The sequence below is a fragment of the Modestobacter sp. SYSU DS0511 genome (assembly GCF_054050755.1).
Genome location: NZ_JBJGZY010000024.1, coordinates 1 through 57360, shown reverse-complemented (window position 1 = coordinate 57360; position 57360 = coordinate 1). Strand labels below are relative to the sequence as shown.

The 57360-nt window shown below is 74.8% G+C and carries 51 protein-coding genes and 3 tRNA genes (1 of these 54 only partly in view); 23 read left to right on the top strand and 31 right to left on the bottom strand.

The genetic code is table 11. The features are described 5' to 3' along the window. The 3 genes from ACI783_RS13275 to ACI783_RS13265 form a co-directional block, all read right to left on the bottom strand. A protein-coding gene (locus tag ACI783_RS13275; protein WP_457140874.1) for a hypothetical protein crosses the window boundary here: on the bottom strand, window positions 1-488 show its 5' portion. Its footprint begins 175 nt before the window's first position; 488 of the gene's 663 nt are visible here — the first part of the coding sequence; the start codon lies at window positions 486-488; the stop codon falls past the left edge of the window. Between the two features lie 48 nt (window positions 489-536). Beyond that, window positions 537-1247, bottom strand: a complete 711-nt coding sequence (locus tag ACI783_RS13270) for a hypothetical protein (RefSeq protein ID WP_457140873.1) — start codon at window positions 1245-1247, stop codon at window positions 537-539. A 68-nt stretch (window positions 1248-1315) separates the two neighbouring features. Then, window positions 1316-1396: transfer RNA gene (locus ACI783_RS13265), tRNA-Leu, on the bottom strand. A gap of 63 nt (window positions 1397-1459) precedes the next feature. On the opposite strand from ACI783_RS13265, the gene ACI783_RS13260 reads away from it, so the two are divergent. The 4 genes from ACI783_RS13260 to ACI783_RS13245 all read left to right on the top strand — a co-directional run bounded on the left by ACI783_RS13260 (window position 1460) and on the right by ACI783_RS13245 (window position 5133). Continuing rightward, a complete protein-coding gene (locus ACI783_RS13260; RefSeq protein ID WP_457140872.1) occupies window positions 1460-1693 on the top strand; it encodes a DUF3618 domain-containing protein in 234 nt (77 codons plus the stop codon). Between the two features lie 635 nt (window positions 1694-2328). Next, complete coding sequence (locus ACI783_RS13255) at window positions 2329-2622, top strand: metal-sensitive transcriptional regulator (protein WP_457140871.1); 294 nt, start codon at window positions 2329-2331, stop codon at window positions 2620-2622. A gap of 25 nt (window positions 2623-2647) precedes the next feature. Then, window positions 2648-2857: a heavy-metal-associated domain-containing protein gene (locus ACI783_RS13250; RefSeq protein ID WP_457140870.1), complete on the top strand. Its 210-nt coding sequence runs from the start codon at window positions 2648-2650 to the stop codon at window positions 2855-2857. Next, the gene (locus ACI783_RS13245; RefSeq protein ID WP_457140869.1) at window positions 2854-5133 is read left to right on the top strand and encodes a heavy metal translocating P-type ATPase; all 2280 of its coding nucleotides are present in this window, start codon (window positions 2854-2856) and stop codon (window positions 5131-5133) included. Before ACI783_RS13250 ends, ACI783_RS13245 begins: the two co-directional genes overlap by 4 nt. 54 nt (window positions 5134-5187) lie before the next feature. On the opposite strand, the gene ACI783_RS13240 is transcribed toward ACI783_RS13245, so the two are convergent. Then, window positions 5188-5811, bottom strand: a complete 624-nt coding sequence (locus ACI783_RS13240; protein ID WP_457140868.1) for a TetR/AcrR family transcriptional regulator — start codon at window positions 5809-5811, stop codon at window positions 5188-5190. Between the two features lie 154 nt (window positions 5812-5965). On the opposite strand from ACI783_RS13240, the gene ACI783_RS13235 reads away from it, so the two are divergent. Continuing rightward, complete coding sequence (locus ACI783_RS13235) at window positions 5966-7027, top strand: EAL domain-containing protein (RefSeq protein ID WP_457140867.1); 1062 nt, start codon at window positions 5966-5968, stop codon at window positions 7025-7027. A 138-nt stretch (window positions 7028-7165) separates the two neighbouring features. Here ACI783_RS13235 and ACI783_RS13230 read toward each other — a convergent pair whose 3' ends face one another. Beyond that, window positions 7166-7765 carry a histidine phosphatase family protein gene (locus tag ACI783_RS13230; protein ID WP_457140866.1) on the bottom strand — a complete coding sequence of 200 codons (600 nt, stop codon included), beginning with the start codon at window positions 7763-7765 and terminating at the stop codon, window positions 7166-7168. Beyond that, the gene (locus ACI783_RS13225) at window positions 7758-8978 is read right to left on the bottom strand and encodes an MFS transporter (protein WP_457140865.1); all 1221 of its coding nucleotides are present in this window, start codon (window positions 8976-8978) and stop codon (window positions 7758-7760) included. Before ACI783_RS13225 ends, ACI783_RS13230 begins: the two co-directional genes overlap by 8 nt. Window positions 8979-9208: 230 nt before the next feature. Here ACI783_RS13225 and ACI783_RS13220 point away from each other — a divergent pair, with 230 nt between their 5' ends. After that, window positions 9209-10066, top strand: coding sequence for an aldo/keto reductase (locus ACI783_RS13220; RefSeq protein ID WP_457140864.1), 858 nt, complete (start codon window positions 9209-9211; stop codon window positions 10064-10066). 117 nt (window positions 10067-10183) lie between these two features. Here the strand turns inward: ACI783_RS13220 and ACI783_RS13215 are convergent, their stop codons facing one another. From ACI783_RS13215 to ACI783_RS13190, 6 genes are all read right to left on the bottom strand, one after another. Continuing rightward, the gene (locus tag ACI783_RS13215) at window positions 10184-11263 is read right to left on the bottom strand and encodes an NAD-dependent epimerase/dehydratase family protein (protein ID WP_457140863.1); all 1080 of its coding nucleotides are present in this window, start codon (window positions 11261-11263) and stop codon (window positions 10184-10186) included. Between the two features lie 36 nt (window positions 11264-11299). Continuing rightward, complete coding sequence (locus ACI783_RS13210; RefSeq protein ID WP_457140862.1) at window positions 11300-12394, bottom strand: DNA glycosylase AlkZ-like family protein; 1095 nt, start codon at window positions 12392-12394, stop codon at window positions 11300-11302. 29 nt (window positions 12395-12423) lie between these two features. Continuing rightward, the gene (locus ACI783_RS13205) at window positions 12424-13788 is read right to left on the bottom strand and encodes an MFS transporter (protein ID WP_457140861.1); all 1365 of its coding nucleotides are present in this window, start codon (window positions 13786-13788) and stop codon (window positions 12424-12426) included. Window positions 13789-13819: 31 nt separating this feature from the next. Continuing rightward, a complete protein-coding gene (locus tag ACI783_RS13200) occupies window positions 13820-15121 on the bottom strand; it encodes a PP2C family protein-serine/threonine phosphatase (RefSeq protein ID WP_457140860.1) in 1302 nt (433 codons plus the stop codon). An 85-nt stretch (window positions 15122-15206) separates the two neighbouring features. Then, window positions 15207-16040, bottom strand: coding sequence for an alpha/beta fold hydrolase (locus ACI783_RS13195; protein WP_457140859.1), 834 nt, complete (start codon window positions 16038-16040; stop codon window positions 15207-15209). 30 nt (window positions 16041-16070) lie between these two features. Then, window positions 16071-18632 carry an EAL domain-containing protein gene (locus ACI783_RS13190; RefSeq protein ID WP_457140858.1) on the bottom strand — a complete coding sequence of 854 codons (2562 nt, stop codon included), beginning with the start codon at window positions 18630-18632 and terminating at the stop codon, window positions 16071-16073. A 157-nt stretch (window positions 18633-18789) separates the two neighbouring features. Between ACI783_RS13190 and idi the strand changes: the two genes are divergently transcribed. After that, window positions 18790-19335 (top strand): isopentenyl-diphosphate Delta-isomerase, encoded by a 546-nt coding sequence (idi, locus tag ACI783_RS13185; RefSeq protein WP_457140857.1) that lies wholly within the window; start codon window positions 18790-18792, stop codon window positions 19333-19335. Window positions 19336-19411: 76 nt separating this feature from the next. On the opposite strand, the gene ACI783_RS13180 is transcribed toward idi, so the two are convergent. Next, window positions 19412-20398 carry an ATP-binding protein gene (locus ACI783_RS13180; RefSeq protein ID WP_457140856.1) on the bottom strand — a complete coding sequence of 329 codons (987 nt, stop codon included), beginning with the start codon at window positions 20396-20398 and terminating at the stop codon, window positions 19412-19414. Between the two features lie 136 nt (window positions 20399-20534). Here ACI783_RS13180 and ACI783_RS13175 point away from each other — a divergent pair, with 136 nt between their 5' ends. Beyond that, window positions 20535-21620 carry an FAD-dependent oxidoreductase gene (locus ACI783_RS13175; RefSeq protein ID WP_457140855.1) on the top strand — a complete coding sequence of 362 codons (1086 nt, stop codon included), beginning with the start codon at window positions 20535-20537 and terminating at the stop codon, window positions 21618-21620. Next, entirely contained in the window at window positions 21617-21889 is a 273-nt protein-coding gene (locus ACI783_RS13170; RefSeq protein ID WP_457140854.1) for a hypothetical protein, read from the top strand. Before ACI783_RS13175 ends, ACI783_RS13170 begins: the two co-directional genes overlap by 4 nt. Window positions 21890-21907: 18 nt before the next feature. Here ACI783_RS13170 and ACI783_RS13165 read toward each other — a convergent pair whose 3' ends face one another. Further along, window positions 21908-24289, bottom strand: a complete 2382-nt coding sequence (locus ACI783_RS13165; protein WP_457140853.1) for a SpoIIE family protein phosphatase — start codon at window positions 24287-24289, stop codon at window positions 21908-21910. Next, entirely contained in the window at window positions 24286-25005 is a 720-nt protein-coding gene (locus tag ACI783_RS13160; RefSeq protein WP_457140852.1) for a biliverdin-producing heme oxygenase, read from the bottom strand. Before ACI783_RS13160 ends, ACI783_RS13165 begins: the two co-directional genes overlap by 4 nt. A 320-nt stretch (window positions 25006-25325) precedes the next feature. Here ACI783_RS13160 and ACI783_RS13155 point away from each other — a divergent pair, with 320 nt between their 5' ends. Further along, entirely contained in the window at window positions 25326-26258 is a 933-nt protein-coding gene (locus tag ACI783_RS13155; RefSeq protein WP_457140851.1) for a proline dehydrogenase family protein, read from the top strand. Window positions 26259-26315: 57 nt separating this feature from the next. Further along, entirely contained in the window at window positions 26316-27941 is a 1626-nt protein-coding gene (pruA, locus tag ACI783_RS13150; RefSeq protein ID WP_457140850.1) for an L-glutamate gamma-semialdehyde dehydrogenase, read from the top strand. Window positions 27942-28141: 200 nt separating this feature from the next. Here the strand turns inward: pruA and ACI783_RS13145 are convergent, their stop codons facing one another. After that, a complete protein-coding gene (locus ACI783_RS13145; RefSeq protein ID WP_457140849.1) occupies window positions 28142-28687 on the bottom strand; it encodes a gluconokinase in 546 nt (181 codons plus the stop codon). Between the two features lie 50 nt (window positions 28688-28737). Between ACI783_RS13145 and ACI783_RS13140 the strand changes: the two genes are divergently transcribed. Continuing rightward, window positions 28738-29925 carry an MFS transporter gene (locus ACI783_RS13140; RefSeq protein WP_457140848.1) on the top strand — a complete coding sequence of 396 codons (1188 nt, stop codon included), beginning with the start codon at window positions 28738-28740 and terminating at the stop codon, window positions 29923-29925. Here the strand turns inward: ACI783_RS13140 and ACI783_RS13135 are convergent. Next, window positions 29914-30282, bottom strand: coding sequence for a hypothetical protein (locus ACI783_RS13135; protein WP_457140847.1), 369 nt, complete (start codon window positions 30280-30282; stop codon window positions 29914-29916). The genes ACI783_RS13140 and ACI783_RS13135 overlap by 12 nt on opposite strands. Before the next feature lie 95 nt (window positions 30283-30377). After that, window positions 30378-30450 (bottom strand) — tRNA-Lys (locus ACI783_RS13130). 215 nt (window positions 30451-30665) lie between these two features. On the opposite strand from ACI783_RS13130, the gene ACI783_RS13125 reads away from it, so the two are divergent. Then, a complete protein-coding gene (locus tag ACI783_RS13125; RefSeq protein ID WP_457140846.1) occupies window positions 30666-31826 on the top strand; it encodes a L,D-transpeptidase in 1161 nt (386 codons plus the stop codon). A 25-nt stretch (window positions 31827-31851) separates the two neighbouring features. Here ACI783_RS13125 and ACI783_RS13120 read toward each other — a convergent pair whose 3' ends face one another. Both ACI783_RS13120 and ACI783_RS13115 read right to left on the bottom strand, forming a co-directional pair. Then, window positions 31852-32394 carry a DUF1353 domain-containing protein gene (locus tag ACI783_RS13120; RefSeq protein ID WP_457140845.1) on the bottom strand — a complete coding sequence of 181 codons (543 nt, stop codon included), beginning with the start codon at window positions 32392-32394 and terminating at the stop codon, window positions 31852-31854. A gap of 38 nt (window positions 32395-32432) precedes the next feature. Then, window positions 32433-33575, bottom strand: coding sequence for an AI-2E family transporter (locus ACI783_RS13115; RefSeq protein ID WP_457140844.1), 1143 nt, complete (start codon window positions 33573-33575; stop codon window positions 32433-32435). A 224-nt stretch (window positions 33576-33799) separates the two neighbouring features. On the opposite strand from ACI783_RS13115, the gene ACI783_RS13110 reads away from it, so the two are divergent. Continuing rightward, the gene (locus tag ACI783_RS13110; protein WP_457140843.1) at window positions 33800-33955 is read left to right on the top strand and encodes a hypothetical protein; all 156 of its coding nucleotides are present in this window, start codon (window positions 33800-33802) and stop codon (window positions 33953-33955) included. A gap of 65 nt (window positions 33956-34020) precedes the next feature. On the opposite strand, the gene ACI783_RS13105 is transcribed toward ACI783_RS13110, so the two are convergent. Together ACI783_RS13105 and orn are read right to left on the bottom strand one after the other, a co-directional pair. After that, window positions 34021-34096, bottom strand: a tRNA-His gene (locus tag ACI783_RS13105). Window positions 34097-34145: 49 nt separating this feature from the next. Continuing rightward, a complete protein-coding gene (gene orn / locus ACI783_RS13100) occupies window positions 34146-34826 on the bottom strand; it encodes an oligoribonuclease (RefSeq protein ID WP_457140842.1) in 681 nt (226 codons plus the stop codon). Between the two features lie 144 nt (window positions 34827-34970). Here orn and ACI783_RS13095 point away from each other — a divergent pair, with 144 nt between their 5' ends. Together ACI783_RS13095 and ACI783_RS13090 are read left to right on the top strand one after the other, a co-directional pair. Continuing rightward, a complete protein-coding gene (locus ACI783_RS13095) occupies window positions 34971-36194 on the top strand; it encodes a hypothetical protein (protein WP_457140841.1) in 1224 nt (407 codons plus the stop codon). Between the two features lie 93 nt (window positions 36195-36287). After that, entirely contained in the window at window positions 36288-38396 is a 2109-nt protein-coding gene (locus ACI783_RS13090; protein ID WP_457140840.1) for a hypothetical protein, read from the top strand. On the opposite strand, the gene ACI783_RS13085 is transcribed toward ACI783_RS13090, so the two are convergent. Beyond that, window positions 38364-39002 (bottom strand): SACE_7040 family transcriptional regulator, encoded by a 639-nt coding sequence (locus tag ACI783_RS13085; protein ID WP_457140839.1) that lies wholly within the window; start codon window positions 39000-39002, stop codon window positions 38364-38366. The two genes, ACI783_RS13090 and ACI783_RS13085, sit on opposite strands and share 33 nt — an antisense overlap. Window positions 39003-39058: 56 nt before the next feature. Between ACI783_RS13085 and ACI783_RS13080 the strand changes: the two genes are divergently transcribed. Beyond that, window positions 39059-40663 (top strand): carboxyl transferase domain-containing protein, encoded by a 1605-nt coding sequence (locus ACI783_RS13080; RefSeq protein WP_457140838.1) that lies wholly within the window; start codon window positions 39059-39061, stop codon window positions 40661-40663. A gap of 52 nt (window positions 40664-40715) precedes the next feature. Here ACI783_RS13080 and ACI783_RS13075 read toward each other — a convergent pair whose 3' ends face one another. Next, window positions 40716-41246 (bottom strand): ferritin, encoded by a 531-nt coding sequence (locus ACI783_RS13075; protein ID WP_457140837.1) that lies wholly within the window; start codon window positions 41244-41246, stop codon window positions 40716-40718. A gap of 98 nt (window positions 41247-41344) precedes the next feature. Between ACI783_RS13075 and ACI783_RS13070 the strand changes: the two genes are divergently transcribed. From ACI783_RS13070 to ACI783_RS13055, 4 genes are all read left to right on the top strand, one after another. After that, on the top strand, window positions 41345-41530 hold the full coding sequence (locus ACI783_RS13070) for a hypothetical protein (RefSeq protein WP_457140836.1): 186 nt from the start codon (window positions 41345-41347) through the stop codon (window positions 41528-41530). A gap of 76 nt (window positions 41531-41606) precedes the next feature. Continuing rightward, on the top strand, window positions 41607-43601 hold the full coding sequence (locus tag ACI783_RS13065; protein WP_457140835.1) for an acetyl/propionyl/methylcrotonyl-CoA carboxylase subunit alpha: 1995 nt from the start codon (window positions 41607-41609) through the stop codon (window positions 43599-43601). Continuing rightward, complete coding sequence (locus tag ACI783_RS13060; protein WP_457140834.1) at window positions 43598-44758, top strand: acyl-CoA dehydrogenase family protein; 1161 nt, start codon at window positions 43598-43600, stop codon at window positions 44756-44758. Before ACI783_RS13065 ends, ACI783_RS13060 begins: the two co-directional genes overlap by 4 nt. A 266-nt stretch (window positions 44759-45024) precedes the next feature. After that, entirely contained in the window at window positions 45025-47253 is a 2229-nt protein-coding gene (locus ACI783_RS13055) for a LamG-like jellyroll fold domain-containing protein (protein ID WP_457140833.1), read from the top strand. Window positions 47254-47367: 114 nt separating this feature from the next. Here the strand turns inward: ACI783_RS13055 and ACI783_RS13050 are convergent, their stop codons facing one another. Continuing rightward, window positions 47368-48381 (bottom strand): NADPH:quinone reductase, encoded by a 1014-nt coding sequence (locus ACI783_RS13050; protein ID WP_457140832.1) that lies wholly within the window; start codon window positions 48379-48381, stop codon window positions 47368-47370. A gap of 98 nt (window positions 48382-48479) precedes the next feature. Continuing rightward, the gene (locus tag ACI783_RS13045) at window positions 48480-48812 is read right to left on the bottom strand and encodes a WhiB family transcriptional regulator (RefSeq protein ID WP_457085013.1); all 333 of its coding nucleotides are present in this window, start codon (window positions 48810-48812) and stop codon (window positions 48480-48482) included. Window positions 48813-49214: 402 nt separating this feature from the next. On the opposite strand from ACI783_RS13045, the gene ACI783_RS13040 reads away from it, so the two are divergent. After that, window positions 49215-49430 carry a hypothetical protein gene (locus ACI783_RS13040; RefSeq protein ID WP_457140831.1) on the top strand — a complete coding sequence of 72 codons (216 nt, stop codon included), beginning with the start codon at window positions 49215-49217 and terminating at the stop codon, window positions 49428-49430. A 49-nt stretch (window positions 49431-49479) separates the two neighbouring features. On the opposite strand, the gene ACI783_RS13035 is transcribed toward ACI783_RS13040, so the two are convergent. Then, window positions 49480-51159, bottom strand: a complete 1680-nt coding sequence (locus tag ACI783_RS13035; protein WP_457140830.1) for a DUF885 domain-containing protein — start codon at window positions 51157-51159, stop codon at window positions 49480-49482. Window positions 51160-51323: 164 nt separating this feature from the next. Between ACI783_RS13035 and ACI783_RS13030 the strand changes: the two genes are divergently transcribed. Beyond that, complete coding sequence (locus tag ACI783_RS13030) at window positions 51324-52166, top strand: SRPBCC family protein (RefSeq protein WP_457140829.1); 843 nt, start codon at window positions 51324-51326, stop codon at window positions 52164-52166. Window positions 52167-52216: 50 nt separating this feature from the next. Here ACI783_RS13030 and ACI783_RS13025 read toward each other — a convergent pair whose 3' ends face one another. The 4 genes from ACI783_RS13025 to ACI783_RS13010 form a co-directional block, all read right to left on the bottom strand. Then, window positions 52217-54817: a bifunctional FO biosynthesis protein CofGH gene (locus ACI783_RS13025; RefSeq protein WP_457140828.1), complete on the bottom strand. Its 2601-nt coding sequence runs from the start codon at window positions 54815-54817 to the stop codon at window positions 52217-52219. A gap of 150 nt (window positions 54818-54967) precedes the next feature. Beyond that, window positions 54968-55801: an ABC transporter permease gene (locus ACI783_RS13020; protein ID WP_457140827.1), complete on the bottom strand. Its 834-nt coding sequence runs from the start codon at window positions 55799-55801 to the stop codon at window positions 54968-54970. After that, the gene (locus tag ACI783_RS13015; protein ID WP_457140826.1) at window positions 55798-56724 is read right to left on the bottom strand and encodes an ABC transporter ATP-binding protein; all 927 of its coding nucleotides are present in this window, start codon (window positions 56722-56724) and stop codon (window positions 55798-55800) included. Before ACI783_RS13015 ends, ACI783_RS13020 begins: the two co-directional genes overlap by 4 nt. Before the next feature lie 38 nt (window positions 56725-56762). Further along, on the bottom strand, window positions 56763-57245 hold the full coding sequence (locus ACI783_RS13010) for a DUF4367 domain-containing protein (RefSeq protein ID WP_457140825.1): 483 nt from the start codon (window positions 57243-57245) through the stop codon (window positions 56763-56765). Window positions 57246-57360: the final 115 nt, after the last annotated feature.

Here is a 57360-nt window from a genome sequence, read left to right as displayed (position 1 = left end):
TCGTGCAACGCGGGGCCGTAGCTGGCGTAGGCGCCCAGCACGTACAGCAGTTGGCTGCTGGCCAGCACGACGACGCCGGTGACCGCGGTCAGCCAGCCGATCCGGCCGGTGAGCAGCCGGCCGGCCGACCGGGAGCCGCGGACGGCGGCGGACACCACCCCGCCGACCCGGGCGGTGCGCAGCAGGGTGAGGGCCCGGGCGAAGCGCAGGAAGGGCAGCGCGAGGAACAGCAGCTGCCACCAGTTGCGCAGCCAGAACCGCTTCTGGCTGCGGGCGCGGACGGCCCGGAAGGCGAACTCCGCGACGAACACCGCCCAGCACACCCAGCCCGCGACGGTCAGCGTCGTCACCAGCCACGGCTCCCGGGCCAGCGACTGACCCAGCACGATCAGCACGAACACCAGGCCGAGCACGCCCATCGGGCGGTCCAGGCGTTTCGCCAGCCCCTCGGTTTCGACGGGGTCGTCGGCGGTCCGGTCTGCGCGCATGGCCCCGGCCCTACCCAGCCCTCTCCTCGCGGTCCCCTCGCCCGCGGATCAGGCTCGGCACACGTGGCGGAGACGTGCCCACAGGCCGTCCTCGACGAACTCGCCGTCCAGCACCGCCCAGTCCTGTGCGAGGTCGAACGGGCCGTCGCCTTCGATCGAGGTCACGACGTTCCGCACGAGGGGGTCCGCTTCCGCGATCACGCGGATCCGCGCCCAGTTCGGGTCACCCCGCCACAGCACGAGGTGACCCGAGGGGTCGAAGGTGTTGGCCGTCCGGTCGACGCCACCCTGCAGGCCGAACCCGCGGCAGCCGGTGAAGTCGTTGCCCCGCACGACCGCGTGCCGCGCCGGGTCGCGGGTGTCCGGACGGGCGTCGAAGCAGCCCTCCCACCGTCCCGAGAACGTGCAGTCCTCGAAGTGCGCGGAAGCCGTGCCGAGGGTGAGCGTGACGTCGACGTCCTCGAACCGGCACCGGAGGAACCGGGTCATCCCCGGATCGAAGGCAGGGCAGGTCAAGCCGGTGAAGTCGCAGTCGACGAACTGCGGGATCTCCTCGCCGACCCGCCCTCGCTTGAGCGGGCGGGGCAGCGCCGCGTTCCGCGCGGGCGTGGCGTCGTCGAAGCGCAGCCACGACGTCGTCCAGCTCGACAGGTCCGCGCCCCGCACCACCCCGCCGCCCTCGACCCTGATCGCGCCGTGTGGCGTGGCGCCGGCCCGGAGATCGGCGTGGTCCACCCGGGTGGTCCCGTCCGGCTCCATCGCCTGCCTCCGGTCGGTGGGCTCCGCGGCGGAGGTCGCTCACGGGGCGGGGTGCGGCCGCGACTGCGTGCGGGAGGGGGGAGTCGAACCCCCACGCCCGAAGGCACCAGGACCTAAACCTGGCGTGGCTGCCGTTACACCACTCCCGCGTGCGGGTGAGTGTAGAAGTGCCTGACCAGGCCCCCCGCGCACGCATCTGGCAGGCTGTCGGCGTGCCGCGCAGCCCCGAGCAGATCCAGCAGGAGATCGATGCCGCCCGCGAGTCGCTGGGCGCCACCCTGGACGAACTGGCCTTCCGCACCAATCCCAAGCGCCTGAGCGAGGAGGCCAAGGCGAAGGTGCGGGAGTTCCTCGCCAGCCCGCCCGGCAAGGCGCTGATCGCCGCCGTCGGACTGCTCGCGGCGTTCGTCATCACCCGGCGCATCGTCCACGCCGTCCGCGACTGACCTCCCGCGCGCAGGGCGGTCGCCCTTCTCCCCGAGCCGGGTCGACGCCGCGTCAGCGGCGGCGAGACCGTGCGCGCTCGGGCCGGGCGCGTGTGCTCCGGCTGGACCACCGGCGAGGTCGTCGTCCCGGTCGCGGGGCAGCCCGGCGCCCGCGGCTGGCGTGCCGGCGTTGTACCGCGACCAGAGGGGTGCGGCCTGTCGTCCTCGGCGGCCGGTTCCCGAGTGGAGGGTCGCATGCGCTGTCGTTCCCGTGCCGTCGTCGTCCTGGCCGTCCTGGTGCTGCCCGGCTGCGGCTTCCTCCGGGACGTCACCGACGGGGAGGGGGCGGCCGCGGCCGCCCGGTGGTGATGGAGTCGCCGCCGGTCCCGGCGCCCCCGACTCCCCGGGCGCTCGGGGCCTTGACGGTGGCCGATGGTCGTGACCTGCCCGGGGCGCCGTTCCGGGGCGCCGTCGAGGTGAGTGCAGTGCCCATGGCTGACGGGCTGCCCCCGCTGCCCTCCCCGGAGCTGGTGACCGTTGGGTAGTGGGCACCGAGTGGGGGACAGGGCAGCTGCCCGGACGACGACGAGCGGGCCCGCCTGCCGCCCGGTTGACCGCGATTGCAACCCCTACCCCCTAGGGGTACCGTCGGTGTCGTGACGGGCTACGACGGCAACAAGGACCAGGTGCTCGCGCGCCTCAAGCGTGTGGAGGGCCAGGTCCGCGGCATCGCGCGGATGGTCGAGGACGACACGTACTGCATCGACGTCCTCACCCAGGTCTCCGCCGCGACCAAGGCGCTGCAGGCGGTCGCGATCGGCCTGCTCGACGACCACCTGGCGCACTGCGTGCGGGAGGCCGTCGTCGCCAGCGGCGACGACGACGGCGCGGCCGCCGACGCCAAGATCGCGGAGGCCTCCGCGGCGATCGCCCGGCTCGTCCGTTCCTGAACCGATCAGCTCGAAGGAGAACCCCGTGCAGACCCTCGACTTCACCGTCACCGGCATGACCTGCCAGCACTGCGTCGCCTCGGTCACCGAGGAGGTCTCCGAGCTCGCCGGCGTCCGCGAGGTCGACGTCGACCTGGCCAGCGGCCGACTGCACGTCGTCGGCGACGACGTCACCCCCGAGCAGGTCCAGGCGGCCGTGGCCGAGGCGGGGAGCTACTCCGCCACGCCGGCGTGACCGCCGGGCCGCAGGCGGCCCCGTCCGACGAGGCCGCGCAGGACCCGGCGCCCCAAGCGGTGCGGCTGGACGAGGTCCGCCTCGACATCACCGGCATGACCTGCGCGAGCTGCGCGAACCGCATCGAGCGCAAGCTCAACAAGCTCGACGGCGTGCAGGCCAGCGTCAACTACGCCACCGAGGCCGCCACGGTCCGGTACGACCCCGCCCGGGTCGACACCGACCGGCTGCTGGAGACCGTCTCGGCCGCCGGCTACTCGGCCGCGCTGCCGGCGCCGCCGGTGGCCGAGGAGACCGAGCCGGCCGCCGACGCCGCGGCGACTCCCGAGGACGCGCTGCGCCAGCGGCTGCTGGTCAGCGCCGCGCTCGCCCTGCCGGTGCTGCTGCTGTCGATGATCCCGGCGCTGCAGTTCGACAACTGGCAATGGCTGGCCCTCACCCTGGCCAGCCCGGTCGCGGTGTGGGGCGCCTGGCCGTTCCACCGGGCCGCGGTGGTCAACGCCCGGCACGGCGCCAGCACCATGGACACCCTGGTATCCCTCGGGATCAGCGCCGCGTACCTCTGGTCGGTGTGGGCGCTGTTCCTCGGCGACGCCGGCATGCCCGGCATGCGCATGGAGTTCACCCTGCTGCCCGAGCAGGGGAGCGGCACCCACGAGCTCTACCTCGAGGTCGCGGCCGCGGTCACCGTCTTCCTGCTGGCCGGCCGGTACGCCGAGGCCCGCGCGAAGCGGCGGTCGGGTGCCGCGCTGCACGCGCTGCTGGAGCTCGGTGCCAAGGACGCCGCGGTGCTCCGCGACGGCCGCGAGATCCGGGTGCCGGCCGCCCAGCTCGCCGTCGGCGACCAGTTCGTCGTCCGGCCGGGGGAGAAGATCGCCACCGACGGCGTGGTCGTCGGTGGCAGTTCCGCGGTCGACCTGTCGATGCTGACCGGGGAGAGCGTGCCGGTGGAGGTCGCCGAGGGCGACCGGGTCACCGGCGCGACGGTCAACGTCGGTGGCCGGCTGGTCGTCGAGGCCACCCGGGTGGGTGCCGAGACGACGCTGGCGCAGCTGGGCCGGCTGGTCACCGAGGCGCAGAGCGGCAAGGCCGCGGTGCAGCGGCTGGCCGACCGGGTCTCGGCGGTGTTCGTCCCCGTCGTGCTCGTCATCGCGCTGGGCACCCTGGCCGCCTGGCTGCTGGTCACCGGCGACGCCACGGCTGCCTTCACCGCCGCCGTCGCCGTGCTCGTGATCGCCTGCCCGTGCGCCCTCGGCCTGGCCACCCCCACCGCCCTGCTGGTGGGCACCGGCCGGGGCGCCCAGCTCGGGGTGGTCATCAAGGGCCCGGAGGTGCTGGAGAGCACCCGGGTCGTCGACACGGTCGTGCTCGACAAGACCGGCACGGTGACCACCGCCGCGATGAGCGTCGTGCAGGTGGCCGGTCACCCGGACACGCTCCGGCTCGCCGCCGCGGTCGAGGCCGGCTCCGAGCACCCGATCGCCCGCGCCGTCGTCGCCGCCGCCGAGGCTCCGCTCCCGCCGGTTACCGGCTTCGCGAACCGGCCGGGTCAGGGCGTCACCGGCACCGTCGAGGGCCACGAGGTGGTCGTCGGCGCCACGGGCACCCCCCTGCCGGCCGAGCTGGCGGACGTCGTCGACGCCGCGGCGGCTGCCGGCCGCACCGCCGTCCCGGTGGCCTGGGACGGGCAGGTGCAGGGCGTCGTCGTGGTCGCCGACACCGTGAAGCCGAGCAGCGCCGCGGCGATCGCCGAGCTGCGCGCGCTGGGGCTCGCCCCGGTGATGGTCACCGGCGACAACGAGGGTGCGGCCGCGGCAGTCGCCCGCGCGGTGGGGCTGGACCCCGAGCGCGGGGAGGTCGTCGCCGGGGTGCTGCCGGCCGGCAAGGTCGACGTCGTCCGGGACCTCCAGGCCCGCGGCCGGGTGGTCGCCATGGTCGGCGACGGCGTCAACGACGCCCCGGCGCTGGCCCAGGCCGACCTCGGCCTCGCGATGGGGTCGGGCACCGACGTGGCGATCGAGGCCAGCGACCTCACCCTGGTGCGCGCCGACCTCACCGCCGCGGTCGACGCGATCCGGCTCTCCCGCCGGACCCTCGCGGTGATCAAGGGCAACCTGTTCTGGGCGTTCGCCTACAACGTGGCCCTGGTGCCGCTGGCCGCGCTCGGGTTCCTGAACCCGCTGCTGGCCGGGCTGGCGATGGCGGCGTCGTCGGTGCTGGTGGTCACCAACAGCCTGCGGCTGCGCCGGTTCCGCTCGACCGCGCCGGCGAGCTGAGGCGCACGCAGCGAGGGCCCGGCCGGGGATGCCGGTCGGGCCCTCGGGGTGGTGTCAGGCGACGCGGGCGCGGCAGGTGACGAGCGGGAGGACGACCTCGGCCAGCACCTCGTCGGCGAACTCCGTCGAGACGGGCTCGCCACTGAACAGCCAGCGCTGCAGGATCGGGGCGCTCGCGGTGGAGGCCAGCGCCGACCCCAGCGTGTCGGCGGGGACCTCCCCCCGGGCCTCTGCCCGGGCCCACGCCGTGGTGAAGACCTCCCGCCACAGGCCCATCGGGCCGGTCTGGAACGCCTCCCGCAGCTCCGGCTCGTGCGGCAGTGCCGACAGCAGCGACAGCGTCGCCGCACCGACCGGCCCGTTCACCGCGCTGACCAGCCCGTGCAGCAGGATGCGCAGGTCACCCTCGAGGCTGCCGGTGTCCGGAGCGTCCATCGGCGCCTGGCTCAGCTCGGCGACCGCGTCGGCCACCAGGGCGGACTTCGTCCGCCAGCGACGGTAGATCGTCGCCTTGCCGACGCCTGCGGACGACGCCACCGCGTCCATGGTCAGGCCGGCGTAGCCGGACTCGGCCAGCACCTGCAGGATCGCGGCGCGGATCGCACCGTCGCGGGAAGGGTCCCGGGGGCGGCCGCCGCGGCCGGGCCGGTCGCCGTCGGCCGGTGTCAGGTCAGGCACACCTGCAGACCCTAGCCGTGATGATCTTCCTCGTGATCTTCGCCCTCCTGTGAGCTGAGCCTCAGTGCTCGGTTGCCCACCCAGCGTCTGCGCGCGCCTACCCGGTGTCATGCACCGGGTCGGTCATCCTGCTGCCGTGAACGGGGGAGGTGACGTGGTGCGACCGTCGTGGGCAACGCCGCAGCGGGCCCGTCGACTGTTGCTGGCCAGCACGCTGGACCACGTGCTGCCCAGCATCGCGCGGGTCGCCAACGCCATGGGGCTGACCGTCGGCACCGCACCCGGCCTGCTCGACGTCGTCGACCACCAGGGTGGCCGGCGGATCGACCGGTTGCTGGCGCGACTGGCCCGCGAGCTCACCGCCGCGGAGACCGAGTCGGTCCGGGTCACCACCGACCCGCCGGCCGACGGGGTGTCGCTGGCCACCCGGCTGCTCACCGCGCCGACGCTCGCCGTCGAGTTGGCCCGCCGCGGGATCACCGTGGAGATGTCCCTGCTGACCGACGCCGAGCTCTGGCCGGTGTACCAGCCGATCATGTCGCTGGCCTCCGGGGGCATGGTCGGGCACGAAGCGCTGCTGCGTGGCCGGGTCGACGGTCGCGAGGTCGGCGGGGGTGACCTGTTCTTCCTCGCGGAGCGGGCCGGCTGGCTGTCCCGGCTGGACCGCCTGGCCCGGGAGGCCGCGATCGCCGGCGCCGCGCACTGGCTGGGCGGCGCCGACCTCTACGTGAACTCGAACCCGGCCGCGATCCACCGGCCCTCGGTCTGCCTGGCCGGTACCGAGCGGGCCGTGCACGAGGCCGGCATCGACCCCCGGCAGATGGTCTTCGAGGTGGTCGCCCCGCACGCCGTCACCGACCGGGAGCACCTGCTCTCCGTGCTGGAACACCACCGCTCGCTGGGCTGGCGGGTCGCCCTCGACGACGTCGGGGTGGGCTGGTCGAGCCTGGAGCTGGTCTCCGTCGTCCGCCCGGACGTGGTCAAGCTGAGCAAGGCGCTGGTCTGCCGGCTGGGGGAACCCGGGGCGAACGCCATCGCCCGCGCGTTGTGCGAGCTCGCCCACCTGCAGGGCGGCGTCGTCGTCGCCGAGGGCGTCGAGCACGAGCGGATGGCCGACCAGGCCCGCGCCGTCGGCGCCGACCTCGGCCAGGGCTGGCTCTTCGGGCGCCCGGTGCGCCCGGAGCCGGAGAGCGAACCCGAGCTCGTCCTCGCCTGACGGGTCACTGCGGCGCTCCTGGGATCAGTCAGCTGATCGTGCGTGCTCCTGGCTCACCTCCCGAGGTGAGCCAGGAGCACGCCAGGTGAGCTCAGCTGATCGCGGAGCGCGGTGCGCTGGGGAGCGCGGCGGGCCCGTTCAGGGGCAGCCGGTGTTCCAGCCGGTCAGGGCGGGCCACTCGTGGTCGTGGCCCAGGATGCCGTAGCGGCCGGTCGCCAGCGGGAACAGTGCGCCCTTGTCCGGGCCGAAGCCCAGCCAGCGGGCGGTCAGCACCCGCAGCACGTGCCCGTGGGCGACCAGGGCGACGTCACCACCGTCGAGCAGCGGCCGCGCCCGCTCCAGCACCCGGTCGACCCGCTCGCCGACCTGCGCCAGTGTCTCCCCGGGGCTGTCGCCGGGCTCGGTGCCGTCGTGCCACAGCGACCACGGGTGCCCGACGCGGTCGCTGATCTCCGGGGTGGTCAGCCCCTCCCAGCGGCCGTAGTCGACCTCCACCAGGTCCGGCTCGACCACCGTCTCGATGCCGTCGTCGAACAGGCCGGCCAGCTCCGCGGTGCGCCGCGCCCGGATCAGCGGGCTGACGAAGGCGTGCGTGATGCCACGGCCGCCCAGCACCGACCGCAGCCGCCGCCCGTCGTCCTCCCCGTCGGGCAGCAGCGGCAGGTCGGTCAACCCCGTGTGCTGCCCGCTCCTGCTCCACTCGGTCGCTCCGTGCCGGACGACGACGATCTCACCCACGCTGGACCTCCTTCGCCGGGACCGGCCCCGGCTCGCTCGAACCGGACGACTCCCGGCCGCCCACGGACACGGCGCCGGCGACGGTCATCACGATCACCGCACCCAGGATGACCAGCAACGGCGCCGTCCAACCGCCGGTGGCATCGTGCACCGACCCGATCACCAGCGGGCCGGTGGCCGCCACCACGTAGCCGCACCCCTGCACCATCGCCGACAGCTGCCGGCTCTCGGTCTGGCCCCGGGACCGCCGGACGATGGCGATGAACACCACGGTGATCCCGCCGCCCTGCGCGACCCCTGCCAGCGAGCACCACAGCGGCCACAGCGAGGGGGCGGCCAGCATGCCCAGTGGCAGGGTCGCCCACAGCGTCGTCACCGCCAGCAGCACCGCCCACGGACGCTGCCACCAGGCGACCAGCGCGGGGATCGCGAAGGCGCCGGCGACGGCGAGCACCTGGAACAGCGACGAGCCGACCCCGGCCGCCTCCCGGGAGAGCCCCTGCTCGTCGGCCAGCAGCGTCGCCAGCCAGGCCGTCGTCGCGTAGAAGGCGAACGACTGCCCGGCGAAGGTGACGGTCAGCCCCCAGGCGACCGGCCGGCGCCAGACCGACCGGCCGGGCACCGGCGGCGGGGGAGCGGGCGGGGTGGTGCCGGCCGCTGCGGCACGGGCCACGTGCCGGCGCAGCGCGGCGGTCCAGACGGTGGCGGCCACGACCACCAGCAGCCCCCACGACGCCAGCGCCAGCTGCCAGCCCAGGACTGCGGCCAGCGGTGCGGTGAGCGCAGAGGTGAACGTGGAGCCCAGGTTCATCGTCGCGGTGTAGGCGGCGGTGACCACGTTGGTCACGCCGGGGAAGTCCCGGCCGATCACCACCGGGACGACGATGTTGCCCACGGTGATGCCCAGCCCGATCACCACCGTGCCGGCGATCGCGGCCTCCTCGGTGCCCAGCGAGCGCAGCAGGGTGCCGGCCAGCACCCCGGCCATCGACACGACGACGGCGCGGTGCACCCCCGTCCGGGCGATCAGCAGCGAGGCGAACGGCGCGGCGAGCCCGAAGCAGAGCACCGGGATGCTGGTCAGCAGGCCGATCGTGCCGGCGCCGACGCCGAGATCCCGGCGGATCAGCTCGACCACGGGGGCGACGGCCACCAGCGGTCCGCGCATGTTCAGCGCGACCAGCAGCACCCCGACCAGCAGCAGGACCGGCACGGCCGCCGTCCCCCGTGTTCGTTGCACCGGGCTACTCAACTCCACCGCACCGCCGTGCCGCGCGCCGGGGGCGGGCGCGCGGAAGCCGATCTGTGCAGCCGGACACATGGCGTGGTGTCGGGAAGGCGGTGGGGCAGTACCCGCTTGTGCGCAACGAGACCCCGGTGGCCGATCCCGGGGCCCCGACGCCGCGCACCGACGTCCCGCGCACCTCACGTCCTGGAGGACACATGACCAGCGCCACCGCCCCCACGCTCACCTTCGACCTCGGCGGCGACCTCCCCGTCCACCGCCTCGGCTACGGCGCCATGCAGCTCACCGGCGACGGCGTGTGGGGCGAGCCGGCCGACCGGGCCAACGCCGTCCGCGTCGTGCAGGCCGCCGTCGAGCAGGGCGTCGACTTCATCGACACCGCCGACTCCTACGGACCGGTGGTCAGCGAGCAGATCATCGCCGACGCGCTGCACCCCTACGCCGATGGCCTGGTCGTGGCCACGAAGGCCGGCCTGACCCGCACCGGTCCCGGCGAGTGGATCCCGGTGGGCCGCCCGGCCTACCTCAAGCAGCAGGTCGAGCTCTCGCTGCGCAACCTCAAGGTCGACCGGATCGACCTGATCCAGCTGCACCGGATCGACCCCGAGGTGCCGCTGGCCGACCAGCTGGGCGCCTTCGCCGAGCTCAAGGAGCAGGGCAAGGTCCGGCACATCGGCGTCTCCGAGGTCTCCGTCGAGGAGCTGAAGGCGGCCCGGGAGATCACCGAGATCGTCAGCGTGCAGAACCTGTACAACCTGACCAACCGGCAGAGCCAGGACGTGCTCGACTACGCCACCGCGGAGGGCATCGCCTTCATCCCGTGGTTCCCCATCGCCACCGGTGACCTCGCCAAGCCCGACAGCCCGGTGGCCGCGGTCGCGAAGGAGCTCGACGCCACCCCGTCGCAGGTCGCGCTGGCCTGGCTGCTGGCGAAGTCGCCGGTGATCCTGCCGATCCCGGGCACCAAGTCGCTGGACCACCTGGCCGAGAACCTCGGTGCCGCCCAGCTGACCCTCTCCGCCGACGAGATCGCCCGCCTGGACGCCCTCGCCTGATCCGCGCCCAGCAGTGATCAGGTGACCTGATCAAAGCCTGTCCCCCCGCACCAGCATTGGTGCGGGGGGACAGGCATTGGTGCAGGAGGACGGGCACCGACCCGCGTGGGCGGGCGGTCAGGCGGGGGTGTGGTCGGGGCCGGTGCCCGGGTGCAGCAGCGGACCGGTGTGCCCCTCGCCGCTGCCCAGCGCCGCGACGAACTCCCGCAGCAGGTCCCCGCCGTTGTGCTTCGCCCGCCAGCCCAGCTCGGTGCGCGCCTTGGTGGTGTCCAGCGGCGGCACCCCGATGCCCATGTCCAGCCAGCCGGGCTCGATCTGCAGCACGTGTGCGGCGAACGCTGCCTGCATCCCGGCACGCAGCGCCACCGCCGGCACCGGCACCCGGCGGGTGCCCAGCGCCCGGGCCAGGCCGTCGGCGTCGAGGTTCGGCGGGGCGGCCACGTTGAACGCCCCCGGCGCCCGCCGGTCCAGCACCCGGGCGATCAGGTCGGCGACGTCGTCGGCGTGCACGAAGCCCAGGTGCAGCGACCCGGGCAGCGGCAGCGGCAGCAGCTTGGCCACCGGTCCGGGCACTGCCCGGGCGGCGGGGAAGAGCAGCGGCCCGAGGAAGTAGCGGCCGATCTCGCTGGCCGCGTCCGGCTGCAGCACCAGGGTCGGGCGGATCGGGGAGACCGTCGCCTCCGGGTGCGCGGCGTCGAAGTCGCGCAGCAGCCCCTCGACCGTCGACTTCATCCGGCTGTACTGCGAGGACGGGATGCCGGTGGTCGGCCAGTCCTCGCCGACCGGGTGCACCTGCGGGCCGGCGGCGTAGGTGCCGATCGAGGACAGCGCCACCACGTGCGCCACCCCGGCCCGGCCGGCCGCGTCGAGCACCCGGCGGGTGCCCTCCACGTTCACCCGGTGCAGCAGGTCGGGCTGACGGTCGGGGATCAGCGCCCACGCCGAGTGGACGACGGCGTCGGCCCCGGCGAGGAACTCGTCGAGCACCGGCTCGCTGGAGCTCTCGCCGAGGTCGGCGCTGAACCAGCGCACCCCCGCGTACGGCTCGGTCTCCGGTGGCCGGCGGCGGGCCAGCCCACGCACCTCGGCGACCCCGGCGTCGGCCAGGGTACGCAGCAGCGCCGTCCCGACGTTGCCGGAGGCGCCGGTGACCGCCACGGTCATGCCCGACAGGTGTCCGCTGGGGAGCTCAGCCATGTCCGGCGGCTACCCGCGCAGGACGACGTCCACCCCTCAGCCGGCGACGTCGAGCGCGTCGAGCGCCAGGCCCCGGCACGCCGCCAGCCGCTCGGACTCCTCGGCCAGGCGCCTGCGGACCGCGGGCGGCAGGGCCTGCCACGGCTGCACCCGCACCGTGAGCCGCCGCCCGGAGCTGCGCGGTCGCCAGACGCCGGCCACCTCGCCGTCGACCAGGACCGCGCCGGGGCGGCCCAGCACCGGCCACAGCTCCTTGGCCCGCGCGCGGTCGGGCACCAGCAGCGACCGGTCGCGCAGCTGCAACCACGGGTCGTAGGGGGCGAGCAGCCGCACCACCGGGGCCGGCTCCGCGGCCGCGGCCGGCAGGTCGGCGGCGAGCAGCCAGCGGCGCTCCCCGTCGACCGTGACCTCGACGGCGTCGTCGGGCCAGCGCGCTCGGACGGCGGCGACCGGGGCGTCCAGGTGCGCCGCGACGTGCTGCGGGGTGGCCGGGCGGTACAGCCGCAGGTGGCCGCGGACGACGTCCAGCCGCTCGGGCACCTCCTCGGCTGGGACGAGGCCCGGGACCGGTCGGAGCACCGGTGGTGAGGTGCCCGGCACGAGTTCCAGGCCGGCGCGCAGCGCGGCGAGCCGGAACGGCTGCTCGTACAGGTGGGTGGCCTGGCAAGGGCGGCACCAGCGCAGGTACGGCTCGGGCAGCAGCTCGGCGAGCCGGCCGGAGACCTCGCCCTTGATCATCGGCTCGGTGACGAGCGTGCGCATCACGCCGGCGACGGTGTCCAGGGCGGTGAGCACCGGGATGCCCGCCGCGCGCAGCGGCTTCGCCGCGTCGAAGACCCGCTTGGCGGCGTCGGCCTTCGAGAACGGCGCCGTCGCGGCGAGGACGCCGGGCAGGTCGGCGCGGCGGTACGCGTGCGGTGCGCCCCGCAGGGTCCAGGCCAGGGCCAGGCCGGGGAGCTTCACCGGCACGTCGGCCCCGCGGACCGCCAGCGACCACCGGGCGGCGTCCGGTCCGGTGTCCTGCACGCCCTGGTCGAGCACCGCGGTGTCGTCGGTCGTGCCGGTGGCGCGGTCCAGCTGGTGGGCCCGCACCCGGTGACCGAGCACCTGCGCCCGGGTCAGCACCGTCATGGCGTCACCGTAGGGGCAGCTGCCGACGGTCAGGAGGCAACGGTCTCGTCGAGGGCGTCGCCGCGCCGCTCGGGCAGTGCCCAGGCCGAGGCGGCGGCGAGCACGAAGGCCAGCGCGAACACCCCGAACACCAGCCCGGTGCCCCCGCCGTCCAGCAGGTGCGGCACGGACAGCGGCGCCAAGATCGAGGCGATCCGGCCGAAGCCGGCCGCTGCGCCCGCGCCGGTGGCGCGCAGCGCGGTCGGGTACACCTCCGGGGTGAGCGCGTACAGCGCGCCCCACGCACCGAGGTTGAAGAACGACAGCACCATGCCGCTGGCCAGCACCGCGGAGTCCCCGCCGGCGACGGCGAACAGCCCCGCGCCCAGCGCCGACCCGAGCAGGAACAGCCCCAGGGTCGGCCGGCGCCCCCAGCGCTCGACCAGCCAGGCCGCGACCGCGTACCCGGGCAGCTGGGCCAGGGTGATCAGCAGCGTGTAGCCGAAGGACTTCACCAGCGAGAAGCCCGAGGCGTACAGCAGCGTCGGCAGCCAGGTGAAGGCGCCGTAGTAGGCGAAGTTGATGCAGAACCACACGCCCCACAGCGCGGCCGTGCGCCGTCGGGCGGCCGGGGCCCACAGCTGCCCCGGCCGCGCCCGGGTCACCGGTGCGGCCACCCGGGGGCTGGGCACCGGGTCGACCCCGGCGGCCCGCTCGAAGCGGCGGACCGCGGCCTCCGCCTCGTCGGTGCGACCGCGCAGCTCCAGGAAGCGCACCGACTCGGGCAGGCCGCGGCGGACGACGACGGCGTACAGCGCCGGCAGCGCCCCCAGGGCCAGCGCCCAACGCCAGCCGTCGTCGCTGCGCGGCACGACGAAGTAGCCGATCAGCGCGGCCAGCACCCAGCCGACCGCCCAGAACGCCTCCAGTGCCACCACCACCCGGCCCCGCACCCGGGCCGGTGCGTACTCGCTGACCAGGGTGGATGCCACCGGCAGCTCGGCGCCGAGGCCCAGCCCGATGAGGAACCGGAACACCAGCAGGGCGCCGACCGACCAGGACAGCGCCGCGGCGCCGGTGGCCAGGCCGAACACGAGCAGGGTGAGCGCGAACACCTGCCGGCGGCCGATCCGGTCGGCCAGCAGCCCGCCGAGGGTGGCGCCCAGCGCCATGCCCACGAACCCGATGGAGGCGATCCAGGACAGCTGGGTGTCGGTCAGCGACCACTGGACGGCGAGCGCGGTCATCACGAAGGAGATGAGCCCGACGTCCATCGCGTCCAGCGCCCAGCCGATGCCGCTGCCCACGACGAGGCGGCCGTGCTGCCGGGTCAGCGGCAGCCGGTCCAGCCGCTGCGGCCGGGTCAGCGGCGCGGGCGGGGAGGTCGGGGAGGCGGCGGTCGGCTCGGCGCTCATCGACGCGGCCTACCCGGACGGGAGCCGGGTCTCACCCCTGCGTGCCGGCGAGCGGGCCCGGCAGCCGGTTGGGGCCGGCCTCGGCGGGCCGGGGACGGTCCTCGGGGTGCGGCCGCACGGCCAGCAGCGCGACGTCGTCGGTGGCCGCGCCGGGCACCAGCCGGGCCAGCAGCGTGTCGCACAGCTCCTCCGGCGGGGTGTGCCCGAGGTCGCGCAGGGCGTCCTGGAGGGCGGCCAGCCCGGTGTCGAGGTCGGAGCCGGGCCGTTCGACCAGGCCGTCGGTGAACAGCAGCAGGGTGCTGCCGTCGAACAGGTCGACGGTGTGGTCGTGCCGCCGCGCGTCGGCGGTCACCCCCAGCATCAGGTCCGGGCGGGTGGCCAGGAGCCGGGAGCTGCCGTCGGGGGCGAGCAGCACCGGAGGCAGGTGGCCGGCGCTGCTCCACCGCAGCCGCCGACCGCCGGTCCCGGTCCCGTCCGGCCGCCGCTCGACCCGGGCCAGCAGGACGGTGGCCAAGGTGCCGACCGCCAGGCCCGTCGCGGCGCGCTCGGTGCGGGTGAGGGTGGCCGACAGCGGCTCGTCGTTGTCGAAGGCCAGGGCGCGCAGCAGCCCGCGCAGCTGGCCCATCGCGGCCGCGGCGTCGCTGTCGTGGCCGACCACGTCGCCGATCACCAGCACGGTCGCGCCGTCGGGCTGCAGGAACGCGTCGTACCAGTCACCGCCCACCTGGGCGCCGGAGGCGGCGGGCAGGTAGCGCACCACCAGGTGCAGGTGGTCCGGCTGCGGCGGCGGGGTGAGCAGCGCCTGCTGCAGCCGGTCGGAGAGCGCGCGGTCCTCCGCGGCGCGACGGGCGGCCTCGCGCAGCCGCGTCGCCTCGGCCTCGGCCGCCCGCCGCTCGGTGAGGTCGCGGAAGGAGACGACGACGCCGGTCACCTGCCCGTCCTCGACCGTGGGCACGGCGACCAGGTCGACCGGGACGGCGCTGCCGTCGCGGTGCCAGAAGACCTCGTCGGCCGCGTGCACCGGCTCCCCGGTGCGCAGCGCGCGCCACACCCCGCACTCCTCGAGCGGCAGCGGGGTGCCGTCGGGGTGCCGGGAGTGGATCAGCTCGTGCTGGTTGCTCCCCAGCTGCACGGCCGCGGGGTGCCCGGTGATCCGCTCGGCGGCGGGGTTGACGAACTCCACCCGGCCCTCGGCGTCCAGGCCGTAGATGCCGTCGGCGGTGTTGTCCAGGATCTTGCGGGACAGCTCCAGCGCCCGGGACAGCTCCGCCTCGACGGCCTGCAGCCGGACCACGTCCGCGTGGTGCTGGGCCAGGGTCCGGCGTTCCGGCATGGGGTGGTGGTCTCCTCCTCGGGATGCGCGGGCAGCACCCAGCCTGCACCACCCGGCACGGCGGGGGGACCGGGGGCTCCCGCGGTCAGCCGTGCGTGCGCACGTGGGCGGTGACCAGCTCCCCGACCCGGTCGGCGGCGAGCTCGGGCAGCCAGTGGTCGGCGTCCTCGAGCACCTCCAGCGCGTAGGGCGCGCTGACGAACTCCCCGGTCGCCTCGGTCGCGGCCCGGCCGAGGAAGGTGTCCCGCGCCCCCCAGACGTGCAGCGTCGGCACCCGCACCCGGCCGACCGGGTCGTTCCCGGCCAGGGGCAGAGCCCGGTACCAGTTGAGTGCGGCGGTCAGCGCCCCCGGCTCCCGCATCCGGTCGACGTAGCGGTCGACCAGTTCCTCCGGCAGACCGCCCTGCCGCAGCATCCGGCGCAGCACGGCACCGCCACCGGCCAGCAGCGCCGCCTCGGGAGCCACGGGCAGCTGGAAGAGCCCGATGTAGGCCGAGCGCAGCACCTGGTCGCTGTGCCCGAGGGCCTGGGTCATCGCGGCCGGGTGCGGCACCGACAGCGAGGTGAGGGTGCGCACCCGCCACGGGTGCCAGGCGGCCAGCGCCCAGCCGACGATGCCGCCCCAGTCGTGCCCGACGACGTGCGCGCTGTCCAGCCCGGCGGCCTGCAGCAGCGCCAGGACGTCGTCGGCCGTCTCGCGCAGCCGGTAGGCCGAGCGGCCGGTGGGCCGGGCGCCGGGGGAGTAGCCCCGCTGGTCCGGCGCCAGGGTGCGCAGCCCCGCGGAGTGCAGGACCGGGCTGAGCCGGTCGAAGGCGCCGGAGTCCTGCGGGAAGCCGTGCAGCAGCACGACCGGCTCCCCGTCGGACGGGCCGGCGTCCCGGACGTCGAAGACGAGGTCACCGCGGCGGAAGGAGTCCATGCCCCCGTCCCTTCCCCGGCGACCGCCCGCTCACTCGGGCAGGACGTGGGAGAACACCGACGTCGGGCTCCCGTCCCGGTCCCGCACCACCGAGACCCGCACCAGCGCCGGCACCGGCGAGCCGTCGGCGTGCACGAACGCCGTGGACAGCTCGGTCACGCCGATGAACGCGGTGAACAGCCCGTCGACGGCGGGCCGGTCCGCCACCGGGGTCAGGTCCTGCACCCGGCTGTCCCGGAGCTGCTCGGCGGTGGTGCCCAGCAGCGCGGCGAAGGCCTTGTTCACCCGCAGCAGCCGCCCGTCCATCCGGGTCATCGTCATGCCGATCGGCGCGTCGTCGAAGGCGTGCCGGAACATCGCCTCGCTGGCCGCCAGCGCCCGCCGCGCCTCGACGGTGGCGGTCACGTCCCGGGAGACCGACAGCACCTCCCGCACCCGGCCGTCGTCGTCGCGCAGCCGGCGGGTCCCGCTCTCCAGCCAGCGCAGGCCGCCGTCGCGGTGCACGTAGCGGTGCACAGCGGTGCCGTCGAGCACGCGCGCGGCCAGCTCCGGGTCGGCGACCAGCCGGGCCAGGTCCTCCCGGTGCAGCAGGTCGCCGATCGACCGGCCCACCAGCTCCTGCGGCAGCCAGCCGAGGATGGGGCCGCTGCTGGCCGAGGCGTAGCTGATCCGGAGGTCCGGGGTGGTCACCAGGACCAGCTCGTCGTTCCCGCCCAGCGGCAGCACCGCGCTGCCCCCGGCCTCGGCCGGCGGCCCGCTGACCGCGCGGCGGGTCAGGCGGGCGGTCAGCGCCGGAGAGGCCGGCTCCGGCTTGCCGAACAGCCAGCCCTGCGCCGCGTCGCAGCCCATCGCGATCAGCTGCCGGGCCTGTTCGTCGGACTCCACGCCCTCGGCCAGCACCCGGCGGCCCAGGCTGTGCGCCGCCTCGACGACCAGCCGGACGAGCACCGCGTCGGCGGTGTCGCTGGCCACCCGCTCGACGAAGGACCGGTCGATCTTCACCAGGTCCAACGGCAGCGCGCGCAGCAGGCTCAGCGCCGAGTGCCCGGCACCGAAGTCGTCCAGCGCCAGCCGCACCCCCAGGTCGCGGATCTGGGTGAGCCGGGCCGCGGTGGCCCCCAGGTCGGTGATCGCCGCCGTCTCGGTGATCTCCAGGCACAGCCGCTCCGGGGCCAGCCCGCTGTCGGCCAGCGCCCGCACGACGTCGTCGGTGAAGTCCCGCTGGGCCAGCTGGACGGCGGAGACGTTGACCGCGACCGTGGCGGCGAGGCCGGTGGGACCGGTCGGCCAGCCGGCCGCCTCCCGGCAGGCGGTCTGCAGCACCCAGCGGCCCAGGTCGACGACCAGCCCGGTCTGCTCGGCCAACGGGATGAACCGGTCGGGCGGGACGACGCCGAGCTCCGCGTCGTCCCAGCGGGCCAGCGCCTCGACCCCGGTCACCTGCCCACCCGGGAGCGCGACCACCGGCTGGTAGTGCAGCGTCAGACCCCCGGTCTCGATGGCGTGCCGCAGCCGGCGCTCCATCGCGTGCCGCGCGCGGACCACGTCGGTGGCCTCGGCGTCGGCCAGCAGCTCGCTGCCGAAGTGCGCGACGCGGCCGCGGCCCAGGGACTTGGCGCGGTACATCGCCAGGTCGGCCTGGTGCAGCAGGTCGTCCAGCGAGCCCGGCAGCCGGCCGTCGGCGCTGGCCACCCCGACGCTGGCGCCCAGGCTCACCAGGTGCTCGGCCGGCCCGTCGGCGCCCAGCGCGCTGACCACGAACGGTGCGGCCGCGGCGAGCACGATCCGCTCGGCCAGCGCGCTGCTCTGCTCGCCGGTCATCGCCTCGCCGGTGACGACGGCGAACTCGTCCCCGGAGAGCCGCACCACCAGGTCCCCGGCGCGGGCCACCCCGCGCAGCCGGCGGGCGAACTCGACGAGCACCTGGTCACCGGCGCTGTGCCCGAGGTGGTCGTTGACGTCCTTGAACCGGTCCAGGTCGATGTAGCAGAGCACTCCGGTGCCGCCGGCCTGCCGGAGCCGCTCGAGGAGGGAGATCCGGTTGGGCAGCCCGGTCAGCGGGTCGTGCAGTGCCTGCCAGGCGTACTGCTGGGCGAGGTGCTCGAACAACGCGGTCACCGGCACCACGAACAGCCGGCCCTCCGGTCCGGTCACGACGACGGCGTCGAGCAGCGCGTCACCGGCGGCGCGCCGCTCGACGACCGCTGCGGCCGCCTGCGGCACCGGGGCGTCGGCCGGGAAGACCAGCGTCTCCGGCACCCCGAGCTCGGGCAGCTCGCGCCGGGCGTGCACCAGCCGGCCGTAGCCGAGCCGGCCGGTCATCGCGACCTCGAACCAGGAGCGGCTGACCAGCACCGGCGCCTCGGGCCGGTCGGTGACCACCCAGCGCAGCCCGGCGTCCCGGCGGAACAGGGCGTCCAGGGCGGCCAGCGGCACTCCCGGCGGCACCAGCCGGGCCGGCACCGCGAGGTCGCCCAGTGCGGCGAGCGGGGGCCCGTCGGCCCCCGGCGCAGCGGGTGCGGAGAAGGTGGTGCCCGCGGCGGGCGCCGGCGGAGCAGACAGGGCGGCGTCCGCCGTCCCGGTGCGGGTCATCGACCGTCGTCCTCCCCGGACCGCCGCGCGGCGGTCGTCGGGATAAATGATGATCATGGTCGGCGGGGCGGGGCGATGCCCTCTCACCCGTCCGGGTCGGCGCCGAGGAGAGCCCCTGCAGGCGCCGGACGCCGCGGTCGGGGACGATGGAGCGGTGGTGGCACCCGCGACGAGCGAGCTGATCGTCCTGGTCGACGAGGACGGGACGGCGATCGGCACGATGCCCAAGCCGCTGGTGCACCACGGGGAGACCCCGTTGCACCGCGCCTTCTCCGCCTACCTCTTCGACGCGGCCGGGCGGTTGCTGGTCACCCGCCGTGCCGAGGACAAGGCCACCTTCCCCGGGATGTGGACCAACACCGTCTGCGGGCACCCGGGCCCGGGTGAGGACGACGTCGCGGCCATCGCCCGCCGGGCGCGCTACGAGCTCGGCCTCGGGGTCGAGCAGCTGCGGCCGGCCCTGCCGTCCTACCGCTACCGGGCGGTGTTCCGCGGCGTGGTGGAGAACGAGATCTGCCCGGTCTGGATCGGCCGCTTCACCGGCACGCCGGCGCCCGAACCGACCGAGGTCGGTGAGTGGGAGGTGCTCGACTGGGCCGACTTCCGGGCCCGCCAGGAGGCCCAGCTCGACGACGCCTGGTCGCCCTGGTGCCGCGAGCAGGCCCGCCTCATCGAGGCCGCCGGCCTCGCGCCCACCACCTGAGTGAACGCGAGGTCGCCCGGCCCCGTCCAGAGGCTCGCCCCGAGCCTGCGAGGGGTGAGGGGGACGGGGTCCTTCGTCAGGCGTGCACCACGAGCCGGACGGTGCAGCCCTGCCCGGCCGCGTCGGCCGGGGTGGTGGTGAGGACGTCGACCGACCGGCGGGCCAGCCACAACCCCATCCCGCCCACGGCCATGTCGCCGTGCGCGGGGCCGTAGCCCACCAGCGGGTCGTCGAAGGCGGTGCCCCGGTCGGTCACCGCGCACAGCAGGCGCTCCGGGGTGCACCACAGCTTCACGTCGACGGGGGGCACGCCGTGCTCGGTGGCGTTCGCGGTCACCTCGTCGATGGCCAGCACGAAGTCCTGCGCGGCGTCCTCGGACAGCGCGCTGTCGGCCAGCGCCTGGCGCAGAGCGCGGCGCAGGGCACGCATGTCGTCGAGGTCGACGACGGCCAGGGTGGGCTCGGTGTCCTCCAGGGGATCGGGCACCCGCGCCCGCTCCACCTCGCGCAGCAGCTCCTCCGGCGCCCGGTAGCCCGGGTTGCGCACCGCGCCGTCGGCGGTCAGCAGCCACGGGTGCGTCGCCCGCGCCACCGACTGGGCGTCGACACCGTCGGGTTCGCCCACGGCCGGGCTCAGCAGGCACAGGTGATCGACCGGCCGCTCGGCGAGCACGTGGTTGAGCAGCGCCTCGGTCTGCGTCCAGGTCGTCCAGTCGTCCGGCTCGCCGGGGCCGGTCACCAGGTGCAGCCGCCGGCCGTCGGGCGGCAGCTCGCCGTCGACGAGCGACCCGATCGCGGCGATCGCGTTCGGGGGACGGTCGCCCAGCGGGTCGGCCGGGCCGACGTGGACGTCCTCGGGGCGGCCGAGGGCGTCCAGCAGGGCACCGGCCACCGGCTCGGTGCAGGCCACCACGACCGGCTCGCCGGCGTCCAGGGCGGTGCGCAGCACCGGGCCCAGGACGCCGGCGACATCCTGGCCGGGGCGCACCACGTAGCCGATGTGCCGGTAGCCCTGGGGCTCCGGGCTCGGCGACGGGACGACCTGCTGCTCGGCGTGCTCCACGGGCTGGGCCCGCCTCCTTCGTCGGCTGCTTCGACTGGGGGTCTGTGCCCGGGGACGGTGATCGGGAATCATCGGTCCGGCGAGGGTCACACTCCCGGGTCGGGCCCGGCATGGCCCGCGAAACCGCGGTGTTGAGGTGGCCGTGCACAACGACGTCGTGGTGATCGGGGCCGGGCAGGCCGGGCTCTCGGCCGCTTGGGCACTGCGCCGGGCCGGCGCCGACTTCGTCGTCCTGGACGCCGACGCCGGGCCGGGCGGCGCCTGGCAGCACCGCTGGCCCTCGCTGCGGCTGGACCGGGCGCACCGGATCCACCCCCTGCCGGGGATGGCGCTGCCCGACGCCGACCCGGCGGCGCCGGCCAGCGAGGTCGTCGGGGACTACTTCGCCGCCTACGAGCGGCACTTCGACCTGCCGGTGCGGCGGCCGGTGGCGGTGCGGGCGGTCCGGCGCACCGACCACGGCTTCGTGCTCGACACCGACGCGGGGGAGTGGACGGCGCGCGGGGTGGTCAACGCCACGGGCACCTGGACCCACCCCTTCTGGCCCGCCTACCCGGGGCGGGAGCTGTTCGGCGGCCGGCAGCTGCACGCCGCTGACTACCGCGGCGCCGAGGAGTTCCGGGGGCAGTCGGTGGTCGTCGTCGGCGGGGGGACGTCAGCGGTGCAGCAGCTGATCGAGATCAGCGAGGTCGCCGAGACCACCTGGGTCACCCGCCGGGAGCCGATCTGGCGCCCGGGGGACTTCGATGAGGACGCCGGCCGCGCCGCGGTCGCCCTGGTCGACGCGCGGGTGCGCGCCGGCCTGCCACCGGGCAGCGTCGTCGGCGTCACCGGGCTCCTGGAGACCGAGGCGGTGCTCGCCGCCCGGGACCGGGGCGTGCTGGACCGGTTCCCGGTGTTCGACCGGCTCACCCACGACGGTGTGGCCTGGGACTCCCCGGCCCGGTTCGTCCGGGCCGACGCCGTGCTGTGGGCCACCGGCTTCCGGGCGGCCCTGGTCCATCTCACGCCGCTGCACCTGCGCGCCCCCGGGGGCGGCATCGCGATGGACGGCACCCGGGTGGTCGCCGAGCCACGTCTCCACCTGGTCGGGTACGGCCCCTCGGCGAGCACGATCGGCGCCAACCGGGCGGGGCGGGCCGCCGCCCGCGAGCTGCTGCGCACCCTCGCCGCCGGACCGGAGGTTGACCGGAGGGCATCGGCGGTAGTGACCGACGCATGAGCGAGAACCCGGACCCCGCCCTGCCCGACACCGGCATGGCCACCGGCAACGACGAGGGGCTGCCCGGTGAGCGGAGCCGGGTGCCCCTCGGCGTGGACGAGCAGGAGGCCCTGGCCGCCCTCGAGCAGCCCGACGGCCGGCCGGCCGAGCCCGCCGTGGAGGACACCCCGGAGGTGGCCGCGGCGGCCGCCGACGACGCTCCGCTGCCGGCCGCCGGCGACGGCGGCGGCAACGACGACGGGCTCGACCCGCAGTTCACCGACCGCTGAGCGGGAGGCGCCCCCCGCTCACTGCGCGTTGAGCCGGACGGCGATCAGCGCGACGTCGTCCTCGGCGCCGTCGGACGGCAGCAGCCGGGCGATCAGCGTGTCGGCGATCTCGTCGACCGGCCGGCCCCCGAGGGTGGTGAGCTCGGTGCGCAGCCGCTCGACGCCCTCGTCGAACACCTGGTCGCGGCGCTCGACCAGTCCGTCCGTGTAGAGCAGGACGGTCGAGCCGCGCGCCACGGTGGTGACGTGCTCGCGGCGGGGGGCGTCGGTGGAGACCCCCAGCAGCAGCTCCGCGCGTGGCCCGTCGAGCACCTGCACCGAGCCGTCGGGGTGCTGCACCAGCGGGGGCAGGTGCCCGGCGTTGGACCAGCGCAGCCGGGTGAGGCCGTCGGCCCGCTCCTGCGGGGTCTGCTCCAGCCGGGCCACCAGCACCGAGGCCATCGTCCTCAGCTGCAGCCCCTCGATCGCCCGGTCCAGCCGGGACAGCACCGCGGCCGGACCCCCCTCGCTGTCGAAGGCGATCCCGCGCAGCAGCCCGCGCAGCTGACCCATGGAGGCAGCGGCCTCGGTGTCGTGGCCGACCACGTCGCCGATCACCAGCACGGTTGAGCCGTCGGGCTGCTGGAAGACGTCGTACCAGTCGCCGCCGACCTGCGACTCGCGGGCGGCCGGCTCGTAGCGGACGGCGAAGTCGAGGTGGTCGGGGTCCGGCGGTTCGGACAGCAGGCTGCGCTGCAGGGTGAGGGCGACCCGGGCGACCCGGCGGCTGCGGGCGTACAGGGCCTCCAGCAGGTTGGTGCGCAGGTCGCCGACCTCGCCCAGCTGGGCGGGGGACCAGGGCTCGGAGCGGTTGCGGACCACCTCCCGCCAGCGGTCGAAGGACCTCCGCGGGGAGAGCCGGACCGTGTCGCCCTGGCGCTCGGCGATCGCCTTGTTGTGCGGGTCGCCGCCCCAGTCGACCGAGTGCACCTGCTCCGCGCGGGTCCAGATCACGTACTGGCCCTCCGGCAGCGGCAGGGCCAGCACGCCGCAGGCCAGGTCCGCCGGTACCGGGAGGTGCGGCGCCACCAGCGGCAGCTGGTCGGTGCTCACCACGTCGCTGCCCTGCTCGGCGGCCCAGGCGGCCAGCGCGCCGACGACCGCCGCCGGCAGCGGCGCGCCGGCGGACGCGGTGGCGCCCTGCAGGTTCAGCACCACCGAGTCGGCGGGCAGGACGTCGAGCAGCCCGGGCTGGCCCAGCAGGCTCTGGGCCAGCGGGCGGTCCTCGTCCAGCGCGGCAGCGGTGAGCCAGGCCATCGTCGAGCGGACCTGCAGCGCGCGCCGGTGCTCCTCGTCCTGGGCGCGGTCGACCAGCCGCAGCGACAGGGCGGAGCCGAGGAACTCCGCCGCGGCGCGGGTGGCGTAGGGCGGGGAGTGCGGGCCGGCGTAGTGGTGGCAGGCGATGAGCCCCCACAGCTTGTCGTCGCGCAGCAGCGAGATGGACATCGAGGCGCGGACGCCCATGTTGCGCAGGTACTCGCAGTGGATCGGGGAGACGCTGCGCAGCGTGGAGAAGGTCAGGTCCAGCGGCTGGCCGGTGGCCGGCAGGTCGACCGGTTCCAACGGCGACGGCGTGTAGTCGACGTCGCCGATCAGCCGGATCCAGTTCTTCTCGTACAGGGCCCGCGCCTGGGCCGGGATGTCCGAGGCCGGGTAGTGCAGGCCGAGGAAGGAGTTCAGCCCCGCCACCTTCGCCTCGGCGACGACCTCGCCGTTGTAGTCGGCGTCGTAGCGGTAGACCATCACCCGGTCGAAGCCGGTGAGGGTGCGCACCGCCTCGGCGGTGATGTCGTAGAGCTCCTGCAGCGAGGTCGCCCGGTTCAGCTCGACGATGGTGCCGCGCACCGCCTGGTAGGTGTTCGGGAAGGAGAAGGGCCGCGGGCCGGAGGCCGGCTCCAGCTCCACGACCAGGGTGCTGGCCGCGACCGTCCCCGCGGCCAGCCCGCTCACCGGCGGGCCGTCGACCAGCGGCGGCAGGACGATGTTCTCCGAGCCGTGGACCGCCCGGTGCAGGATCGCGTCGACCGGGCACGGAGTGCCCTCGCAGTCGAGGACCAGCTCCACCGGGTTGCGCTCCCGCAGGTCGCCGAAGGCGCTCGCCGACCGGGCCACCGCCTCGGCGGCGGGCACCCCGAGCACCTCGGTCAGCGGTCGCCCCAGCGCGTCGTCCCAGGGCATGCCGACGACGTCGGCGAGGTTGCGCGACACCTGCCGCACCACCATGTCCGGCTCGCTGACCGCCAGCAGGACGCCGCGCGGCTGGACGCTGCCCGGTACGTGGATCGGCTCGCGCTCGCAGTTGCTCAGGTCGACCGGTTCGCCCGGCGCCAGCCAGGGGCCGGCCTGCACCCGGTCGGTCATGCGGTGACCTCGCTCCCTCGGACGTGCCCCCGCGGCAGCGCTGCCCCTGAGTCTCCCTGCTCGGCGGGGACCGCGCCGCACCAGGCGGCCAGTGCGCCGAACGTCTCCCGCGCCGCGGCCACCAGGCGGCCGGCATCGCCCCCGCCGGCGATCCGCTCACGGGTGACCGTCCGGAAGGCGTGCCACATCGCGCCCGTCTCGGTGCCGTAGGGGGAGAACGCCCGCAGCACGCCGGGCGCCGCCACGTGCGGCAGCGTGGCCAGGTGCCGGTCGATGAACACCCCGCCGAGCGAGGAGCCCTCCAGCACGTACAGCCGGCCCAGCGCCGCGTCGGTGCCGGCGACCGCGGGCAGCTCCGGCTGGGCGGGGGGCTCCACCCGAGGCGCACCCAGCGCGGCCAGGTCGGCGGCGAACAGGTGCGACCGCCGCCGTCGCGACCACCCCACCCGGGCGGCATCGGCCGGTTCGGCTCCGGCCCAGGCGTCCAGGCCGGCCTCGGCGGCGCGCCAGAAGCCGTGCATCCGGGTGAGGGCGGCCACCAGGCGCTCGCGGGTCAGCTGGGGGTCGAGCAGGTCGAGGCTGTCCTCGACGGCCCGGTGCTCGGCTGCGGTCTCGCTGCGGAGCCGGCGGAGCACGTCACGGTCGTCGAGCACCGGGTCCGCGTCGTCCACCGCGCCGGCCCGGGTCCCGGGCAGCGCTTCTCCTGCTGTGCTCAACTCGTCCAGCCTAGGGCACCGGGGTGACGATCGGACGGTGGCGTCGTTGCATCGATCAACTGGGCGGTGCGCACGCCGAGGTACAGCAGCAGCCGGTCGGCGCCGTCGCCGAGGTCCGGCCGTGTGAGCTGCTCGATCCGGCCCAGCCGGTGCCACAGCGTCCGTCCACCAGGTCCTGCAGGTCGTCGCGCACCGGGCTCTTCCCGCCGTTCAGCCGGTCGTGCGAAGCGGGGCGCCGGATTCCCTGCGTCTGGCGCTGGTGCGGGCGAGCCGCCCTGCCTAGCGTCGTAGGTCACACCCCCGCGTTCCCGGAGGTCGCCGTGCTCGCCTCGAAGGCCCTGCTGGCCGCCGCCCGGCGCCCCGGTCTGCGGCGGGTGGTCACCGGGACGCCGGTCACCCGGCGCGTCGTCGACCGGTTCGTGGCGGGGGAGACCCTGCCCGAGGTGCTCGACGTCGTCCGGGCGCTGACCGCCTCGGGCCTGGCGGTGACCCTGGACCACCTCGGCGAGGACGTCACCGACCGCCGCGAGGCGCAGCGCACCCGGGACGCCTACCTCGACGCCCTCGACGGGCTTGCGCCCCTCGGCCTGGGCCGGCGGGCGGAGGTGTCGGTGAAGCTGTCGGCCTTCGGTCAGGCGCTGCCGGTCGGCGGCGACGACGTCGCGCTGGCGCTGGTGCGCCCGGTGGTCGAGTCGGCCTCGGCGCTGGGCACGACGGTCACCCTCGACATGGAGGAGTCCCGCACCGTCGACTCCACCCTCGGCGTGCTGGCCGAGCTGCGCCGCGACCACCCGGGCACCGGTGCGGTGCTGCAGGCGATGCTGCACCGCACCGAGGACGACGCCCGCGCGCTGGCCACCCGCGGCTCCCGGGTGCGGCTGGTCAAGGGTGCCTACCGCGAGCCGGCGGCCGTGGCCCATCAGGAGAAGGTCGCCGTCGACGCCGCCTACGCCCGCTGCCTGGAGATCCTGGTCCGCGGCGACGGCCACCCGATGGCCGGCACCCACGACCCGGCGCTGATCGCCCGGTTCCTGGAGCTGGTCGCCGGGACCGGGCGGGGCAGCGACAGCTACGAACTCCAACTGCTCTACGGCATCCGCCCCGACGAGCAGACCCGGCTGGCCGCCGCCGGGCACACCGTGCGGGCCTACGTGCCCTACGGCGCCGACTGGTACGGCTACTTCGTGCGCCGCCTGGCCGAGCGCCCGGCCAACCTGCGGTTCTTCCTCCGCTCCCTCGCCAGCCGTTCCTAGACCCCGCCTCTCGCCAAAATGGCCATTTTGGCGACGTCGATCCCCGAGGAGCACCGAATGGACGCCGTCACCCAGGTCCCCGCGCCGCGCAACGAGCCGGTGCGCGACCACGCCCCCGGCTCACCGGAACGGGCGGAGCTCCAGCAGCGGCTGACGGAGCTGGCCGCCTCGCCGTTCGAGCTGACCGCCACCATCGGCGGCGTCCAGCGGATGGGCAGCGGCGCCGCCTTCGACGTCGTCGCCCCGCACCGGCACGCCCAGGTGCTCGGCACCTCGGCGCACGCCACCGCCGCGGACGCCGTGGAGGCGGTGCGGTGCGCAAAGGAGGCAGCGCCGGGCTGGTCGGAGCTGTCGTTCGACGACCGGGCCGCGGTGTTCCTCAAGGCCGCTGACCTGCTGGCCGGCCCGTGGCGGCAGACCCTCAACGCGGCCACGATGCTCGGCCAGAGCAAGACCGCCCATCAGGCCGAGATCGACAGCGCCTGCGAACTGATCGACTTCTGGCGCTGGAACGTGCACTTCGCCCGCCAGGTGCTGGCCGAGCAGCCGGTCTCGTCGGCCGGGGTGTGGAACCGCACCGACCACCGCCCCCTCGAGGGGGTCGTCTACGCGATCACGCCGTTCAACTTCACCGCCATCGCCGGCAACCTCCCCACCGCCCCGGCGCTGATGGGCAACACGGTGGTCTGGAAGCCCTCGCCCACCCAGCAGGTGGCGGCGCACCTGACCATGCGGCTGCTCGAGGCCGCCGGTCTCCCGCCGGGCGTGATCAACATGCTCCCCGGCGACGGGCACCAGGTCTCCGACGTCCTCGTCGTCGACCCGGACCTGGCCGGCATCCACTTCACCGGGTCCACCGCCGTGTTCAAGCACCTCTGGCGGCGGGTGGCCGAGAACCTGGACACCTACCGCGGCTACCCGCGGATCGTCGGTGAGACCGGCGGCAAGGACTTCATCGTCGCCCACCCCTCCGCCGATCCCGACGTGCTGCGCACCGCCATGATCCGCGGCGCCTTCGAGTACCAGGGGCAGAAGTGCTCGGCGGCGTCGCGGGCCTACGTGCCGCGCAGCCTCTGGGGCCGGATCCGCGACGACCTGATCGGCACCGTCGAGGAGATCCCGATGGGCGACGTCACCGACTTCGCGAACTTCATGGGCGCGGTCATCGACCGGAAGTCGTTCACCAGGCTGGCGGGCGTGCTCGAGTCGGCGAAGGACGACGACGCGCTCACCGTGGTCGCCGGCGGGACGGCGGACGACAGCGAGGGCTACTTCGTGCGGCCCACCGTCATCGAGGGCACCGACCCCGGCCACGACGTCTTCACCACCGAGTACTTCGGCCCGGTGCTGGCGGTGCACGTCTACGACGACGCCGACTACGACACCGTGCTCACCCAGATGGAGTCTGCGGCGCCCTACGCGCTCACCGGCTCGGTGATCGCCCAGGACCGGACGGCGATCGCGCACGCGCAGCGGTTCCTGCGGCACGCCGCGGGCAACTTCTACGTCAACGACAAGCCCACCGGCGCCGTCGTCGGCCAGCAGCCCTTCGGCGGTGGCCGCGGCTCGGGCACGAACGACAAGGCCGGCGCCGCGCAGAACCTGCTGCGCTGGACGTCGACCCGGTCGATCAAGGAGACCTTCGTCCCGGCCACCGACCACCGCTACCCGCACATGCTCTGACTGGTCGGCCCACCGGCCTCCACCGCCACCAGGAGCCGTGCCCGGCTCGTGCTGAGCCGCTGCCAGCGGGTCCGTCGGGAGCCTCCGGCCCCGCGGCGGACGCACTGAGCCGCTCACGCGGCGGGCCGGAGCCGTTGCCGACCCGTGCTGAACCGCGGACGGCCCCTGGCCGCGGTGGGAGGCCGGTAGGCCGACCAGCGCTACGGCAGCTGGATCTTGCGCGCGTCGCAGAGCTCGGCCAGGAAGTCGCTGACCGTCTCCTCGACCGAGCCCTCGCCGGGGACGACGGCGCCCGGCTCGTCGTCGCCCAGCGGTTCCAAGGTGTCAAGCTGGCTGCGCAGCAGGCTCGGCGGCATGTAGTGCCCCTGCCGCTTGGCCAGCCGCTCGGTGAGCACCTCCTCGGAGGTGTTCGCGTGCGCGAACCACACCGACGGGTTGCCGTCGCAGAGCACGTCGCGGTAGCTGCGCTTGAGCGCCGAGCAGGTGAGGATGAACGACGTCCCGGCCGCCTCGTGCTCGCTGATCAGCTCGGCGATGCGGCGCAGCCACGGCCAGCGGTCCTCGTCGTCCAGCGGGGTGCCGCTGCGCATCTTCTCGACGTTCTCCGGCGGGTGCAGGTCGTCGCCCTCGATGAACTCCCACTGCAGCCGCCGGGCGAGCTCGGTGGCGACCGTCGACTTGCCGGACCCGGAGACCCCCATGACGACGATGCTGGTGGACGCCGGGATGCTGGGCGTGGATTCCATGCCCCGACCGTAGGGGCAGATGTCGGGAACCGGCGACGGGAGGACGGCGGGTGACCGGAACACAGCCGCGGAGCTCGCTGTGGCAGATCCCGGCCGTCCGGTCCCTGTTCTCCCTCAACCTGCTGGGCTTCCTCAGCTACTCGCTGCTGCTCTCGGCGCTGCCGGCGCACGCCGCGGCGGTCGGACACGGGCTCACCGCGGCCGGTTCGGTCACTACCGTGTTCCTCGGCGTGACCGTGCTGGGCCAGCTGGCGGTGCCGGCGCTGGTGAACCGGCTGGGGGTCACCCCGGTGCTCGTCGCCGGGCTGCTCGCCCTGGGGCTGCCCTCGCCGCTGTACCTGCTGTCGGAGGACCTGGGCTGGTTCGCCGCCGTCTCCGCCGTCCGCGGCCTGGGCTTCGCGGTGATCACCGTGCTCGGCTCGACGATCGCCGCGCAGGTGGTGCCGCCGGAGCGCCGCGGCGAGTCGATCGGCCTGTACGGGCTGGCGATCGCCGTGCCGATGCTCGGCGCGGTGCCCGGGGGCACGGCGCTCACCCTGGCCGGGCACTTCGGCTGGGTGGCCGCTCTCTCCGCCGCGCCGGCCCTCGCCTGCGTGTTCGCGCCGGCGCTGGGCCGGGCGATGGCCGCGGTCGAGCAGCCGAGCACCCGGCCGGGCGCGGCGCGCCGGGCGGTGCGCGCGGCCATCGCCCCGTCGCTGGTGTTGCTGGTGGTCACGTTCGCCGCGGCGGGGTTCTTCACGTTCCTGCCGATCGAGCGGCCCGACGGGGCTCTCGCCCCGGTGGCGCTGCTCTGCTACGGCCTGACCAGCGGGCTCGCCCGGTGGCGGGTGGGGGTGCTGGTCGACCGGCTCGGTGCCCGGGCGCTGCTGCCCGGCACGCTGGCGGCGGGCGTGGCCGGGTTGCTGCTCATCGCCTGGGGGCTGGTCACCGCCGGCGCGGCCGGCGCGGCCCTCGTGCTGGGCGGTGCGCTGCTGCTCGGCGTCACCTACGGCGCGGTGCAGAACCTCACCCTGGTGGTCGGGCTGGCGCGCGCCGGCGGCGGTCCGGCCGCCACCGTGAGCGCGGTGTGGAACGCCTGCTACGACAGCGGGACGGCGACCGGCGCGCTGCTGGTCGGCGCGGTCGCCGCCGGGGTGGGCCTGCCGTGGACGTACGTGCTGATCGCGGCGCTGCTCACCGCCGCGCTGCCGCTGGCCACCGCGCTCGGCCGGACGCCCGTGGGCGCCTCACCTGGCTGATCCGGCGGAACCCAGCTGCCGGGTGGCCTCGGCCAGCCGGTCGACCGTGCGCACCTCCTCGGCGGCGCGGCGCAGCCACTCCCGCAGCCCCTCGGCGTCGCCGCGGTTGCGGTCGCGCAGCTGGCCGAGCAGCACCTGCCGGGTGCTGGCCTGGGCGCGCATCGCGGTGGGCAGGGTGCGGCCGGCCTGGCGGGCCAGGACGGTGAAGCCGGCGCCGACGTACACGAGCTCGCGGGTGTCGGAGAGGCCGGTGAGCAGCTGCTCGGCGTCGTCGGTGCGGCCGGCCTCGACCAGCTGCAGGTACTCGCGGGCGCGGGCGGCGCCGAGGTCGGCGGGGGAGTTCGACGGTGCGGTCACGCCCTCCACTGTGCCCGCCCGCCGGCGGGGACGCCGCCCGGCCCGGGAACGACGAAGCGGCCCCGTCCCGGAGGACGAGGCCGCTTCGTGGCGGGTGCGCCATCAGGGACTCGAACCCCGAACCCGCTGATTAAGAGTCAGCTGCTCTGCCAATTGAGCTAATGGCGCGTGTCGCGCGGCGTGGCCGGGCAACGATGCAGAACTCTACACGCGGTCCGCCGCCGACGAGCAGCCGGGCCGGCATGCCGCTGCTCACAGTCCGCTGTCAGTGGCGGCGTGGACACTGGGTCGAGGTGCACGACGCAACCGAGAGGTGCTCGGGTGGGTGCACCGGGAGAGGGCAGGTCGTCGTGGGGTCGCGCCGGGCGAGACGGATCGCCGCAGTGCTCATCGCCGCAGTGCTCGCGCTGCTGGTCGGCTGTCAGGGGTCGTCCGACCGGTCCGCCGCGGCGGCACCGACGTCGGCCCCGCCGGCCGAGGTCTCCCTGGGCGTCGCCGACGGCGCCACCGACCTCCCGCCCACGACGCCGGTGCAGCTGACCGTCGCCGCGGGTGAGTTGGCCGACGTCGAGGTGACCGCCGCCGACGGCACCACGGTGGCCGGCACGGTCGGCGCCGTGGCCGGCGACCCGGCTGCGCAGGCATGGACGCCGGACGAGCCGCTCGCCTACGGCACGAGCTACACGGTGACCGCCACGGCCACCAACGCCGACGACGCGGAGACCACGGCCACCAGCACCTTCACCACCGTCACCCCGGCGACGCTGTCCACCCCGGGCATCGGCCCGCTGGACGGCACCACCGTCGGCGTCGGCATGCCGATCCGGGTCTTCTTCGACGACCCGGTGACCGACAAGGCGGCCGTGGAGAGCCACCTGCTCGTCGAGAGCTCCACCCCGACCGACGGCGTGTGGAACTGGGTGCGCGACGACGAGGTGCACTTCCGTCCGTCGACGTACTGGCCGGCGCACACCGATGTGGCCCTGCACGCCGACCTCTACGGCGTCGACTTCGGCGACGGCGTCTGGGGCGAGAAGGACCGGACGATCTCCTTCTCCATCGGGGCCAGGCACGTCTCCGTCGCCGACGCCGGCACGCACACGCTCACCGTGCACGACGGCGACCAGCAGGTGCAGAGCTGGCCGATGAGCGCCGGCAGCAGCGAGAACCCGACCCGCAACGGCGCGCACGTGGTGCTGGAGAAGTTCGCCGACATCACCATGGACTCCTCGACCTTCGGCCTGGCCGTCGACGCCCCGGGTGGCTACCGCACCGACGTCGAGTACGCGACGCGCATCTCCAACAACGGTGAGTTCGTGCACGCGGCGCCCTGGTCGGTGGCCGAGCAGGGCTCGGCGAACGTCTCGCACGGCTGCATCAACCTCTCCACCGACCGGGCCAGGTGGTTCTACGACTTCTCCCAGCCCGGTGACGTCGTCGAGGTGGTCAACTCCATCGGCCCGATGCTCTCGGCGGTCGACGGCGACATCTACGACTGGGCGATCCCGTGGAGCGAGTGGCAGGCGGGCTCCGCGCTGTCCTGACCGCCCTCGCCCGGGAGGCCGTGGGCTACAGCCGCATGCCGCGGTCGGCGCGTCGGCGGCTCCCGGGCAGGACGGCGCAGACCGCGGCCTCGACCGCGGTGTAGACCCCCAGCGCGACGGCGACGACCGCTGCCGGCGGCACCACCAGCGGCGCAGCGAGCAGCGACACCGCCAGCACCCGGGGCGCGTCGCGGACCCAGCCCTCGCGGCGCCCCGGGGGCACCAGCGCGCCCCAGCGCACGCCGGTCCACATCAACCAGCGGCGCACGGGCGGCACCCCCAGCTCGCGCAGCACCCGCCGGAAGAGGCCGTCGGCGTCCCGCGCGCTGACCGCGGCGCTGCGCACCCCCTCGGTCACCAGCCAGTCGTGCAGCACCGCGGCCAGGGTGTACCGACCGAACTGCGGGAACAGCCACACGACCACCCGGGGCACCGAGGCGAAGTCGGTGCGGAACCCGGCCGGCACGACGAAGACGTCCCGGCGCCCGCGGTAGACCAGCGGATCGACCACCTCCCAGCACAGGTCGTCGGCGCGGCGGACGGTCAGTGGCGGTGGGTCGAACGGCACCCCGGGAGCCTCTCCCACCGAGGGGCGCCCGGCAGAGGTCAGGACGCGGAGGTCGCGGTGTGCGCGCCCACTGGGCCGCCGTCGTGCGGATCGTCGTCGTGCCCGTCATCGCCGTCCGGGTCGTCCTCGCCGGCCGACCCTGCATCCGCCGGGGTGCGCACCTCCCGGCGCCACCCCATCACTGCGGCGGCGAGCACTCCGGTGACCGGCACCGCGACGAACAGCCCCAGCAGGCCGAACGCCGAGGCGGCCCCGGTCGTGAGGAGCAGCACGACGAGCGGGTGGAAGCTGATCGCCCGGGAGAGCAGCAGCGGGGCCAGCACGTTGCCCTCGATCTGCTGCACCACGACCACGATCAGCAGCGCCCACAGCGCCTGGCTCAGCCCGCCGGTGACCCCGGCGACGGCGACCGCCACCGCACCCGCGATGGTGGCGCCCACCAGCGGCACGTAGCCCAGCAGGAACGTGAGCGCGCCGATCGGCAGGGCCAGCGGGACGCCGAGCACCCACAGCCCGAAGCCGATGAGGACCCCGTCGATGAGGCCGGTGGCGGTGGCCGCGTAGAACCACGCACCGGCCGTGCGCATGCCGGCGCGGAAGGCCGCGTCGGTGGGCGCACGGCGCCCCGGTGGGAGCGCCCGGACGAACTGCCGCCACAACCGGTCGCCGCTGGTGAGGGCGAAGAGGGTGAAGAACAGGGCGATCGCCAGGACGGTCGCGACGTTGCCCGCTGCGTTGAGGCCCTGGGCCGCCGCACCGCCGAGCCCGCTCATCGCGGTGCCCACGGACGACTCCAGCTGGTCGAGGACCTGGTCGAGCCCGGCGTTGTCGAGGTCGTCCGTGCGGTCCTGCGCCCAGCCGGAGATCGCGTTGACGGCGTCGGTGCCCGCTGCGACCAGGCCCGGCCAGGCGCCGATCAACTGGAGCACGAGGAAGAACAGGACGCTCACGAAGAACGCCAGGTAGGCCACGACACAGAGGACGGCGGCCAGCACGGCCGGCACGCCGTGCTGCCGCAGCCAGCGGGTGATCGGCCACAGCATCGCCACCTGCGCGAGGCCCAGCATCGCCGCGGCCGCGACGAACTGGACCTGCAGCACCAGCCAGATGGCGCCCACGGCGGCCAGCCCGATGACCAGGAGGCGCCCGGCGATCGTCGCCTCGCGGTGCAGTGCGGTCACCCGACCGTCCGGGCGTGCGGTCGCGGGGTCAGCAGGGACCGGCGGCTGTTCCCTCATGCCCTGCCCCCTTTCGCCAGGTCGGACCCGGTGCGCAGCGGTCCGCGTCATGGCCGGCCCGCCCACCGGGACGGGCCATGACGCTCTCGTGACGATCACAGCGGTCCGGGAGTGCTCCGGGCCGTTGTCGGACACCGGCGGGACAGGACACTACGAGAGGAGGGCCCGTGCTCGGGTTCATCGCGCTGCTGCTGGTCATCTGGCTGGCGCTCATCGTCATCGGCTCGGTGATCGAGGGGCTGTTCTGGCTCGTCGTCATCGGCGCCGTGCTCTTCGTCGCCACCGCGGTCTTCGGCTGGGTGAAGCGCAACACGAAGGTCTGACCCCGGCGTCGGGGCGCCGACGCACAGAAGGCCCTGGTCAGACACTGACCAGGGCCTTCTGCACGTGGGGTGAGTGACGGGACTTGAACCCGCGACATCCAGGATCACAACCTGGCGCTCTACCAGCTGAGCTACACCCACCATCGCCCGCCCCGAGCGGGGCGGGCCGGGGCAACGATACCGGAGTCGTTCAGCCCGCTGCGGGGGGCTGGTCGCCCAGGGCTGCGCCGTCGGCCGCACCGGCCGCCAGGACACCCGCGAACGCCTCGACGACCTGGGCGGATGCCGCCTGCGCCTGGTCGCTGGTGGGGCCCGGGCCGGCCACGAACAGCGTCCGGCGGTAGAAGGCGAGCTCGCGGATCGACTCGATGATGTCGGCGAGGGCCCGGTGGGCCAGCCCCTTCTGCGGCTGGGCGAAGTACACCCGGGGGTACCAGCGGCGGGCCAGCTCCTTGATCGAGGAGACGTCGATCATCCGGTAGTGCAGGTGGTCGTCCAGGGTCGGCATGTCCCGGGCCAGGAAGCCGCGGTCGGTGCCGATCGAGTTGCCGCACAGCGGCGCGGTGCGGCGCTCGGGGACGAACCGCTTCACGTAGGCCAGCACCTGCTCCTCGGCCTCGGCCAGGGTCACCGTCGAGGCGCGCACCGCCTCGGTCAGCCCCGACTTCGCGTGCATCTCGGTGACGACCTCGAGCATGCCGTCCAGCGCGTCGTCGTCGGCGTGGATGATCACGTCCAGGCCGGGGTCGAGCACGTTCAGCTGCGAGTCGGTCACGACGACGGCGACCTCGATCAACTTGTCCCGGGTCAGGTCCAGTCCGGTCATCTCGCAGTCGATCCAGACCAGGTTCTGCGGTGCGCTCTCGGCCACGACCCGGCACCCTACGCAGGCGACGGCGGAGCGGCCCACCGGCACCAGTGGCCCCACCGGTCCCGGGGTGACCGGTGGCGGGCTGACCTGCGGCTTCGGCGCCGCTACTGTGCAGGCTCCTGCCTCGAACCAGCGGAGCTGCGAGTGACCCCGACCACGCCCGTCGCACCCCGGTCCACGTCGGTGCCCCCGGCTCCCGGTTCGCTCCGCACCGGCCTGCGCCATCCCGTCGCGCTGCTGCGCTGGCTCTGGGCGGCCTACATGACCCCCGGCCGCCCCGGCCGGCCGACCAGCCAGCTCGAGCTGCGGTGGATCTACACCGCCTGGCTGGCCGCGTTCACGCTGAAGATGCTCGGCTCCTCCTGGGACGTCTCCTGGCACTTCAAGTGGCTCCGCGACGACCTGGCCCCGCCGCACCTGCTCAACACCCTGGGCACCGTCGTGGTGGTCGCGCTGGTCGTCTTCCACAGCTACAGCGGCCACGGCGTCGACCAGCGGGCGCTCCGGCTCATGCAGGCAGGCACCGCCACCTTCCTGGTGGCCATCCCGGTCGACCTGGTCAACCACCGGATCAACGGGCTGGACATCACCAGCTGGAGCCCCAGCCACGCCTTGCTCTACGTCGGCACCGCGATCATGCTGGCCGGCGCCATCCGCGGCTGGTGGCTCCACGCGGCACCCGGCCGGCTGCGCGACCTGGTCTCGCTGGGACTGTGGCTGTTCTTCGTGGAGAACGTCCTGTTCCCCAACCAGCACCAGGAGTACGGGGTGCTGTCGCTGGCCGACTACCGCGCCGGGCGGACCACCGCCGAGCCGCAACTGCTGGACTTCGCCGCCTCGCAGGGGCAGGACGCCGCCCAGTTCATGCTGCCGGTGCCCTCCTGGGTGCACCCCGCGTGGCTGGTCTGCGCCGGTCTGCTCGCGCTCGTCGTCGCCCGGAAGACGGTCGGGCTGCGCTGGACGGCGACGACGATCGCCGGCGGCTACCTGGCCTACCGCGCTGTCACCTGGCTGCTGCTGACCGCCACCGGGTTCCCGCCCTCGGTGGTGCCGGTGATGCTGCTGGCCGGCGCCTTCCTGGTCGACCTGGCCGTGCTGGCCCGGATGCCGGGGTGGCTGGCCGCCTTCCCGGTCACCGCCGGGGTCGCGCTGGCCGCCTTCGGGCAGTCGGTCGTCGCGGAGGTCCCGCCCTGGAACTGGGCGGCGCTGCCGCTGGTCGCGCTCGCCTTCGCCGTGCTGTGGGGCACGGTCGACGGCGTCGCCCGGACGTCGGCGTTCCTCCGCTGGCGGGACGCGGTCGAACCCGGCCGGGACGGTGCGCCGGACGCCGCGGTCGCGGCGGGAACCGGCGGCGCGCCCGTCCGGTGAACCCGGGACGGGCGGCGCGATGACGTAACGTCGGGTCGGTCCGTGCCGTCGTCGCCCGACCGCGGCGGCCCGTCGCCCGACCGTGGAGACCCCGTGCTGATCGTCACGCCGAGCCGCCTGGAGTCGGCGGCCGAGCGTGCGTTCTTCGCCGAGCTCGCCAGCTGGGACACCGGCAGCGCCGTGCGCGGGGCGGTCATGGCCTCCCTGCCGATCGTCGAGCCCCCGCTGCAGCGGCGGCAGTCGGACGCGGTCCTCTTCGTGCCCGAGGGCCTCGCCGTCGTCCGGGTCGTCGAGGTCGAGCGGCAGACCGGCGTGGTGACCGCCGGCCCGGAGGGTCCCTGGACCATCGGGGACGGCGAGGGGCCGGGCAGCGTGCTGCAGCTCGGCGGTGGCGGGTCGACCCCGCTGGACGGGCTGATGCGCGCCGGCATGCACGCCGCGGTGACCCTGCGGCGCGCCGGACTGGAGCCCGGCCGGATCGCCCGGCTCACCGTGCTCACCGGCGCCGTCACCGGGCTGGTGCCCGCCGACGGCGACCTCGGCGAGGGCGACCAGGTCGCCGTCCTGGACGCCCGCTCGCTGCTGCTCGGCGTGGCCCGGGCCAGCCGGCACGCCGGTACCGACAACCCGCGCCTCTGGACCACCGCCGACGTACGGGCGGCGATCGAGGCGCTGGGCGTGGCCGGCCGCTCCCCGTCGGTCGAGGAGCTCAACGGGGAGGGCTTCCCCTACTCGCCCTACGTGCTGCGCCGTCCCGACCTGCTCACGCCTGCCGCGCTCAACGCCTCGCCCAGCCGGGTCGCCGCCGCGCCGGCGACCGGCAACGGCATCGGCCGGGTCACGCCCGCCGGGCCCCTGGTCGACCCGGCCGCGGCCGCCCGGGTGGCCGCGGCCGCCGTGGCGGCCCAGCAGGCGGGGGAGCAGGCGGGGGAGCAGGCGGCTCCCGCCCACACCGAGCCCGCCGCCCGAGCCGGCGCCCCTGAGTCGACGGTGCACTCCGAGCGCGTGGACTCCGAGCGCGCGGCCGCTGAGTCGGCGGTGACCCCCGACCCCGCGGCCCCTGAGTCGGCCGTGGACCCCGAGCGCGCGGCCGCTGAGTCGGCGGTGGCCCCCGACCCCGCGGCCCCTGAGCCGGCCGTGGACCCCGAGCGCGCGGCCGCCGAGTCCGCTGGATCCCGGGAGCCGCTCCCGGCGACCGCGCGGGCGGATGCCACCCAGGAGGCGGTGGCGCCCGTCGAACTGCGGTCGTCCACCGCGCGGGACACCGTGTCGTGGCTGGGCGCTCACGCCCCGGAGGAGAGCTCCGTGCAACCGGACCGGGGCGACACCGGCGGGCTGGACGGGCTCTTCGGCGATTCCGCGACGTCGCCCCGGGGGTCCGGTCCGGCCACCGCGGTCCAGCCGGCCTACGAGCCGGCGCCGTCCACCGGGTCCCGGTCGACGACCGCCTACCCGTTCGGGCCGGGGAGCATCGGGAGCCCGCCGTCCGGGTCGCCGCCGGTCGCCGCGCCCCGCGAGCTGCCCCCGGGGCTGCGGCCCCGCCGCAGCGCACCCGGGAGCGGGGCGACCGCCGCCGCCGGGGCGCCTCGCAGCGGGCGCACGGCGCTCGTGGTGGCGGCCCTGGTCCTGGTGCTGCTGGCGGGGGTGCTGGGCGTCGTCGTGCTCACCTCCGGCGGGGACGAGCGCACGGCCGACCCGGTCGGTGCGACCACCGAGGCGCCGGCCGTGGACGGCGCCGAGGGCGTCCAGCCCGGCGACACCGAGCTCATCGACGGGGTCACGTACACGCTGCAGGTCACCCGGCGCGACACCAGCTGCGCCGACCACGCCTACGGCTCGGTCGCCTCGTTCTTCGCCGAGAACGACTGCACCGCGCTGGTGCGTTCGCTCTGGTCGGCGGAGGCCGGCGGCCGGTCGGCGGTCGTCTCGGTCGCCGAGGTCACCATGCCGGAGGCGTCGCTGGCCCAGGCGCTCCGCGCGCTGGCCGACACCGACGGCAGCGGCAACGTGAGCGACCTGCTCCGGGAGGGGGTCGGCTACCCCGGCGCCCCGGCGCGGCTGCAGGGTGCCCAGTACGCCAGCAGTCAGCGGGGCAGCGGCGTCACGATCGTCGAGTCGGCGTGGGCCGGCGAGGCCGGGTCCAGTGCGGCGCTGGACGTGCTGACCAGCTCAGCGCTGTCGCTGCCGAGCACCGGTGAGTGAGCCTCGGGCCGGCGCGGTCGCGGCGGCCAGGGCCATCGCGCCGAGCAGCTCGGCCATCGCCGGGCGGGGCACCTGCCCGGCGCTGTGCGGGGTGGAGTTGACCAGCCCGAACAGCGCGTGCGCCCGCCCCCGGCAGGCCGCGGTGCCCGCCTGCGGGTGCACCCGGCCCAGCACCTCGACCCACACCTCCACGTAGCGCCGCTGCAGCTGCCGCACGCGCCGGGCGTCCGGTTCGCCGAGGACGCCGAGGTCGCGGTCGTGCACGGTGATCAGCGCGGGGTTGTCCAGGGCGAACTCGACCTGGAAGGCGATCAGCGCGCGCAGCTGGTCGAGCGGGTCGTCCCCGGCCGCCGCGACCCGTTCGCCGCCCCCGGCCAGCAGCCGCTCGCTGATCCGCAGCAGCATCTCGGCGAGCATGGCGTCCTTGCCGGCGAAGTGCCGGTAGATGGCCGGGCCGGTGACGCCGACGGCAGCGCCCACGTCGTCGACGCCGACCGCCCGCGCGCCGCGCTCGGCGAACAGCTGCGCGGCGGCCCGCAGGATCTGCTCGCGGCGGGACGGGTGGGAGGCGTCGGCGGTCAGCGCGCTGTCCCGGTCGGCGGTCACGCCGACAGGTTAACGACTGTTCACAACAGCCGGAGTGGCGTGGTTCACTCGCACCCGTGGACGCACCGGTGCTCCCCACCGCCCCGCCGGCGGACCCGACCGCGGCCGAGCGCAACGCCGCCGGCCACCGCGCCCTGGTCGCCGAGCTGGCCGCGCACCTCGCGCGGGTCGCCCTCGGCGGCGGCGAGCAGGCCCGCCGCCGGCACCTCGACCGCGGCAAGCTGCTCCCGCGCGACCGGGTCGACGCGCTGCTGGACCGGGGTCGCCCGTTCCTGGAGCTGTCGCCGCTGGCCGCGCACGGCCTGTACGACGGCGAGGTCCCGGCCGCCGGCATCGTCACCGGGGTCGGCCGGGTGGCCGGCCGCGAGGTCGTCGTCGTCGCCAACGACGCCACGGTCAAGGGCGGCACGTACCACCCGATGACGGTGAAGAAGCACCTGCGCGCCCAGGAGGTGGCGCTGCACAACCGGCTGCCCTGCGTCTACCTGGTCGACTCCGGTGGCGCCTTCCTGCCGCTGCAGGACGAGGTCTTCCCCGACCGCGAGCACTTCGGCCGGATCTTCTACAACCAGGCCAACCTCTCGAAGGCCGGCATCCCGCAGCTCGCCGCCGTCCTCGGCTCCTGCACCGCCGGTGGCGCCTACGTGCCGGCGATGAGCGACGAGGCGGTCATCGTCCGCGGCCAGGGCACGATCTTCCTCGGCGGCCCACCGCTGGTGAAGGCGGCGACGGGGGAGGAGGTCAGCGCCGAGGAGCTGGGCGGCGGCGAGCTGCACTCCCGGGTCAACGGGGTCACCGACCACCTCGCCGAGGACGACGCGCACGCGCTGCAGATCGTCCGGCAGATCGTCGGCACCCTCGGGCCGCGCAGCCCGCGGCCGTGGGCGGTCGAGCCGGTCGAGGAGCCCCGGTACCCGGCGGAGTCGCTCTACGACGTCGTCCCGGTCGACGTCCGCACCCCCTACGACGTGCGTGAGGTGATCGCCCGGCTGGTCGACGGCAGCCGGTTCGCCGAGTTCAAGCCGCTCTACGGATCGACGCTGGTGACCGGCTTCGCCCGGCTGCACGGCCACCCGGTCGGGATCGTGGCCAACAACGGCGTCCTGTTCGCCGAGTCGGCGCTCAAGGGCGCCCACTTCGTCGAGCTCTGCGACCGCCGGTCGATCCCGCTGCTGTTCCTGCAGAACATCAGCGGGTTCATGGTCGGCCGGGACTACGAGGCCGGGGGGATCGCCAAGCACGGGGCGAAGATGGTCACCGCCGTCGCCTGCGCCCGGGTGCCGAAGCTGACCGTCGTCATCGGCGGTTCGTTCGGCGCCGGCAACTACTCGATGTGCGGGCGCGCCTACTCGCCCCGGTTCCTGTTCACCTGGCCCAACGCGCGGATCTCGGTGATGGGCGGGGAGCAGGCCGCCAGCGTGCTCGCCCAGGTGCGCCGCGACCGGCTCGGGGACGCCTGGAGCGCCGCGGACGAGGAGTCGTTCAAGGAGCCGATCCGGGCGCAGTACGAGGAGGAGGGCAACCCGTACCACGCCACCGCCCGGCTCTGGGACGACGGCGTGATCGACCCCGCGCAGACCCGCACCGTGCTCGGGCTCGCGCTCTCCGCCTGCACGAACGCCCCCCTGGAGGAGGTCGGCTATGGCGTCTTCCGGATGTGAGGACCTCCCCCGGTTCCGCCGAGATGGCCATTCTGGCGGAACCGGGGGCGCGTCAGTCGGCGGCGCCGGCGATGGCGGGCGCGGTCGGGTCGGTCGACTCCGGCTTGACCTCGCGCAGCACGTAGTCCTCGATCGTCTCCAGGTCGTGCGTGGAGCGCTTCACGATGGCCAGCAGGTCGCTCATCTTGCTGACCTCCTCGACCTGCTCCTTGATGAACCACTGCATGAACTGGTCGGAGGCGAAGTCGTTGTGCTGCCGGGCGACGGCGGTGAGCTGGTTGATCTGCTCGGTGACCCGCTTCTCCTGGTCCAGGGCGAGCGCGACCGGGGCGACGACGTCGGCGAACTCGCAGATCGGCGCGGCGATGCCGGGGATCTGCACGCGCGCGTCGGCGTCGAGCAGGTAGCGCACCATCATCATCGCGTGGTTGCGCTCCTCGGCCGCCTGATCGAAGAAGAGCTGCGCGGTCTGCGGCATGGTCAGCTCGTCGAAGTAGATGGCGCAGGCCACGTACTGCTGGTGGGCGGCGAACTCATGGCCGATCTGGGCGTTGAGCAGGTCGATGAAGGGCTCGGCGGCCATCGGGGCTCCCGTGTCTGGCGGAATGACGTCCTCCGCACCGTAGTCGGCGACACGCCGTACCCGTGGACGGGCCGGCAAGGCATGGCTAACCTCACCGCGTGGGGAAGTCGGTCAAGATGCCCAAGAAGAAGTGCTGCGTCGACAAGCCCCGGTGCGGCCGGTGCCCACTGCGCGCGCTCGCCGAGGGCACCCTCCCGCCCGGCTACACGGTCAAGAAGCGCCGGCTGGTCAAGGTCGGCAAGGCCGACACCGTCCTCACCAAGAGCGACCGCAAGTCGGCCTGACCCGACCTCGCCCGCTTTCCGCGCCGAGAGCGGCGCGGCGAACCCCGCTCCCCGCGCGGAAAGCGAGGGGTGAGCGGTGTTCGGGACCGTCCTGGTCGCCAACCGCGGGGAGATCGCGGTCCGGGTCATCCGCACGCTGGGGGCACTCGGCATCCGCTCGGTCGCGGTGCACAGCGCGGCCGACGCCGACGCCCTGCACACCCGGCTCGCCGACGTCGCCGTCGCGATCGGCCCGGCGCCGGCCGCGCAGAGCTACCTCTCCGTCGAGCGGCTGCTCGACGCCGCCCGGCGCACCGGCGCCCAGGCGGTCCACCCCGGCTACGGGTTCCTCTCCGAGAACGCCGACTTCGCCCGCGCCTGCGAGCGGGCCGGCCTGGTCTTCATCGGCCCACCGGTCGCCGCGATCGAGGCGATGGGCGACAAGATCCGCGCCAAGCGGACCGTCGCCGCCGCCGGGGTCCCGGTCGTCCCCGGCCGCACCGAACCGGGCATGGACGACGACGCGGTCGCGGCCGCCGCGGTGGAGGTCGGCTTCCCGGTGCTGCTCAAACCCAGCGCCGGCGGTGGCGGCAAGGGCATGCGGGTGGTGCGGCACCCGGACGAGCTGGCCGAGCAGATCGCCGCGGCCCGGCGCGAGGCGAGGGGTTCCTTCGGCGACGACACGCTGCTCGTCGAGCGGTACCTGGCGCGGTCCCGGCACATCGAGGTGCAGGTCCTCGGCGACGCGCACGGGACCGTGGTGCACCTGGGGGAGCGGGAGTGCAGCCTGCAGCGCCGGCACCAGAAGGTGGTCGAGGAGGCGCCGTCCCCGCTGCTGGACGCCGCCGACCGGGCCGCGATGGGCGCGGCCGCCGTCGACGCCGCCCGTGCGGTGGGCTACACCGGCGCCGGCACGGTGGAGTTCATCGTCGACGCCGACGACCCGAGCGCGTTCTTCTTCCTGGAGATGAACACCCGGCTGCAGGTCGAGCACCCGGTCACCGAGTGCGTCACCGGCCTGGACCTGGTCGAGCTGCAGCTGCGGGTCGCCGCCGGGGAGCCGCTGCCCTTGGGCCAGGACGACGTGGTGCTGGACGGGCACGCCATCGAGGCGCGGCTCTACGCCGAGGACCCGGCCCGCGGGTTCCTGCCGCAGACCGGCACGGTGGTCGGGCTGGGAGAGCCCGCCGGCCGCGGCATCCGGGTGGACGGCGGGATCACCGTGGGCACCGTCGTCGGCACCGACTACGACCCGATGCTGGCCAAGGTGGTCGCCTGGGCACCCGACCGGGAGACCGCGCGCGCCCGGCTGGCCGGCGCACTCAGGCAGACCGCCGTCCTCGGGGTGCCCACCAACGCGACCTTCCTCCGCCACCTGCTCGTCGACCCCGACGTCGTCGCCGGCCGGCTGGACACCGGGCTGATCGAGCGCCGGGGGGAGCAGCTCACCTCGGCCGACCCGCCGCCACCGCCCGCCTACGCCGCGGCGGCGCTCGCCCTGCTGCTGGAGGCCGAGCCGGCCGGCCCGGTCGTCGACCCGTGGGACGTCCCCGGCGGCTGGCGCCTGGGCGAGCCCGCCTGGACGGTGCGCCGGCTGCAGGCGCCGGGCGGGGAACCGGTCGAGGTGCGGGTGCGCGGCCGGGCGTCGTCGGCGCAGGTGCGGATCGGCGACGGCGACCCGGAGCCGGCCGGCGCCGTCCGGGACGGCGACCAGCTGTTCGTCACGCTCGGCGGGGTGACCACCCGGTGGACCGCGGCGCACGCCGACGGCACGGTCTGGCTCGCCGCCGACGGGCACGTGGCGGCGCTGCGCGAGCACGAGCGGCTGACCGGCGCCGTGACGGCGACCGCCGTCGACGGCGCGGTGACCGCCCCGATGCCCGGCACGGTGACCGTGCTGCGCGCTTCCCTCGGCGACGAGGTGGCAGCGGGCACCCCGCTGCTCGTCGTCGAGGCGATGAAGATGGAGCACGTGCTGACCGCCCCCGTCGCGGGGGTGGTCACCGAGCTCCCGGTGACGGCCGGCCAGTCGGTCCGGCTCGACGAGCGGGTGGCCGTGGTGACCCCACCGGCGCCCGGCGAGGGGGAGTGACCGTGCTGGACTACCGGCTCGACGAGGAGACCGAGGCGCTGCGGCGGCTGGTGCGCGAGTTCGCCGTGGAGGTGATCGCCCCGCAGATCGGCGGCTTCTACGAGCGCGACGAGTTCCCGACCGCGATCGTGCGGCAGATGGGCGAGCTGGGGCTGTTCGGCCTGCCGTTCCCCGAGGAGTACGGCGGGTCGGGGGGCGACTACTTCACCCTCTGCGTGGCGCTGGAGGAGTTGGCCCGGGTCGACTCCTCGGTGGCGATCACCCTGGAGGCCGGGGTGTCCCTGGGCGCGATGCCGATCTTCCGGTTCGGCACCGAGGAGCAGAGGCAGCAGTGGCTGCCCCGGCTGTGTGCCGGGGAGGCGCTGGGCGCCTTCGGGCTCACCGAGCCCGGCGGCGGATCGGACGCCGGGGCCACCCGGACCACCGCCCGGCTGGACGGCGGCGAGTGGGTGGTCAACGGCTCGAAGGCGTTCATCACCAACGCCGGCACCGACCTCACCGACCTGGTCACGGTCACCGCGGTCACCGGCACGAAGGCCGACGGCGGCAAGGAGATCTCCGCGATCGTCGTGCCCTCGGGCACCCCGGGGTTCACCGTCGGCAAGCGCTACGCCAAGGTCGGCTGGAACGCCTCGGACACCCGGGAACTGGCCTTCGACGACGTCCGGGTGCCGGCGGGGAACCTGGTGGGGGAGCGCGGCCGGGGGTACGCGCAGTTCCTGTCCATCCTGGACGAGGGGCGGATCGCGATCTCCGCGCTGGCCGTGGGGCTGGCGCAGGGGTGCGTCGACGAGTCGGTGAAGTACGCCGCGGAGCGGGAGGCGTTCGGGCAGTCGATCGGCCGCAACCAGGCGGTCCAGTTCATGATCGCCGACATGGAGGTGCGGGCCTCGACCGCGCGGCTGGCCTACTACCGGGCGGCGGAGAAGATGCTGCGCGGGGAGCCGTTCAAGCGGGAGGCGTCGATCGCCAAGCTGTACAGCTCGGAGATGGCGATGGAGAACGCCCGGTACGCCGCCCAGGTGCACGGCGGGTACGGCTTCATGACCGAGTTCCCGGTCGGCCGGTTCTACCGGGACGCGAAGGTCCTGGAGATCGGTGAGGGCACCAGCGAGGTGCAGCGGATGCTCATCGCCCGCTCGCTCGGCGTCGGCTGACCGGCGCAGTTCCTGAGCTCCTCCCGGCCGCGCTTCAGGGCGCCCCGGTAACGGAACTGGAGGGTGTAGCGACTACAGCTTCATGCTGGGCTGGGCTTCCGTACACAGCGTCGACACCCCCTGGCCACAGCTGATCGACAGCGTTCCCGCGCGGTGGGACCCCCCACCGATCCCAGGACAGTCGGAGGTCAGCTTCCATGCACCTGCTCAGATCACGGCCCGCGCACCGCGGGGACCGTCCCGCCCGGAGGTCCCGCCTGCGGGCCGTGGCCGGGGCCGGCGTCGTCACCACGGTGGCCGCCCTCGCCACGGCCGGTGGCCTGGCCACCGCCACCCCGGCCCAGGCGGCGCCGACCGAGCCGGCCTCCCGGTTCATGCTCCCCGTGCTGCCGGACACCCAGTTCTACTCGCGCTACGCGGAGTCCGAGTTCGAGCGGCCGGACCGCTACGGCGACGGCAACAACCCCTACGCCGCCCAGACCCGCTGGCTGGCCGAGCACGCCGACGAGCTGAACATCCCGTTCGTCGCCCACCTCGGTGACGTCGTGGACCAGGTCAACCAGGAGGGCGAGTGGCGCACCGCGGACGCCGCGATGCGGACGCTGGAGGACGCCGACCTGCCGTACTCGATCCTGGCCGGCAACCACGATGTCCGGAACAGCTCGAGCAACCACTACGACGACCAGTACGACCTGGCACAGGAGCCGTTCCTGCGCTGGTTCGGGCCTGACCGGGCGGCCGAGCAGTCGACCTACGGCGGCAGCGACCCGACGGGGATGAACCAGTACCACGTCTTCGAGGCCGAGGGCCAGCAGTTCATGGTGCTCGCGCTGTCCTGGCGCGCGTCGGACGCCACGCTCCGGTGGGCGAACGAGGTGATCGACGCGCACCCGACCGTGCCGGTCATCCTCACCTCGCACGACATCATCGCCGTCCAGAACGACGGGGTCTCCCCGCAGGAGACCGACCACGGCCTGCGGCTGTGGAACCAGCTCATCAAGAGCAACGACCAGATCTTCATGACGCTGAACGGCCACTTCCACGGCGCGACCCGGCTGGTCAAGCAGAACGACTTCGGGCACCCGGTGACCCAGATCCTGATGGACTACCAGATGGCCTACGAGGGCGGGAACGGCTACCTGGGTCTGTTCGAGTTCGACCTCACGAACGACACCATCACGGCGCAGACCGGTTCGCCGTGGGTGGTCGCCAAGCCGGCGGAGAAGCTGACCTCCTACGACCAGGCGTTCCTCGAGGGCCCGAACCAGCAGTTCACCCTCGAGATCGACTTCTCGCAGCGGTTCGCCGGGTTCAACCCCGGGTTCACCGCCGGCTCCGCCGACGAGCCCTCGCTCACCCTGGCGGTGCGCGACATCCTGCTCGACGGCTTCGTCGCCCCCGACCCGGTCACCACCGAGCTGCCGGGCTCGACCGCGGACTACCCGCGGGTCGAGGGGACGCTGGCGCACTGGCGGATGAACGGGCTGCGCGGCGTGGTCGCCCAGGGCGGCGTCATCCGGGACGTCGAGGGCAACAACCGCAACAACCTCATGCGCGTGCCGATCAGCCAGTCCGGCTCGCCGACGGCGCAGCTGCGGGACGTCAACTTCTCGCAGGACGCCCATCCGTACTCCTCCGACGGCGCAGCGGTGTGCTTCACCAACGCCAGCAAGGTGACCGACCGGTACAGCTACCTGACCACCCGGGCGGACGCCCCGGTGAACACCGCGGCCCTGGCCGACGGGTACACGATCGAGACGTTCCTCAAGATCGACCCGAGCTGGACGCAGTCGGACAACGCGTGGATGAAGGCGATCGTGCGCTCGGGCAACCGCTCGCAGATCGGCGTGCCGTGGAGCCGCTGGGACTGGACCGCCTCGCCGGTGGCGCTGGGCCTGTCCAACCTCAAGGAGTTCCAGTGGACCGAGGTGGGCATCGACACGGCCAAGGGTGACCGCACCGCCTGGTCCGGCGAGATCATGGTCGACACGTGGGCGCACGTGGCCGTGGTGAACGACCCGGCAACCCGCACCACCACGATGTACGTCGACGGCGCCCCGGTGCTGCGCAACGCCTCGGACACCGTGGGCCACGGCCTGGACGGCGCGATGCCGTGGCTGTTCGGCGCCGACTGGGTCGACGACCAGGCCACCAACGGCTGGAACGGCTGCATCGGCGAGACCCGGGTGGTCGACCACCCGCTCGGCCAGGACGAGTGGCTGACCGCGCGGGCCGACATCGAGGGCCTCACGGTCACCTCGCCGGCGGTCGACGCAACGGCGAAGCCCGCGGTCACCGCCACCGGCACCGGCACCCCCGGCGCCACGGTGACGGTGCAGGCCGGCATCACCCGCACGGTGACCGTCGGCAAGGACGGCACGTGGCGGGCGGCCATGGGCACGCTGCAGCCGGGCACCTACGAGCTGGTCGCGACGCAGTCGCTGGGCGGCCGGTCGGCCGACCCGGTGACGGTGCCCTTCACCGTCGTGCGCTGACCTGAGTCGGGTCGTCCGCTCCCTCGACCCGTGTCGGGGGAGCGGACGATCCCGGTTGGCCCCCTGCGGGGTCCCGCCGCGAGCGTGCGAGCGGTGGGGGCAGGGGGTCCTTCCTCAGGCGGTGACGTCGATGAGCACCTTGCCGACGGCGCCGTCCTGCACCGCCTGGTGCGCCGCCGCCGTCTCGGCGAGCGGGTACACGTGCAGCGGCAGACCGGCGTCGTCCCCGACCCGGACCGCGCCGTCGAGCACCGCGGCGTTGACGTCCTCCACGGCGACGTCCTTCGCGCGGGTGGGCTCGGTGTAGACGAGCACGAACTGCCAGCGGGCGTTGGGCCCCATCTGGGCGCGCACCGGGATGGTCACCTCGGCGCCGCCGTCGTCGGCGTACATCGCGATCGCCCCGTGCATGCCGATCACCTGGGCGTCGGTGGCGGCGTTCTGCGCGGCGGAGACCTCGACGATCGCGTCGACGCCGGCCGGCACGATCTTGCGCACCTCGGCGACGACGTCCTGCTGCCGGTAGTTGACGACGTGGTCGGCGCCGGCCGCGGCGGCCAGCTGCGCCTTCTGCGGGGTGCTGACCGTGGCGATGACGGTGGCCTCGGCCCAGCGGGCGAGCTGGATCGCGGCGTTGCCCACGGCGCCGGCGCCGCCCTGCACGAGGACGGTGCGACCGTTGAGCGAGCCGGGGGCCAGCCGGTCGGGCAGCGACTCGGCCACGGTGAGGCAGCGGTGCGCGGTGAGGAAGGGGATGCCCAGGCTCGCGCCGAGCTCGAAGGCGGGGTCGGCGCCCAGGAGCACGGTCTGGCGCGCGGGGACGACGGTGTACTCGGCCGCCGTGCCGTGCGGCCGCTGCCAGGCGGCTTCCCAGATCCACACGCGCTCGCCGACCAGCACCGGGTCGACGCCCTGGCCGACGGCCTCGATCGTGCCGGCGCCGTCCTGGTTCGGGACCTGCCCCTCGGGGCCGGGCTGTGCGCTGCTGCGGGACTTCCAGTCGGTGGGGTTCACCCCGGAGAAGGCCAGGCGGACCAGCACCTCGCCGGGGCCGGGCTCAGGGGTGGGGCGGTCGACGAGCTGCAGGACGTCGGGACCGCCGGGCTGGGTGTAGGTGATCGCTCGCACGAGCGCCCTCTACCCCGCCGCGACGTGGTGACGCCTGTCGGCCCCGTCCAGAGGGTCGCCCCGAGCGTGCGAGGGGCGCGGAGGACGGGGTCCTCGCGTCAGCTGGCGCGGCGACGCAGCCGGCGGCGCTCCCGCTCGGAGAGCCCGCCCCAGATGCCGAAGCGCTCGTCGTTGGCGAGCGCGTACTCCAGGCACTCGGCGCGGACCTCGCAGCCGGTGCAGATCTTCTTGGCCTCGCGGGTGGAGCCGCCCTTCTCCGGGAAGAAGGCCTCGGGGTCGGTCTCGGCGCACAGGGCGTTCTCCTGCCAGCCCTGCTCCTCGCCGTCGAAACCGGGGAAGCCGCCCTGGTGGACGGTGGCCAGGCCCAGCACGTCCTGTCCGGCCCAGTCGACCGGCGCCGCCGCTGCCGCCGCGCTCCGGTACTCGCTCATCCAGGAAACCTCAGCCATCACGATTCGTCCCCCTGCGTCTCGCTCCGCCACCCGTACTCGCGGTTGCCGGTTTGTCACGACCTGTGACAACGCCATGAATTACACGGCTGTCCTTCACAACCGGTCAAATGTCGTCCGCGTGACGGCCGGTCCCATCCGCACCACTCGTCACGGGCGCCGCAGTCGTGCGCGACGAACCGTCCGACACGCCGGGGTCCACAGCAGGTCTTGCCCACGGGGGTGGGGAGCTTCGTCCAGATCGGCAGTGGCCGGGATGGACGTTCCGGTGGCAGTTCGTCCAGTCCCGCGGTGGTGTGCCGTCCGTCGCTCATCCTCGGCAGTGCCGATCATCAAGCGAACCGGCGCGCTCTGCCGGCACCCGGGCGCCGGTACGTTCCCGGGATGAGGTGGCAGGCGGAGCCCAGGGAGCGCGGCTGGGTGCTCCCCGCGTTCCTCGCGCCGATCTGGGCCGCCCTGGGGGTGGGGCGCCTGGTCAGCGGGGAGGCGCTGTCCGGGTGGCTGTACGTCGCGCTGGCCGCCGCCTGGGGGCTCCTGGGGGCGTGGGAGTGGCGCCGGTGGCGGGCGCACCGCGACCGATCTGTGCCGAGTGACAGCTGAGCGGGAGAAGAGCAGTGCTGATCCCCGCTGAGCTGTCACTCGGCGGCGGTCACATCCGGGCGAGCTCCGCGGCGAGCGGGCCCAGACCGAGCGGGCCGAGGTCGAGCGCGGCCCGGTGCCAGGCCTTGAGGTCGAAGTCGGCCCCGGCGCGCGCCCGGGCCTGCTCGCGGCAGACCAGCCACACCCGCTCACCGACCTTGTAGGACGGCGCCTGGCCGGGCCAGCCCAGGTACCGGTGCAGTTCGTCGACGCGCATCGCGTCGGCGAAGGCCACGTGCGTGCGGAGGAACGCCAGCGCGACGTCGTAGGTCCAGCGGTCGCCGGCGGCGCGGCCGGCCGGGATCGGCAGGTCCAGGTGGACGCCGATGTCGAGCACCACCCGCGCCGCGCGCAGCTCCTGGGCGTCGAGCATGCCCAGCCGGTCGCCCGGGTCGTCGAGGAAGCCCAGCTCGCCCATCAGCCGCTCGGCGTAGAGCGCCCAGCCCTCGCCGTGCCCCGAGCACCAGGCCATCAGCCGCTGCCAGCGGTTCAGCAGCGCGGCGTTGTAGACGTTCTGCGCGATCTGCAGGTGGTGGCCGGGGACCCCCTCGTGGAAGACGGTCGTCGTCTCCCGCCACGTCGTCATGCCGGTGACGCCCTCGGGCAGCGACCACCACATCCGGCCCGGCCGGGAGAAGTCCTCCGTGGGGCCGGTGTAGTAGACGCCCTCGCCGGAGGTGGGCGTGAGCCGCCCCTCGATCCGCTTCACCGGGCCGGGGATGTCGAAGTGCACGCCGTCGAGCGCGGCCATCGCCCGGTCGGCGGTCTCCTGCAGCCAGGCCTGCAGCGCGTCGCGGCCGCGGACCTGCCGGGCCGGGTCGGCGTCCAGGGCGGCCATCGCGCCGGGGATGCCCTGCCCCGGCGCGATCTCCTCGGCGACCGCAGCCTTCTCCGCGACGACCCGGGCCAGCTCCTCCCAGCCCCAGGCGTAGGTCTCCTCGAGGTCGAGGTCCATGCCGGTGAACAGCCGGGACTCCAGCGCGTACCGCTCCCGGCCGACGCCGTCCGCCTGCGGGGCGTGCGGCAGGAGGTCGCGCTCGGTGGTGTCGGCGAAGGCCACCAGGGCGGCGTTGATGCGCTGGGTCGCCCGGTCCAGGTCGGCGCGCAGCGCGCCGTCGACAGGGGCCCGGCCGGCGAGCTGGGAGAAGAAGCCCGGCTGCCCGGCCGCCCCCGCCCAGCGGCGGGCGATGCCGGCGGCCAGCCGGACCTGACGGGCGGCGGAGACCCGGCCCCGGCCCGCCGCGTCGGTGAGGCCGGCGGTGTAGCCCGCCAGCGCGTCGGGGAGGGCGGCGAGCCGGCGGGCGATCGTCGCCCAGTCGTCCTCGGTCCCGGTGGGCATGAGGTCGAAGGTCTTGCGGAAGTCCTGCAGCGGGCTGTCGATCGTGTTCAGCGCGGCCTGGCTCCAGCCCGCCTCGTGCAGGGCCAGCTCGGCGCCGATCCGCTCGACCATCGCGCTGCGGGCGACGTCGTCGCGGCGGTCGGCGGACCGTGCCCGTTCGACCTCGGCCAGCGTGCGGCGCAGCAGCTCCGCGGTGGCCGCTCGACCGTCGGGCGTCAGGTCGGGCCAGCGGTCGTCGTGGCCGGCGACGCCCATGTAGGTCGCCCGGGTCGGCTGGTCGGCGGCGTAGGCGTCGACGAACCGGTCGGCGAGCTGGTCGAGGTCGGACGGCGGACGCTGCAGCTCGGTCACACCCGCCACGCTAACCCCGGGGGTGCCTCGCCCGGGACCGGTCGGCGGCGTGCGCCGGGACCCGAACAGGGCGCCCCGCTGTTGCGGTTGACCAGACGTGCATCAGCGGTGCGAGGGGGTAGTGCGGAGGGCAGTCAGTGTCTGCGACGAGGGAGGAACCGACGATGAGCACCAAGGTCGAGGAGTCGATCCAGGTCGACGTGCCGGTACGGACCGCGTACGACCAGTGGACCCAGTTCGAGGACTTCCCGCACTTCATGAGCGGGGTGAAGAAGGTGCAGCAGCGCGGTGACCAGCGGCTGCACTGGGTGGCCGAGATCGCCGGGGTGAAGCGGGAGTGGGACGCCGCGATCGTCGAGCAGGTCCCGGACCAGAAGATCGCCTGGGCCGCCACCGGCGGTGCGACCAACGCCGGCGCCGTCCGGTTCGAGCCTGCCGGGCCCGCGTCGACGATCGTGCACCTGACCCTGGAGTACGAGCCCGAGGGCCTGGTCGAGCAGGCCGGGGACAAGCTCGGCATCGTGGGCCGGCAGGCGAAGTCGGACCTGAAGAAGTTCAAGGACCTGATCGAGGACGAGGGCTACGCGAGCGGTGCGTGGCGCGGCGAGATCCGCCACGGCATGGACGTCGGCACCCCTGGCGTCGAGGACGCCGCCCTCTCCCGCGGGGACAGCGGCAAGGCCGGGCTGTCGGCGAAGGGTGTCGCCGCCGGCGCGGCCGCGGTGGCCGGGGTGGCCGCCGCCGGGGCGGCCGTGGCGGGGTCGAGGAGCGGCTCGGAGAGCGAGCAGCCGCAGGAGGTGCCGGCTGCTCCGCCGGTGACCCCGGCGCCCCCGGTGACCGAGCAGCCGGTCACCGTCGTCGACCAGCCGCCGGCGGGTGAGGTGCGGGCCGACGTGGTCACCGAGGAGTCCGACCCGGACAACCGCACCACCCCGGGCGGCGGGGCCACCGAGGCCGGCCGGGACACCGGTGACGACCCGATGATCGGCGGCGGCAGCCGCACCTGACCCCACCCCGTCCTCCCGCACCCACCGGTGCGGGAGGACGGGCACGGGCCTCAGACGAGCTTGAGGGTGAGCGCCGCGCGGCCGGCGTCGGAGCGGGCGGTGGCGAGCCGCTCGGCTGACGGCGTGCCGTATTCGGTGGTCCGCTGACGGGCGGGCCGGCCGATCGCGGCGGCCATCGCCTCGAGCTCGGCGATCGTCTTCAGCGACCCGTTGCCCGAGCCGGCCATCCGGCTGATCGTCTCCTCCATCAGCGTGCCACCGAGGTCGTTGGCGCCCCCGTTCAGCATCGCCTGGGTGCCGACGTCGCCGAGCTTCACCCACGAGGTCTGGATGTTGTCGATCCGGCCGTGCAGCAGCAACCGGGCGACCGCGTGCACCGCCCGGTTCTCCCGGTTCGTCGGCCCCGGGCGAGCCACGCCGGCCAGGTAGATCGGCGCGTTGTGGTGCACGAACGGCAGCAGCACGAACTCCCGGAAGCCACCGGTCTCGTCCTGCAGGCGGCTGAGCGTGCGCAGGTGCGCCACCCAGTGGGCGGGGGTGTCGACGTGGCCGTACATCATCGTCGACGTCGTCGGCAGGCCCACCTGGTGCGCCGTCCGCACGATCTCCAGCCAGGTCGCGGCCGGCAGCTTGCCCTTGGTCAGCACCCAGCGGACGTCGTCGTCGAGGATCTCCGCCGCCGTGCCCGGCAGGGAGTCCACGCCCGCCTCCTTCGCCGCGGTGAGGAAGTCGCGGAACGACAGCCCGGTGCGGGCGGCGCCGTTGACCACCTCCATCGGCGAGAAGGCGTGCAGGTGGATGCCGGGCCGGCGGGCCTTCACCTCCCGCGCCAGGTCGAAGTAGGCGGTGCCGGGCAGGTCCGGGTGGATGCCGCCCTGCATGCAGATCTCGGTCGCCCCGCCGGCCCAGGCCTCGTCGACCCGGTCCCCGACCTGCTGCATCGACAGGGTGAACGCGTCGGCGTCGGTGCGCCGCTGGGCGAACGCGCAGAACCGGCAGCCGGTGTAGCAGACGTTGGTGAAGTTGATGTTCCGGTTCACCACGTAGGTGACGTCGTCGCCGTTGACGTCGCGGCGGACGGCGTCGGCCAGCGCGGCCAGCGCCTCGAGGTCGGCCCCGTCGGCGCCCAGCAGCGCCAGGTACTCGGCGTCCGACAGCCCTGCCGGGTCGGCCTCGGCGTGCCGCAGCGCGGCCCGGACCTCCGGGTCGCCGGCGGCCAGCGCGGTCGAGTGCCCGTCGCGGGCCGACGTCGTGGCCTCCCGCAGCTCGGCCCAGTCGCCGTAGACGGCGTCGAAGTCGCTGCGCCGGTCGCCGGTGCGGCCCACGGTGTCGACCTCCACGTGCAGGTCGACCCGGCCGGAGGCGGTCCACGCCTCGTCCGGCTCCTGCCACGGCAGCCCGGCCGGGATGCGCCCCTCGACGGCCAGGCCGTCGGGGCCGGCGAGCGCGGCGACGTGCGGGCGCACCCGCGGGTCCAGCCACGGCTCCGGCTGCCGCACGTACCCGGGCTGGGCGGCCAGCCGCTCGCGCAGCGTGAACCCGGCGTCGGCGGTCAGTTCGGCGAGCTTGTCGATGTTCGGCCACGGCCGCTCGGGGTTGACGTGGTCGGGGGTCAGCGGGGAGACCCCACCCCAGTCGTCGACCCCGGCGCGCAGCAGGAGGCCCAGCTCGGTGGAGTCGGACAGGTTCGGCGGCGCCTGCACCCGCGCCGCCGGCCCCAGCAGCAGCCGGGTGAGGGCGACCGCGGCGACGTACTCCTGCAGGCCGAGGTCGTCGTGCGCGGCCATCGCGGTGCGCGGCTTGGCCCGGAAGTTCTGCACGATCACCTCCTGCACGTGCTGGTGCCGGCGCGCCGACGCCCGGATCGCGGCGATCGCGTCGACCCGCTCGGCGTAGTCCTCGCCGATGCCCAGCAGCACGCCGGTGGTGAACGGGACGGCCGAGCGGCCGGCGTCCTCCAGCACCCGCAGCCGGACGGCGGGCTCCTTGTCCGGTGAGCCGAAGTGCGGGCCGCCCTTCTCCGACCACAGCCGGGTGGCTGTCGTCTCCAGCATCATGCCCATCGACGCCGACACCGGCTTGAGCCGCTGGATCTCCTCCCAGCTCAGCACGCCGGGGTTGAGGTGGGGGAGCAGCCCGGTCTCCTCCAGCACCCGGATCGCCATCGCCCGCAGGTAGCCCAGCGTCGAGTCGAAGCCGTGCGCCTCCAGCCACTCCGCGGCCACCGGCCAGCGGTCCTCCGGCCGGTCGCCGAGGGTGAACAGCGCCTCCTTGCAGCCCAGCGCGGCGCCCTGGCGGGCGATCTCCAGCACCTCGTCGGGGGAGAGGAACGGCGCCTTGCCCTCGGCGCGCAGCTGCCCGGGGGTGGTGACGAACGTGCAGTAGTGGCAGCGGTCGCGGCACAGGTGGGTGAGCGGGATGAACACCTTGCGGCTGTACGTGACCAACCCGGGGCGGCCGGCCGAGGCCAGCCCGGCGTCGCGCACCCGGCCGGCGGCGGTCAGCAGCCGGTCGAGGGGCTCACCCTCGCCCAGCCCGCGGGCGTGCAGCAGGGTCTCGGCCTCGGTGGCGTCCAGGGTCACGCCGCGCTCGGCGCGGGTCAGCGCACGGCGGACGGCGGACTCGGACGGCGCGGGCAGGGCGGTGCTCATCGGCGACGACGCTAACCCCGCCCGGTGACGCCCGCGTGTCGGTGTCCCCGCGCGGGTCAACCCGCGCGACCTGACGTCGAGCCGCGTCACGGCATGGCTCAACGTCAGCTGGACCGGGTCAACCCGCACCAGCGTCGCCCCGAGCCTGCCCTACACGTCGCGGCGGCGGAAGGACAGCACCGCGAGCCCGCCCACCAGCAGCACCCACACGGCCACCCAGCCCAGGTAGGTGGCGGTCAGCGGCGCCTGGCCGAGGAACGGGAAGCCGACCTCGCCGAAGACGCGCAGCGCCGTCGGGTCCTGGAAGGCGTACATCGCGCCCCGCCACAGCCCGTCGGTGGGCAGCAGCATCCGCGAGACGCTGCCGACCCGGGCGACGCCGTCGTTGCCGATCGCCTCACCCACCCCGCCGACGACGCCGGCCACCCAGGTGGAGCCGAACAGGCCGACCGCGACGATGCCCGAGGCCATCGGGGAGATCGCGGTGGCCAGCAGCAGCACCAGGGTCAGCAGCACGGTCGTCTGCAGGGCGAGCAGCAGCAGGCCGACGACCGGCTGCGGGGGCCAGTAGCCGACGGTCAGCTGGACGACGAGGAACTGCGCGAGCCCGGCGACCACGACGAAGCCGGCGCCGAAGGCGACCAGGCCCAGCCACTTGCCCAGCAGCACCTGCCAGCGCCGGACCGGGCGGGCCAGCATGGCCAGAGCGGTGCCGGACTCGACCTCCCCGGCCAGCGACGGTCCGGCGAGGAACGCCGTGCCGAGGGCGCCGATCAGGCTGAACCCGAACATCACCAGGTTGAGCAACTGGGAGGAGACCAGCCGCGCCTCGCCGCTGGTGAGCGTGCCGAGCTCGGCGTCCAGCCGGGAGAAGCCCCAGCCGCTGAGCAGCAGCAGGGCCGCGGTGAGCAGCGCCAGCGCGCGCAGCACCTTGCGCCGCGACGCCTCGCGCAGCGTCAGCCCGGCCAGGGTCAGCACGATCACGGCCGGTCCTCCTCGCGCAGGATGCCCAGCAGCCGTTCCTCCAGGCTGATCCGCACCGGCTCCACCGCGTGCACCCGCGCCCGCAGGGCCACCAGGTCGGCGACCAGGTCGGGCACCGCCGTCCCGTCGTCGTCGGCGGGCAGCGTGACGGTCAGCCACTCGCCCTCGCGGGTCACCCGCCCCAGCGACGCGAGCCGCGCCTCGACGGCGGGGGTGAGGCCGTCCAGGTGCAGCCGCAGCTCCCGCTGGCCGAGCAGCTCGGCCAGCGTGCCGGCGGCGGCGACGCGGCCGTGGTTGAGCACCACCACCCGGTCGCAGACCCGCTCGACCTCCCCGATCAGGTGCGAGTTCAGCAGCACCGCCACCCCGCGTGACTTGAGGTCCAGCACCAGGTCCCGGACGTCCACCCGGCCGACCGGGTCCAGCGCGCTGGTGGGCTCGTCGAGCACCACCAGCTCCGGGCGGGCCACCAGCGCGACCGCCAGCCCCAGCCGCTGCTGCATGCCCTTGGAGAACCCGCCCACCCGGTCCCCGGCCCGGTCGGCCAGGCCGACCAGCGCCAGGCACTCGCGGCGCTCGGCGTCGGGCACCCGGGCCCCGGCCAGCCGCACGTGCAGCGCGAGCACCTCGGTGGGCGTCAGCCACGGCTGGTAGCGGAAGAGCTCGGGCAGGTAGCCGACCGCGGCCCGGGCCTGCGGGTCGCTGCCCGGGCGGCCGAGCAGGAGGACCTCGCCGGCGTCGGGCCGGACCAGGCCCAGCAGCATCTTGATCACGCTGGTCTTGCCGGCGCCGTTGGGGCCGAGCAGGCCGACCACCTCGCCGCGGCCGACGGTGAAGGAGACCCCGTCGACCGCGGTGCGCTTGGCGTAGCGCTTGCGCAGCCCCGAGCACCAGACCGCCGCCGAGGGCGGCAGGCCGGCCACCACCGCCTCGGCGGTGGCGGAGCCGGCCCCGGGCGCGGTCAGCGCAGCCCCCGGGCGACGTCGAGCACCTCGTCCTCGCTGATCGTCCCGGCCACGCCGGTGACGATGCCGTCGGCGACCCAGACGACACCGTGCAGCAGGCCGTCGCGGGAGGCCAGCACGGTCGCCTCGGCGCCGTCGACCTCGGTGGTGGAGGTCGTCGCGAGCTCGGCCGGCACCGGCAGCGGGAGGGTCGTGCCGTCGGCGGTGAAGGTGCGCAGCTGGTCGGCGAGGGAGTCCGGCAGCCCCGGCAGCGACAGCAGGTAGTCCCGGGCCACGTCGAAGGGGACGCCGCTGGACTCCGCCGTCGGTGCGTTCACCCGGCCGACCGCCAGGGCCGGCAGCCCGCGGGCCTCCGACCAGATCGCGGCGACACCCGGGCCGGCGGTCAGCCGGAACGTGCTGCCGTCGAGCCCGGCGGGCACCGGCGGCAGCTGCTCACCGGCGGCGGGCGCCGCCCCCCAGTACCCCCCCCGGAACACACGCAAACCCTCCAACCCCCGGCCGGCCAACCCGGCCGCCAGCTCGTCGAAACCCGCCCAGGTTAACCGCCGCTCGGCGGCGAACACGGTCTCACCCCCCCGGGCCTGGGCGCTT

Bases quoted from the DNA above. Each gene is read 5' to 3' on its own strand.
- ACI783_RS13270 (WP_457140873.1), bottom strand. From the start codon at position 1,247: ATGGAGCCGGACGGGACCACCCGGGTGGACCACGCCGATCTCCGGGCC.
- ACI783_RS13220 (WP_457140864.1), top strand. From the start codon at position 9,209: ATGACCAGCGCCACCGCCCCCACGCTCACCTTCGACCTCGGCGGCGAC.
- ACI783_RS13215 (WP_457140863.1), bottom strand. From the start codon at position 11,263: ATGGCTGAGCTCCCCAGCGGACACCTGTCGGGCATGACCGTGGCGGTC.
- ACI783_RS13210 (WP_457140862.1), bottom strand. From the start codon at position 12,394: ATGACGGTGCTGACCCGGGCGCAGGTGCTCGGTCACCGGGTGCGGGCC.
- ACI783_RS13205 (WP_457140861.1), bottom strand. From the start codon at position 13,788: ATGAGCGCCGAGCCGACCGCCGCCTCCCCGACCTCCCCGCCCGCGCCG.
- ACI783_RS13200 (WP_457140860.1), bottom strand. From the start codon at position 15,121: ATGCCGGAACGCCGGACCCTGGCCCAGCACCACGCGGACGTGGTCCGG.
- ACI783_RS13195 (WP_457140859.1), bottom strand. From the start codon at position 16,040: ATGGACTCCTTCCGCCGCGGTGACCTCGTCTTCGACGTCCGGGACGCC.
- ACI783_RS13190 (WP_457140858.1), bottom strand. From the start codon at position 18,632: ATGACCCGCACCGGGACGGCGGACGCCGCCCTGTCTGCTCCGCCGGCG.
- ACI783_RS13170 (WP_457140854.1), top strand. From the start codon at position 21,617: ATGAGCGAGAACCCGGACCCCGCCCTGCCCGACACCGGCATGGCCACC.
- ACI783_RS13165 (WP_457140853.1), bottom strand. From the start codon at position 24,289: ATGACCGACCGGGTGCAGGCCGGCCCCTGGCTGGCGCCGGGCGAACCG.
- pruA (WP_457140850.1), top strand. From the start codon at position 26,316: ATGGACGCCGTCACCCAGGTCCCCGCGCCGCGCAACGAGCCGGTGCGC.
- ACI783_RS13145 (WP_457140849.1), bottom strand. From the start codon at position 28,687: ATGGAATCCACGCCCAGCATCCCGGCGTCCACCAGCATCGTCGTCATG.
- ACI783_RS13075 (WP_457140837.1), bottom strand. From the start codon at position 41,246: ATGGCCGCCGAGCCCTTCATCGACCTGCTCAACGCCCAGATCGGCCAT.
- ACI783_RS13045 (WP_457085013.1), bottom strand. From the start codon at position 48,812: ATGAGCGAGTACCGGAGCGCGGCGGCAGCGGCGGCGCCGGTCGACTGG.
- ACI783_RS13040 (WP_457140831.1), top strand. From the start codon at position 49,215: ATGAGGTGGCAGGCGGAGCCCAGGGAGCGCGGCTGGGTGCTCCCCGCG.
- ACI783_RS13030 (WP_457140829.1), top strand. From the start codon at position 51,324: ATGAGCACCAAGGTCGAGGAGTCGATCCAGGTCGACGTGCCGGTACGG.
- ACI783_RS13025 (WP_457140828.1), bottom strand. From the start codon at position 54,817: ATGAGCACCGCCCTGCCCGCGCCGTCCGAGTCCGCCGTCCGCCGTGCG.